Annotated in this window: 55 protein-coding genes and 2 pseudogenes (2 of these 57 only partly in view); 31 read left to right on the top strand and 26 right to left on the bottom strand. The window is 69.6% G+C overall.

Annotated elements, in window-relative coordinates:
* From AB0B98_RS03210 to iolB, 5 genes are all read left to right on the top strand, one after another.
* Positions 1-141 carry the final stretch of a sugar ABC transporter permease gene (locus AB0B98_RS03210; protein ID WP_238667967.1) on the top strand. It extends 723 nt beyond the left edge of the window, so the window shows 141 of its 864 coding nt (coding positions 724-864); its start codon lies off the left edge, out of view; the stop codon is at positions 139-141.
* Positions 141-1037, top strand: coding sequence for a carbohydrate ABC transporter permease (locus tag AB0B98_RS03205; protein ID WP_357360490.1), 897 nt, complete (start codon positions 141-143; stop codon positions 1035-1037). Before AB0B98_RS03210 ends, AB0B98_RS03205 begins: the two co-directional genes overlap by 1 nt.
* A 5-nt stretch (positions 1038-1042) precedes the next feature.
* Positions 1043-1720 carry a hypothetical protein gene (locus AB0B98_RS03200; protein WP_238667965.1) on the top strand — a complete coding sequence of 226 codons (678 nt, stop codon included), beginning with the start codon at positions 1043-1045 and terminating at the stop codon, positions 1718-1720.
* An 84-nt stretch (positions 1721-1804) separates the two neighbouring features.
* Positions 1805-2989, top strand: a complete 1185-nt coding sequence (locus AB0B98_RS03195; RefSeq protein WP_357360488.1) for a glycoside hydrolase family 88 protein — start codon at positions 1805-1807, stop codon at positions 2987-2989.
* Between the two features lie 50 nt (positions 2990-3039).
* A complete protein-coding gene (gene iolB, locus AB0B98_RS03190) occupies positions 3040-3864 on the top strand; it encodes a 5-deoxy-glucuronate isomerase (RefSeq protein ID WP_357360589.1) in 825 nt (274 codons plus the stop codon).
* A gap of 135 nt (positions 3865-3999) precedes the next feature.
* Here iolB and AB0B98_RS03185 read toward each other — a convergent pair whose 3' ends face one another.
* The 3 genes from AB0B98_RS03185 to AB0B98_RS03175 all read right to left on the bottom strand — a co-directional run bounded on the left by AB0B98_RS03185 (position 4000) and on the right by AB0B98_RS03175 (position 8519).
* Positions 4000-5775 (bottom strand): extracellular solute-binding protein, encoded by a 1776-nt coding sequence (locus AB0B98_RS03185; protein ID WP_357360486.1) that lies wholly within the window; start codon positions 5773-5775, stop codon positions 4000-4002.
* Between the two features lie 84 nt (positions 5776-5859).
* A complete protein-coding gene (locus tag AB0B98_RS03180; protein WP_357360484.1) occupies positions 5860-7107 on the bottom strand; it encodes a serine/threonine-protein kinase in 1248 nt (415 codons plus the stop codon).
* Between the two features lie 197 nt (positions 7108-7304).
* Positions 7305-8519 (bottom strand): GAF domain-containing SpoIIE family protein phosphatase, encoded by a 1215-nt coding sequence (locus AB0B98_RS03175; protein ID WP_357360481.1) that lies wholly within the window; start codon positions 8517-8519, stop codon positions 7305-7307.
* A 194-nt stretch (positions 8520-8713) separates the two neighbouring features.
* Between AB0B98_RS03175 and AB0B98_RS03170 the strand changes: the two genes are divergently transcribed.
* The 4 genes from AB0B98_RS03170 to AB0B98_RS03155 all read left to right on the top strand — a co-directional run bounded on the left by AB0B98_RS03170 (position 8714) and on the right by AB0B98_RS03155 (position 12183).
* Positions 8714-9151 carry an ATP-binding protein gene (locus tag AB0B98_RS03170; protein ID WP_357360479.1) on the top strand — a complete coding sequence of 146 codons (438 nt, stop codon included), beginning with the start codon at positions 8714-8716 and terminating at the stop codon, positions 9149-9151.
* Between the two features lie 118 nt (positions 9152-9269).
* Positions 9270-10031, top strand: a complete 762-nt coding sequence (locus AB0B98_RS03165) for a cyclase family protein (RefSeq protein ID WP_357360477.1) — start codon at positions 9270-9272, stop codon at positions 10029-10031.
* An 11-nt stretch (positions 10032-10042) separates the two neighbouring features.
* Positions 10043-11701 carry a thiamine pyrophosphate-binding protein gene (locus AB0B98_RS03160; protein WP_357360475.1) on the top strand — a complete coding sequence of 553 codons (1659 nt, stop codon included), beginning with the start codon at positions 10043-10045 and terminating at the stop codon, positions 11699-11701.
* A 98-nt stretch (positions 11702-11799) separates the two neighbouring features.
* Complete coding sequence (locus AB0B98_RS03155) at positions 11800-12183, top strand: VOC family protein (protein WP_357360473.1); 384 nt, start codon at positions 11800-11802, stop codon at positions 12181-12183.
* Between the two features lie 333 nt (positions 12184-12516).
* Here the strand turns inward: AB0B98_RS03155 and AB0B98_RS03150 are convergent, their stop codons facing one another.
* Positions 12517-12975 (bottom strand): hypothetical protein, encoded by a 459-nt coding sequence (locus tag AB0B98_RS03150; protein ID WP_357360471.1) that lies wholly within the window; start codon positions 12973-12975, stop codon positions 12517-12519.
* 3 nt (positions 12976-12978) lie between these two features.
* A complete protein-coding gene (locus tag AB0B98_RS03145) occupies positions 12979-15414 on the bottom strand; it encodes a nitrate reductase (RefSeq protein WP_357360469.1) in 2436 nt (811 codons plus the stop codon).
* 294 nt (positions 15415-15708) lie between these two features.
* Here AB0B98_RS03145 and AB0B98_RS03140 point away from each other — a divergent pair, with 294 nt between their 5' ends.
* Positions 15709-16104 carry an STAS domain-containing protein gene (locus AB0B98_RS03140; protein WP_357360467.1) on the top strand — a complete coding sequence of 132 codons (396 nt, stop codon included), beginning with the start codon at positions 15709-15711 and terminating at the stop codon, positions 16102-16104.
* 115 nt (positions 16105-16219) lie between these two features.
* Here AB0B98_RS03140 and AB0B98_RS03135 read toward each other — a convergent pair whose 3' ends face one another.
* The 9 genes from AB0B98_RS03135 to AB0B98_RS03095 all read right to left on the bottom strand — a co-directional run bounded on the left by AB0B98_RS03135 (position 16220) and on the right by AB0B98_RS03095 (position 24549).
* On the bottom strand, positions 16220-17515 hold the full coding sequence (locus tag AB0B98_RS03135; RefSeq protein ID WP_357360587.1) for an RICIN domain-containing protein: 1296 nt from the start codon (positions 17513-17515) through the stop codon (positions 16220-16222).
* Positions 17516-17625: 110 nt separating this feature from the next.
* Entirely contained in the window at positions 17626-18987 is a 1362-nt protein-coding gene (locus tag AB0B98_RS03130) for a ricin-type beta-trefoil lectin domain protein (RefSeq protein WP_357360465.1), read from the bottom strand.
* A 383-nt stretch (positions 18988-19370) separates the two neighbouring features.
* Positions 19371-19892 carry a DM13 domain-containing protein gene (locus tag AB0B98_RS03125; RefSeq protein ID WP_357360585.1) on the bottom strand — a complete coding sequence of 174 codons (522 nt, stop codon included), beginning with the start codon at positions 19890-19892 and terminating at the stop codon, positions 19371-19373.
* A 132-nt stretch (positions 19893-20024) separates the two neighbouring features.
* Positions 20025-20849 carry an S-methyl-5'-thioadenosine phosphorylase gene (locus tag AB0B98_RS03120; protein WP_357360582.1) on the bottom strand — a complete coding sequence of 275 codons (825 nt, stop codon included), beginning with the start codon at positions 20847-20849 and terminating at the stop codon, positions 20025-20027.
* 59 nt (positions 20850-20908) lie between these two features.
* Entirely contained in the window at positions 20909-21319 is a 411-nt protein-coding gene (locus AB0B98_RS03115) for a hypothetical protein (RefSeq protein WP_357360463.1), read from the bottom strand.
* The gene (locus AB0B98_RS03110) at positions 21316-22482 is read right to left on the bottom strand and encodes a molybdopterin-dependent oxidoreductase (RefSeq protein WP_357360461.1); all 1167 of its coding nucleotides are present in this window, start codon (positions 22480-22482) and stop codon (positions 21316-21318) included. The genes AB0B98_RS03115 and AB0B98_RS03110 overlap by 4 nt, the downstream gene beginning before the upstream one ends.
* Positions 22479-23066, bottom strand: coding sequence for a class I SAM-dependent methyltransferase (locus AB0B98_RS03105; protein WP_357360580.1), 588 nt, complete (start codon positions 23064-23066; stop codon positions 22479-22481). Before AB0B98_RS03105 ends, AB0B98_RS03110 begins: the two co-directional genes overlap by 4 nt.
* Positions 23067-23191: 125 nt before the next feature.
* A complete protein-coding gene (locus AB0B98_RS03100; protein ID WP_357360459.1) occupies positions 23192-23872 on the bottom strand; it encodes a DUF2064 domain-containing protein in 681 nt (226 codons plus the stop codon).
* Complete coding sequence (locus AB0B98_RS03095; protein ID WP_238667937.1) at positions 23869-24549, bottom strand: glycosyltransferase family 2 protein; 681 nt, start codon at positions 24547-24549, stop codon at positions 23869-23871. Before AB0B98_RS03095 ends, AB0B98_RS03100 begins: the two co-directional genes overlap by 4 nt.
* A gap of 147 nt (positions 24550-24696) precedes the next feature.
* Between AB0B98_RS03095 and AB0B98_RS03090 the strand changes: the two genes are divergently transcribed.
* Positions 24697-26061, top strand: a complete 1365-nt coding sequence (locus AB0B98_RS03090; protein ID WP_357360457.1) for a hypothetical protein — start codon at positions 24697-24699, stop codon at positions 26059-26061.
* On the opposite strand, the gene AB0B98_RS03085 is transcribed toward AB0B98_RS03090, so the two are convergent.
* Positions 26033-27112 (bottom strand): NAD-dependent epimerase/dehydratase family protein, encoded by a 1080-nt coding sequence (locus AB0B98_RS03085; RefSeq protein ID WP_357360455.1) that lies wholly within the window; start codon positions 27110-27112, stop codon positions 26033-26035. The genes AB0B98_RS03090 and AB0B98_RS03085 overlap by 29 nt on opposite strands.
* Positions 27113-27271: 159 nt before the next feature.
* Between AB0B98_RS03085 and AB0B98_RS03080 the strand changes: the two genes are divergently transcribed.
* Positions 27272-27967, top strand: coding sequence for a response regulator transcription factor (locus AB0B98_RS03080; protein WP_238667934.1), 696 nt, complete (start codon positions 27272-27274; stop codon positions 27965-27967).
* Complete coding sequence (locus AB0B98_RS03075) at positions 27960-28976, top strand: ATP-binding protein (RefSeq protein ID WP_357360452.1); 1017 nt, start codon at positions 27960-27962, stop codon at positions 28974-28976. The genes AB0B98_RS03080 and AB0B98_RS03075 overlap by 8 nt, the downstream gene beginning before the upstream one ends.
* A 95-nt stretch (positions 28977-29071) precedes the next feature.
* Here AB0B98_RS03075 and AB0B98_RS03070 read toward each other — a convergent pair whose 3' ends face one another.
* From AB0B98_RS03070 to AB0B98_RS03060, 3 genes are all read right to left on the bottom strand, one after another.
* Positions 29072-29632, bottom strand: coding sequence for a GNAT family protein (locus tag AB0B98_RS03070; protein WP_357360450.1), 561 nt, complete (start codon positions 29630-29632; stop codon positions 29072-29074).
* Positions 29633-29723: 91 nt separating this feature from the next.
* Positions 29724-30254: a GNAT family N-acetyltransferase gene (locus AB0B98_RS03065; protein WP_357360448.1), complete on the bottom strand. Its 531-nt coding sequence runs from the start codon at positions 30252-30254 to the stop codon at positions 29724-29726.
* Positions 30255-30298: 44 nt separating this feature from the next.
* A complete protein-coding gene (locus tag AB0B98_RS03060; protein ID WP_357360446.1) occupies positions 30299-30826 on the bottom strand; it encodes a MarR family transcriptional regulator in 528 nt (175 codons plus the stop codon).
* A 39-nt stretch (positions 30827-30865) separates the two neighbouring features.
* Between AB0B98_RS03060 and AB0B98_RS03055 the strand changes: the two genes are divergently transcribed.
* Both AB0B98_RS03055 and AB0B98_RS03050 read left to right on the top strand, forming a co-directional pair.
* Complete coding sequence (locus AB0B98_RS03055) at positions 30866-31492, top strand: disulfide bond formation protein DsbA (protein WP_357360444.1); 627 nt, start codon at positions 30866-30868, stop codon at positions 31490-31492.
* A 151-nt stretch (positions 31493-31643) separates the two neighbouring features.
* Positions 31644-31799, top strand: a complete 156-nt coding sequence (locus tag AB0B98_RS03050) for a hypothetical protein (RefSeq protein WP_357269593.1) — start codon at positions 31644-31646, stop codon at positions 31797-31799.
* Here AB0B98_RS03050 and coaD read toward each other — a convergent pair.
* On the bottom strand, positions 31776-32192 hold the full coding sequence (gene coaD / locus AB0B98_RS03045; RefSeq protein WP_357360442.1) for a pantetheine-phosphate adenylyltransferase: 417 nt from the start codon (positions 32190-32192) through the stop codon (positions 31776-31778). The two genes, AB0B98_RS03050 and coaD, sit on opposite strands and share 24 nt — an antisense overlap.
* Before the next feature lie 47 nt (positions 32193-32239).
* Positions 32240-32773: a DUF6817 domain-containing protein gene (locus tag AB0B98_RS03040; RefSeq protein ID WP_357360440.1), complete on the bottom strand. Its 534-nt coding sequence runs from the start codon at positions 32771-32773 to the stop codon at positions 32240-32242.
* Between the two features lie 159 nt (positions 32774-32932).
* Here AB0B98_RS03040 and AB0B98_RS03035 point away from each other — a divergent pair.
* Positions 32933-33454, top strand: a pseudogene (locus tag AB0B98_RS03035) (NADAR family protein); the annotation flags it as partial.
* A 348-nt stretch (positions 33455-33802) separates the two neighbouring features.
* Positions 33803-34810, top strand: coding sequence for a serine/threonine protein phosphatase (locus tag AB0B98_RS03030; RefSeq protein WP_357360439.1), 1008 nt, complete (start codon positions 33803-33805; stop codon positions 34808-34810).
* A 166-nt stretch (positions 34811-34976) separates the two neighbouring features.
* Here AB0B98_RS03030 and AB0B98_RS03025 read toward each other — a convergent pair whose 3' ends face one another.
* Positions 34977-35693, bottom strand: coding sequence for a tyrosine-type recombinase/integrase (locus tag AB0B98_RS03025; protein WP_357360438.1), 717 nt, complete (start codon positions 35691-35693; stop codon positions 34977-34979).
* A complete protein-coding gene (locus AB0B98_RS03020) occupies positions 35690-36895 on the bottom strand; it encodes a tyrosine-type recombinase/integrase (RefSeq protein ID WP_357360435.1) in 1206 nt (401 codons plus the stop codon). Before AB0B98_RS03020 ends, AB0B98_RS03025 begins: the two co-directional genes overlap by 4 nt.
* A 198-nt stretch (positions 36896-37093) precedes the next feature.
* Here AB0B98_RS03020 and AB0B98_RS03015 point away from each other — a divergent pair, with 198 nt between their 5' ends.
* From AB0B98_RS03015 to AB0B98_RS02995, 5 genes are all read left to right on the top strand, one after another.
* Positions 37094-37621 carry an HAD domain-containing protein gene (locus tag AB0B98_RS03015; RefSeq protein ID WP_357360433.1) on the top strand — a complete coding sequence of 176 codons (528 nt, stop codon included), beginning with the start codon at positions 37094-37096 and terminating at the stop codon, positions 37619-37621.
* Positions 37622-37912: 291 nt separating this feature from the next.
* Positions 37913-39310, top strand: a complete 1398-nt coding sequence (locus tag AB0B98_RS03010) for a family 43 glycosylhydrolase (protein ID WP_357360431.1) — start codon at positions 37913-37915, stop codon at positions 39308-39310.
* Between the two features lie 36 nt (positions 39311-39346).
* Positions 39347-40786, top strand: a complete 1440-nt coding sequence (locus AB0B98_RS03005; RefSeq protein WP_357360429.1) for a glycoside hydrolase family 43 protein — start codon at positions 39347-39349, stop codon at positions 40784-40786.
* Positions 40787-40815: 29 nt separating this feature from the next.
* Positions 40816-42291 (top strand): RICIN domain-containing protein, encoded by a 1476-nt coding sequence (locus AB0B98_RS03000; RefSeq protein ID WP_357360427.1) that lies wholly within the window; start codon positions 40816-40818, stop codon positions 42289-42291.
* A 392-nt stretch (positions 42292-42683) separates the two neighbouring features.
* The gene (locus tag AB0B98_RS02995) at positions 42684-43715 is read left to right on the top strand and encodes a hypothetical protein (protein ID WP_357360425.1); all 1032 of its coding nucleotides are present in this window, start codon (positions 42684-42686) and stop codon (positions 43713-43715) included.
* 93 nt (positions 43716-43808) lie between these two features.
* Here AB0B98_RS02995 and AB0B98_RS02990 read toward each other — a convergent pair whose 3' ends face one another.
* Complete coding sequence (locus tag AB0B98_RS02990) at positions 43809-44261, bottom strand: peptidoglycan-binding domain-containing protein (RefSeq protein ID WP_357360423.1); 453 nt, start codon at positions 44259-44261, stop codon at positions 43809-43811.
* 199 nt (positions 44262-44460) lie between these two features.
* Entirely contained in the window at positions 44461-48210 is a 3750-nt protein-coding gene (locus AB0B98_RS02985; protein ID WP_357360421.1) for a helix-turn-helix domain-containing protein, read from the bottom strand.
* A gap of 786 nt (positions 48211-48996) precedes the next feature.
* Between AB0B98_RS02985 and AB0B98_RS02980 the strand changes: the two genes are divergently transcribed.
* Both AB0B98_RS02980 and AB0B98_RS02975 read left to right on the top strand, forming a co-directional pair.
* Positions 48997-49707, top strand: a complete 711-nt coding sequence (locus AB0B98_RS02980) for a ThuA domain-containing protein (protein ID WP_357360419.1) — start codon at positions 48997-48999, stop codon at positions 49705-49707.
* Complete coding sequence (locus AB0B98_RS02975) at positions 49677-50795, top strand: Gfo/Idh/MocA family oxidoreductase (RefSeq protein WP_357360417.1); 1119 nt, start codon at positions 49677-49679, stop codon at positions 50793-50795. The genes AB0B98_RS02980 and AB0B98_RS02975 overlap by 31 nt, the downstream gene beginning before the upstream one ends.
* A 28-nt stretch (positions 50796-50823) precedes the next feature.
* Here the strand turns inward: AB0B98_RS02975 and AB0B98_RS02970 are convergent, their stop codons facing one another.
* Positions 50824-52323, bottom strand: a complete 1500-nt coding sequence (locus AB0B98_RS02970) for an FAD-dependent monooxygenase (protein WP_357360415.1) — start codon at positions 52321-52323, stop codon at positions 50824-50826.
* Positions 52324-52446: 123 nt separating this feature from the next.
* The gene (locus AB0B98_RS02965) at positions 52447-53067 is read right to left on the bottom strand and encodes a TetR family transcriptional regulator (protein ID WP_357360413.1); all 621 of its coding nucleotides are present in this window, start codon (positions 53065-53067) and stop codon (positions 52447-52449) included.
* Positions 53068-53201: 134 nt separating this feature from the next.
* On the opposite strand from AB0B98_RS02965, the gene AB0B98_RS02960 reads away from it, so the two are divergent.
* The 7 genes and pseudogenes from AB0B98_RS02960 to AB0B98_RS02930 all read left to right on the top strand — a co-directional run.
* Positions 53202-53561: a DNA polymerase ligase N-terminal domain-containing protein gene (locus AB0B98_RS02960; protein WP_238667918.1), complete on the top strand. Its 360-nt coding sequence runs from the start codon at positions 53202-53204 to the stop codon at positions 53559-53561.
* A 26-nt stretch (positions 53562-53587) separates the two neighbouring features.
* A pseudogene (locus AB0B98_RS02955) lies at positions 53588-53686 on the top strand (VOC family protein); the annotation flags it as partial.
* A 435-nt stretch (positions 53687-54121) separates the two neighbouring features.
* Positions 54122-54454 (top strand): TraR/DksA C4-type zinc finger protein, encoded by a 333-nt coding sequence (locus AB0B98_RS02950; RefSeq protein ID WP_308193441.1) that lies wholly within the window; start codon positions 54122-54124, stop codon positions 54452-54454.
* Positions 54455-54611: 157 nt separating this feature from the next.
* Positions 54612-55655, top strand: a complete 1044-nt coding sequence (locus AB0B98_RS02945) for an aromatic ring-hydroxylating dioxygenase subunit alpha (protein WP_357360411.1) — start codon at positions 54612-54614, stop codon at positions 55653-55655.
* The gene (locus AB0B98_RS02940; RefSeq protein WP_238667915.1) at positions 55652-55870 is read left to right on the top strand and encodes a hypothetical protein; all 219 of its coding nucleotides are present in this window, start codon (positions 55652-55654) and stop codon (positions 55868-55870) included. The genes AB0B98_RS02945 and AB0B98_RS02940 overlap by 4 nt, the downstream gene beginning before the upstream one ends.
* Positions 55867-56820 carry a PDR/VanB family oxidoreductase gene (locus AB0B98_RS02935; protein ID WP_357360408.1) on the top strand — a complete coding sequence of 318 codons (954 nt, stop codon included), beginning with the start codon at positions 55867-55869 and terminating at the stop codon, positions 56818-56820. Before AB0B98_RS02940 ends, AB0B98_RS02935 begins: the two co-directional genes overlap by 4 nt.
* A 30-nt stretch (positions 56821-56850) precedes the next feature.
* Positions 56851-56859, top strand: the 5' portion of a protein-coding gene (locus tag AB0B98_RS02930; protein WP_357360406.1) for an IclR family transcriptional regulator. Its footprint extends 753 nt past the window's final position; the window shows 9 of its 762 coding nt (coding positions 1-9); its start codon is at positions 56851-56853; its stop codon lies beyond the right edge, outside the window.

Raw genomic sequence — 56859 nt, 5'->3', positions numbered from 1 at the left:
GTGCTCTCGCAGTACATCTACCAGAAGGGCTTCGAGGAGAACCAGTTCGGCTACGCCTCGGCGGTCTCCATCGTCCTGTTCGCCATCTGCTTCAGCATCACGGTCATTCAGTTCATGGTCAACAAGCGGAGGAACAGCTGATGACCGCTACCGACCTCTCCCTGCCCACCCCGGCCGTCGCCGCGCCCGGCAACCGCAACGCGCCCCGCCGACCGGTCCAGTCCCGGGGCTGGCGGCTCGTCGGGTACGCCGCCCTCGTGCTCGCGGCGGCCGGGCTGCTACTGCCGTTCTACTGGATGGTGGTGGCGTCGTTGAAGACCAACAGCGACGTCTTCACCATCCCGATCACCTGGCTCCCCGATCCCGTGGTGTGGCGGAACTACCTCGACATCTGGCAGCGCTCGGACATGACGACCTGGTTGGGAAACACGCTGCTGCTGTCGGTGGTCGTCAGCCTCCTCCAGGTGGTGACCGGCAGTTTCGCCGCCTACGGCTTCGCCCGGGTGCGCTTTCCCGGCCGCAACGCGCTCTTCCTGGCGTACGTCGGGACGATCGCGGTGCCCTGGCAGTCGTACATGATTCCGCAGTTCATCCTCATGTCGAAGTTGCAGTTGTCGAACACGCTGTGGTCGATCGTCGCGCTCCAGGCGTTCGGCGCGTTCGGCGTGTTCCTGATGAAGCAGTTCTACGAGACGATCCCCGAGGAGCTGAGCGAGTCGGCGCGGGTGGACGGGCTCAGCGAGTTCGGTATCTACCGACGGATCATGCTGCCGCTGTCCCGACCGGCGCTGGCCAGCCTGGCCCTGCTGACGTTCGTGACCACCTGGAACGACTACCTCGGCCCGCTGATCTACCTGCGCAGTCCGGAGCTGCGCACCATCCAGCTGGGGCTCAACACCTTCATCTCCCAGTACAACGCCGAGTACGCGCTGATCATGACGGGCTCCGTGCTGTCTGTGCTGCCCGTCGCTGTCATCTTCCTGCTCGGCCAGCGCTACTTCATCGAGGGCATCGCCACGACCGGACTGAAGGGTTGAGGCCCATGCGTTCGCGCCACAACACCATTGCCGCCGTCTTCGACGGGTTCTATGTCGCGCTCGTCAGCAACCTGCTGCTGGTGCTCGGTTGCCTGCCACTGGTGACGCTCGCGTTCACCACCGAGGCGGCGCGCTCCTGGCCGCTGTACGCGCTGACCGCCCCGCTCTGCGCGCCGGGGCTCTGTGCGGTGTTCGCGGTCATGTCCGCCTATTCGGCCGGCGACACCGGCGGTGTGCTGCGCACCTTCGGCCGCGCCTGGCGAGCCACCGCCCGGCCGGCGATGCTCTGGACGGCGGCAGCCATGGCTGCCCTGGTGGTGCTCGCCGTCGACGCGCGCGCCGCGTGGGGCCACCGGGTCGGGGCACTCGCCCTGCCGGTCCTGGCGACCCTCATCGTCCTCACCGTCGCTACCACGTTGCTGGGGCTGGTGACCGTCGCCGAGCGACCCACCGCGCGGTTGCGTGAGGTGGCCCGCGCCTGCCTGTATCTGGCGGTGCGCCGGTGGTACCTCAGCGCCGTGTCTCTCCTCGTCCTCGTGCTGCTCGCACAGATCCTGGCGGCCCGCCCCGCGATCGCGCTCGGCCTCGCCGCCGCGCCACTGCTCTACGTCGTGTGGGCCAACAGCCGCTTCACCCTGCGCGCCGCCCTCGACCCACCGACGCCCGCACCGCAGAGCGCCTGAGCACCACGTTCCGGCCAGCGAGCCGGGACGCCGATGAGACACCTGCCCGGCACCGGACCGGACCCACGAGGGAGAACAGCATCCATGACGGCGACCGACGTCCGTCCCAGCTCCGACGCAGAGGCCACGGCGGCCGCGGTGGCCGCCGCGATACGTACCGTCGACGCGAACATCACCACCTTCGGCGACCGGTACCCCGCGGACACCACCGACGCCAACCGCTACCCGCTGCGGCCACCGAGCGGAGGCCAGCCCGAGGGCGCCAACGTCGGCTGGACCACCAGCTTCTGGCCCGGCATGCTCTGGCTGGCACACGACCTGACCGGCGACGAACGCCACCTGCGGGCCGCGCTCTCCCACGTGGACAGCTTCGCGGCCCGGATGACCCACGGCATCGACCTGGACACCCACGACCTCGGGTTCCTCTACACGCTCGCCTGCGTCACCCCGGCCCGCCGTACCGGTGACGCGCAGGCCCGAGACGCGGCCCTCGCCGCCGCCGACCACCTGATGACGCGCGTCCTCGAACCCGCCGGAATCATCCAGGCCTGGGGCGATCTGAACGACCCACGCCAACGCGGGCGCACGATCATCGACAGCCTCATGAACACGCCGCTGCTCTTCTGGGCCAGCCAGACCACCGGTGACGACCGCTACGCCGCCGCGGCCCGCCGGCACACCGCTCAGTTGCGCCAGCACATCCTTCGTCCGGACGGCACCACCTTCCACACCTTCTACTGGGACGCGGACAGCGGTGCGCCGCTACGCGGCGAAACCGAACAGGGCCACTCCGACCACTCCTGCTGGGCGCGCGGGCAGGCATGGGGCATCTACGGGTTCAGCCTCAACCACCGGCACATCGGCGACCCGGCGTTGCTCGCCGCCGCGAGGACCTGCGCCGACCGCTTCCTCGCCCACCTGCCCGACGACCACGTCGCGTACTGGGATCTGGAGTTCGGTGACGGCAGCGGTCAGGAGCGGGACAGTTCGGCAGCGGCCATCGCCGCCTGCGGCCTGGTCGAACTGGCAGACGGCCTTACCGACACGGCCAGCGCCGACCGGTACCGGAAGGCCGCCACCGAGATCCTGGGCTCGCTCATCGGCCACTACTCCACCGACGGCCAGCAGGTCTCGAACGCGCTGATCCTGCACGGCGTCTACGACAAGCCCAAGGGCATCGGCGTCGACGAGGGAACCCTCTGGGGCGACTACTTCTACCTGGAAGCCCTCACCCGGGCCACCGTCGCGGGCTGGACCAGCCCCTGGTGACCACCCTGCACCGACCTACTCCGCTCCACCCCGCATCCCGAAAGGTGACCATGGACTACCGCTACCACTGCGCCATTCCCGCCCTCGACGGCCGGAACACGCTGCCCTTCAATCCCTGCCGTCTGCTGGACTTCACACTGCTGCGGCTGTCGGCCGGCGAGTCCTGGACCGGCGAGTCCGGTGACCGGGAGATCCTGGCCGTCGTCCTCGGTGGCACGGCCAGCTTCACCGTCGCCGGCCACCACTTCCCGCAGGTCGGCCAACGAGCGGACGTCTTCTCCGGCAAGCCGCACTCGGTCTACATCCCGGCCGGCTCCCCGGTGACCGTCGAGGCGGTCACCGCCGTGGAGATAGCCCTACCCAGCGCGCCCAGCGAACTGGCCACGGATCCCTACGTCATCGCACCGGAGCAGGTAGCGACCGGCCGCTGGGGAGCGGCCAACTTCGGTCGTACCTACCACCAGATTCTCACCGAGATCTCCCAGCCGGACCTGCCCGCCCGCCGGCTCATCGTCGGCGAGACCTACACGCCCTCGGGCAACTGGAGCACCTACCCGCCACACCGGCACAAGGTCGACGACCTGCCCGCCGAGGCCGCACACGAGGAGATGTACTACTACCGCGTCAACCCGGCGAACGGGTTCGGCATCAGCCGGGTCTACACCGACGACGGGTACGAGGAGAACGTCACCATCCGTGACCATGTGATGCAGATGATGCCCGAGGGGTACCACACAGTGGTCAGCGCACCCGGCTACACCACCTATTTCCTGTGGTTCCTGGCCGGCACGCAACGCACCCAGGGCGCTCGCGAGGACGTCGACCTCGCCTGGGTGGGCCAGACCGTACCGACCCTGCGGGGCCTGGGCCTGTAGCGACGTCGGTGAGACCCATCGCCAAGTCGTCGTCGTCCGGGGCCTTGACGTGGCTCGACGAGAGCAGCGGGGCGCTCGCCGCCCACCCGCCTGGTCGGGCGGCGGTGCGACGCCGAGCTGACGCCATTGAGAGTGTCAGAAGCTGCTGACCAGCTTCACGAACGCCTCGTCGATCTTGGCGGGATCGGTGGCGTCGAAGGCCTTGCCCGACGACGCCTTGGCGATCCGGTCCAGGGTGGCGAAGTCCGACTCCCTGTCGAAGGCGATGCAGAACACCTTCACCGGACGCTGCGGGTCCAGGGCAACCTCGGCGAGCAACCGGGCCAGGTCGTTGTCCCGGCTGTACTCGTTCTTGCCGTCGGTCAGCACCACTATCGCGTTGATCCGCTCCGGGTCGTACCGGTCGAGTAGTTCTCGATGTGCGGCCCGGACCGTCGCGTAGAGCGCGGTACCGCCCTCGACCGGCAATCCGGCGATCTTGCTGTTGATCCGCTTCTGGTCGAACCCGCCGAGCGGGACCTCCTCCCGATAGGGGCTCTTCGGCCGCTGCTGCGTCTCCGAGGAAAACGACCAGAGCCCCACCCGGTCTTCGGTGTTGAGCAGCGCGAGGCCCTTGCCCGCCGCCGCCGAGGCCACCTGGAAACGGGTACGGGTGCCGACCTTCGCCAGCATCGACCCGGAGGTGTCCAGGGCGATCAGGATGTTGGCCTTCTTGCGGAGCGTGCGCCAGCCGTCCAGCATCGCGCCGACCACCTCCGGGTCCGGCGGTTCGAAGTAGCTCAACCCACCGCTGGGTTCGGCGCCGACGCTGGCGAGCAACTCCGCCGAGGCGCGGCGCTCATGGTCCCGGAAGCCGAGGCGGGCAAACCTCTCCTGTTGGGTGTCCTCGGTCAGGAACTTCTGGAAGTCGGTTGCCGCCGCGCGTTGCCGCTCGTCGGCGGACGGCAGCACGACGAACGGGTGGTCCAGGTTGAACGTGCCCTCCTTCGGATGGACGGCGACCAGCGGGACGTTCGGCCGGCGGCCCCGCTCCTGCCCTTCCTGCCGAGGGCTCAGCGCACCCGTGTTGTAGAGGTCCACGAGCTCCTCCTGCAGGACGATGGCACTCATGTCGTCGGTGCTGCCCGCCCCGCCGGCCAGGTCCGCCTCGGCGAGGCTGCGCAGCAGGTCCACCGAGTCGTCGCTGTAGTGCGACACGTTGGCCTCGATCCGGCGGACGAACTGGGTGACCGCCGGGTCGGCCAGGTCGGACCGGGTCAGGTCGCTGGCCCGTTGCACCGCCGCGTAGTAGGTGGCGATGGTCGCCGCCAACCCGGAAGTGGACAGGTTCGGGTTGTCCTTGCCGAACGTGAAGCGGCCCCACTCCGGCTTGCCGAAGTCCGCCCACCCGTCCCGCCCGGACAGGCCCAGGATCTCTCCCCAGCCCAGCGACCCGCGCTTGCGGAGCAGCTCGGCCTTGGGCTGCGGCATCGCGATCACCAGCGGGCTGTTGGCGATCGACGGGTAGCGGTCGGGAGTCTGCAACTCCCGGCCGGCGGCCTCGTCGAGCAGCCGGAGCTGGCCGGTCCACAGGCTCGACGTCGGCAGCCAGACCTGTGGTTGCGGCAGGCCGGTGTGCGTCCAGCCGGTGGCCAGCGCCTCGGTGGCCTTGCCCGAGTTCAACGCGCTGACGTGCACCCGGGCGCAGCCGCCGCCCTCGATCGACCGGTCGCCGCGGTTGTACGTCTCGGCCAGGTCGACCAGCAGCGCCGCCTTCTCCGTCGAGGAGTTGACCTGGAGGATGACGGCGCAGTCGTTGCCCGCTTCGCGCTGTCGGACGAACACGAACGCCCCGGCGATGACCAGCAGCCCGGCGGTGACGGCGGCGGTGTACGGCAACCACTGCCGGGCACGCGTAGCGGGTAGGGCCATCGGGACGTCCTCCTCGGCGGGCGGCTGGTGGCAGTCAACCTATCGATGCGGCGCCAGTCGGGGAGCCCGACCCCGGCGCACCGGTCACCCGTGCTCGGACCGGCTCCCGAGGGCCGTCGCGACCAGCAACCGAACCAGGTAGACCACGACGAAGGCGGCCCCACCGACAGCGGCGGACGGGCCGAGCGCGCTCGACGCGACGTAGCCGGCGGCGGCGCCGACCGAACCGAGGAAGAGCGCTGTCGAGATGCCCCAGGCGTCGACGGCCTCACGACGCAGCCGCCGCAACGCGCCGCCGCCTCCCGTACCGACGCCGGGCTCGGACACCGGAAGGTGCGCCGACCGGGTCGGCCGGGCCTGGGTCGGCACCTGCGGCTGCGTCCCGCCCGGTTGCGGCGCCGTCGGCGTGACCTGGGGGAGCGGATGGTCCGGTGTGGGCGCGCCAGCGGTCTCGTTGCCGACCTCCAGCAGGCTCTCCCGACGTAGCGGCTCGGTGACCCTGCCGTCCTGCCGAAGCAGCCGCACCAGCACGCGCTCGGCAGCCGGCCGGTCCGCCGGATCCTTGGCCAGGCACTCCCGGATCAGCTCGTCCAGAACGGGGGGCATCGCCGGCAGGTCAGGCGGATCATGCAGCACCCGGTGCATCACGGCGAAGAGTGAATCGGTGCCGAAGGGCGGCCGACCACCGGCGGCGAAGGCGATCGTGGCCGCCCAGGCGAAGACGTCACAGGGTGGACCGATCGCGTCGTCGCGGAACCGCTCCGGCGCCATGTACGCGGTGGTCCCCATGACCCGGCTGGACGCCGTCTCGGTGTTGCCCAACGCCCGGGCGATACCGAAGTCGATCACCCGAGGACCGTCCTCACCGAGCACCACGTTGTCCGGCTTCAGATCGCAGTGCACCACTCCGGCACTGTGGATCGCGGCGAGTGCCGTGACGGTGCCGACCGCGAGCCGGTGCAGGGCGTTACCGGTCACCGGACCACGCTCGCGGACGTGCCGGTGCAGGGTCAGGCCCTCGATGAACTCACTGACCACGTAGGGCCGCTCGCCGTCCACCTCCGCGAAGAGCACCTGCGCGGTGCAGAACGGCGCGACCCGCCGGGCGGCGGCGATCTCCTTCACGAACTGCGACCGCGCCCGTGGATCACTCAGATCGACGTTGACCATCTTGACGGCGACCCGGTCACCGGCGTCGTCCTCACCGAGATAGACGACCCCCTGCCCACCCGCGCCCAGCCGGCCGAGCAGCCGGTACGGGCCGGCAGCGACCGGGTCGTGCGTCCACAGTTTCGCCAACCCTGGCACCGGCGGGCCGGCCAGCTCTGACATCCCGACTCCATCAGTGTCGTTCCCGGCCACCGGCGGCGCAGGACACGGCCATCGTGCCATGTCCGCCGCCAGCGACCGAGGACGTGCTGCCGTGCGCAGTCCCGCCAGGCGCCGGAGTCGTCGTAGGTGGCGTACAGCTCGGCCCTGGTGCCCACCGGCCCTCGCCGGCCCGGCTGTCCGTGCGAAGACGGTGGCGTTCACCGGCTCAGGCGGCGGATGACCAGCAGAGCAATGTCGTCGTTTGGACGCTCCTCCGCTGTGGTGCTCATGACGTGGTCGCACAACTCCTCGGCGGGCCCGGACTGCACGGCGTCGGCGAGGCGCTCGATGCCAGTGTCGATCAGTTCGCTGCGACGTTCGACCAGGCCGTCGGTGTAGAGGACGAGCGCCGCGCCCGGCGGTAGGTCGAGAACTGTGGTGCGGCGACTGGTCGATGGTCGACCCACGCCGAGTGGCCGGTCCACCGGCAGGTTGACAGGCTGGGTGGGCCGGCCGGGGACAGCCAGCAGTGGTGGCAGATGGCCTGCGGAGGAGAGGTGCACTCTCGCGCGGTCGGGTGCGATCAGGGCGTAGACGGCGGTGGTGAGGGTGCCTGCCTCGAAGTGGTGGATCTTGCGGTCGAGGGAGGTCAGCGCCACCGCGGGATCATCGGAATCGAGCGCGTAGGCGCGCAGTGCGCTGCGGATCCGCCCCATGACGACGGCGGATGGCAGCCCGTGGCCGGAGACATCACCGATGACGGCGCCCAGCCAGCCCGAGGGCAACGTGAACACGTCGTACCAGTCGCCGCCGATGCCCAGGTCGTGGCCGGGCACGTACCGGGCGGCCAGGTCCAGGCCGGGGATGTCGGGTAGCCGGCCGGGCAGCAGGCTGTGTTGCAGAGCCAACGCTGCCTGCCGGTCGAGGACCTGCGCGCGGGCCTGACCCGCCAAGCTGGCACGGTCGGCAACGAGCTGTAACAGCTGCACGTCGTCAGGGCCGAACCGACGCAGGGCCAGGGAGCCGACGTGCAGCACGCCGACGAGGTTGCCGTTGACGAGCATGGGCACGCCCAGGAGGGCACGGATCCCGGTGGCGAGCAGGATGGGATTGACCACGTCGTCGGGCCTGACGTTGTAGATCGTGACAGGCGCGCGGGTGGCTGCCACCCGTCCGGCGAACCCACGTCCGACCCGGATGCGGAAACCGCGGCGTACCTCCTCCTCCAGGCCCTTGGCCGCTGTCGCGACAAGCTCGCCGGTGTGGTCGTCCAGCAGCAGGATGGTGGCGGTATCGACCTTGAGTAGGTCCCGGACCCGTTCAAGCAGTTCGTCGAGCAACTCGGCGATGTTCAGCCCCGACAGGGCGGCATCGGTGATCGCCTCGATACGTCGCAGCCGTTCCTCGTTCGTCACCACCTCGGCATCGGCCACCCAGGCAGCCTAGACGCCGGCACGCCGCCGACGGGACATCAGGCGCGAGATCAACGGTGTCGTGCCTCCGACGTGGGGTACCTTCCCCTGTCACATTGCTGCAATGGTCGCCTGGTGAACCCGTTCCGGGAAGCTACCCATCCCCATGCCACCGGCAAGGTCACCGGCTCCACGTCCGACAGGGAGGGGAATCGATGGTGAACCCACCGCCCGACCACCATGCCCCCACCGTCAGGAGACCCCTGCTCTCGACGTCGTTCACCCTCGCCGACCTCAATCGCGTCCGACACGAGGTCGAGGCACTCAGTCGCGGGTGCGGCCTCGACCCCGACGAGGTGCAGAACTGGGTCATCGCCGTCAACGAACTGATGATCAATGTGATTCGGCACGGGGGCGGCGGAGGTGGCCTGCGCCTGCTCCTGGACGGTCAGCTCACCTGTGAGGTCACCGACCAGGGGCGGGGCTTCAACACCGCTCGCTACTTCCCGTGCGCCGAGCGACCGCCCCTGTCCGACACCGGAGGAATGGGCCTGTGGGTGGTCGGGCAGATGGCCGACTACCTCCTCGTCGACAGCGGATCCGCGGGTACCACCATCCGCATCGCGGCACGCACCGGCGGTACTCCCGGATAGCAGCCGCCGGCACGGCCCCGGATTGACCGGGAAGGGGCGGCACGCCGTGTTTGACAGGGCGCCAAATGGCACCGATCGGTGCTCCATCGTGGAACCAGAGCGGGTGTACGGTCGCCGCATGACGGTGCTGCAGGAGTTTGTCGCCGCTCTTTCCAACGGCCGGATCCAGGTTGTCGACCTCACCGCTCCGCTCTCCGACCAGACCCCGATCCTGGGTCTGCCCGAGCAGTTCGGCCAGACCTGGCCGTTTCAGCTCAGCGAGATCAGCCGGTACGACGACAGAGGTCCGGCCTGGTATTGGAACAACTTCTCCACCGGCGAGCACACCGGCACCCACTTCGACGCCCCGGTGCACTGGGTCACCGGTCAACAGGGCGTGGACGTGTCGCAGGTCCCGGTGCGCCAGTTGATCGCCCCGGCGGTGGTGATCGACCACGCCGCCGACGCCGCCGACAATCCTGACTTCCTGCTCGAGGTCGAGCACGTCAAGGCATGGGAGGCGGAACATGGCGCCCTGCCCAGCGGTGGCTGGCTGCTCTACCGCACCGGCTGGGACGCGTACGGCGACGACCCGCAGCGGTACGCCAACGCCGGGCGTACCCCGGGCATCTCCGTGGAGTGCGCCCGCTGGCTGGCCGAGGAGTCGCCGATCCTGGGCGTCGGGGTGGAGACGGTCGGGACCGACGCGGGGGCAGCGCACTCGTTCGACCCGCCGTTCCCGTGCCACTCGTTCCTGCTCGGCCAGGACAAGTACGGCCTGACCCAGCTCCGTAACCTCGCGCAGTTGCCGGCGACCGGCGCGGTGGTGATCGCCGGGCCGCTGCCGATCGTCTCCGGGTCGGGCAGCCCGTGCCGGGTCCTCGCGCTTGTCGAACGGTAGGCCGACAACCGATGCGGGTAGCCGAGGTGGTCGGGCGGGTCCTCTACGGACACGGCGCACGGCACGTCTTCGGGGTGGTCGGCAGTGGCAACTTCCATGTCACGAACGCGCTCGTCGCGGCCGGCGCCCGGTTCGTGGCAGCAGCGCACGAGGGCGGCGCGGCGAGCATGGCCGACGGGTACGCCCGCACCGCCGGAACTGTCGGACTGCTCTCGGTGCACCAGGGCCCAGGCGTCACCAACGCGCTGACCGGCCTCACCGAGGCCGCGAAGAGCCGTACCCCGATCGTGGTCCTGGCCCCGGAGGCGACCGCGCCGCGGTCGAACTTCTTCATCGACCTGCCGGCGCTCGCCGCCGCGGTCGGGGCCGACTTCCACCGGGTACGCGCGACGCACGCGGCCGAGGACACGGGCGCGGCGTACCGGGCCGCCGCCCGGGGCGCGACGGTGGTGCTGGGCCTTCCGTTGGAGGTGCAGCAAGCCGTGACCGAACCGTGGTCCGGCCCGGTCCCCGCGGCCGCGCCGGCCCCGGCAAGCGCCCCGCACGTCGAGCCGTTGCTGGCCGCGCTCCAGGCCGCACGTCGACCGGTCTTCATCGCCGGTCGGGGCGCCCGGTCGGCCCGGGAACCGCTGATCCGCCTCGCCGACGAGTGCGGCGCGCTGCTCGCGGTCTCGGCCGCGGCGAAGGGACTGTTCACGGGCAGCCCGTGGAACCTCGACGTGGCCGGCGGTTTCGCCACCCCGCTGGCCGCCGAGCTGATCGGCACGGCGGACCTGGTCGTCGCCTGGGGCAGCACGCTGAACATGTGGACCACCCGGCACGGCGAACTGATTCCGCCCGCCGCCGTCGTCGTCCAGGTCGACCACGACTCGGCCGCGTTCGGCGTGAACCGCCCGGTCGACCTGACAGTGGCCGGCGAGGTGTCGGCGGTCGCCGAGGCGCTGCTCGCCCGGCTGAGCGTCGGCACCACCGGGGCCGGGGACGCCACCACCGGCCTGTGGCGTACGCCGGACTTGGCACAACGGATCCGCGACCACGGCCGCTGGCGGGCCGTGCCGTACCGGGACGAGAGCGAATCGGCGCGGGCCGGAACCCCGGCGACGATCGACCCGAGGACGCTCTCGACCGCCCTGAACGACCTGCTGCCGGTCGACCGCACGGTGGTGGTCGACTCCGGCAACTTCATGGGCTACCCGTCGATGTGGATCGACGTGCCGGACGTGACCGGATTCTGCTTCACCCAGGCGTTCCAGTCGGTCGGGCTCGGTCTGGCCACTGCGCTCGGCGCGGCGGTCGCCCGGCCGGACCGGCTCACCGTCGCCGCGCTCGGCGACGGTGGCTTCGTCATGTCCGCGACCGAACTGGTCACCGCCGTCCGGCTCGCGCTACCCCTGCTCGTGGTGATCTATGACGACGCGGCGTACGGGGCCGAGGTGCACCACTTCGGCCCGGACGGGCACCCGTTGGAGACGGTCACCTTCCCCGAGACCGACCTGGCCGCGATCGCCAGTGGTTACGGCTGTGACGGGTTGACCGTCCGGACCGTCGACGACCTCGAACCGGTACGCCACTGGCTCGCTGGTCCCCGTACCCGGCCGCTGGTGATCGACGCCAAGGTCAGCGCCGCGCGCGGCTCCTGGTGGTTGGAGGAGGCGTTCCGGGGACATTAGGCCACCGCCGTACGTGGGGCAGGCCTGCCCTCGGGCGTCAGCCGGCAACGCCCGGTCAGGTCGGTGACAGGGCGTCATGGCTGACGTACGTTGGCGCTGTGGCGACTCTCTGGACCCTCGGATGCGATGCCGACGATCCCCAGCGGATCGCCGCCTTCTGGGCCTCGGCCCTCGGCTATGTCAAGGAACCCGGTTTCGATGGTCCCGACAACGCGTCCATCGTCGATCCGGACGGTCAGGGCCCTGCCATCAGCTTCCTCAAGGTCCCCGAGGGCAAATCCGCCAAGAACCGTATGCACATCGACGTCCGGGTGGCCGGTCCGGGCTCCGGGGACATGGCCGAGCGCGCCCGGTTGATCCGGCAGAGAGTGCCCCATCTGGTTGCCGCGGGCGCGACTGTGGTCCGCGAGGAGTGGTACGGCGACGTCCTCGGTCACGTCGTCATGCTCGACCCGGAGGGCAACGAGTTCTGCGTCGCCTGATGCCATGATCACTGCCGGGGGTGGCGCTGCGGCCGGCCGACCGGGGCAGCACCGGCCTGACCGTTTGCTGGCGGAGCCGGAGGGTAGTGGGAATTCATGACCACGCCTGAGCAGAGTCAGCAGGAGAGAGACCTCGAGACCGGCGCTGTGTATCAGGACGCCGAGGGACGCCGAACGACGGATCCAGGCTCCGGGGCCGCCCACGCCGACAGCGAGGCCGATCGCAACGCCGAGCACCTGAGGCGGGGAGAGGTTGGGCCGCGCGTCCCGGAGGAGTAGCGGGTCCGGCTGTGCGGGAGCTGAACTACCGGCCCGCCCGGAATACCCGGGGCATCAGTCGGCGACGACGAGCGCCTGGGGCGCGGCGGCCTTCATTCGGGTACGAAGCCACTTGAGTTGGATCGCGGTTTCTCCCTCGCAGCGTCGCACGACAGCGAGCAGTTCTTCATCGCGAGCACCGTAGGCGGCCTGGCCGACGACGGTCCAGGTGATGTCGCACTCGGCGGCCATCAGGTAGAGGTCCTGGAGGTCCCGGAGGAGGCCGATGCCGCCGGTGCGGGTGCCGGTGAACAGCTGCGAGTGCAGCCGGTCGGGTTCGTCGGGGGCGTCCTCGGAGTAGCGGACCACGAACGGGTGCAACTGTTCGGCGTGGGCGTCGCAGCGCTTCGCCTGCTGCTGGCAGAGGTGCTCGATGTCCGGTTCCTCAGCGTGCGCGTCGGCGACCTGCCGGAACGCGTCCGCCAGGTTGACCTGCGCGCGGTGCAGTAGACCGAGGTAGTGGGCGAGGTGCACGGCTCACTCCTTCCCGCTGGTGGCCTCGGCTGCCGGCCCACCGACGGTGGGCGGCACGTCAGCGTCCGCTGGCGGTGCGCTGCCGCCGACGGTCGGCGCCGGCGAGGGTACGCCCCGCCCGTCGGCGAGTTTCGTCACCGCGACGGCGGCGACCTTGAAGAGGGGCTGCTTGGACACCGGGTCCCAGGCGGTGATGGTCAGCTCGTTCGCCGCTCGCGGGGTGCGGTCGGCGGGGTCCTGGTCGAAGTAGCCGTAGTGGAACGGCAGGAAGACGACGCCGGGGCGGATGCCGCAGAGCCGGGCGCGGGCTTGGATGGCGCCGCGCGCCGAGGAGACGCCGACCAGGTCGCCCTCGACGATGCCGAGCCGGGCCGCGTCGGCGGGGTTGAGCTCCACCCACACGTCCGGTGCCGCCTGGTTGAGCTGTGGGGCACGGCCGGTCTTGGTGCGGGTGTGGAAGTGGTAGACGGTGCGGCCGGTGGTGAGCAGCAGCGGATGCTCGTCGTCGGGCACCTCGGGTGAGGGCTGGTAGTCGACGGTGTGCAGGAAGGCCCGGCCGTCCGGTTCCTTGGCCCGGTACTCCGCCTCGGTGAACTCCGCGCCGGTGGCCAGGTCCTGGCCGTACGTCTCGCAGTAGTCGGGGTCGGTGTGGAACTGTCCGTCGGTGTAGAGGCGCTCCGTGCCGTCGGGGTGCTCGTCAGTGCAGGGCCACTGGATGCCGGAGCCGCCGCGCAGCTTCTCGTAGGTGATGCCTGTGTAGTCGCACGGCCGACCCCGCGAACACTCCTTCCACGCCTCGAACACCTCCTCCGGCCCGCTCCAGTCGATCAGCGGCTGGCCGTCGCGGTCGCGGAAGTCCATCCGGTGGGCGAAGTCGAGAAAGATGTCCAGGTCCGGACGGGCCTCCCCGGGCGGGTCGACTGCCTTGTCGGAGATGTGCACGGTCCGGTCGACGCTGGTGAACGTGCCGGTCTTCTCGCCCCAGGTGGCGGCGGGCAGCACGACATCGGCCAACTCGGCGGTCTCGGTGAGGAAGAGGTCCTGGACCACCACGAACAGCTCCGGCCTGGTCAGGATCTGCCGGATCCGGTGCAGCTCCGGCAGCGAGACGGCCGGGTTCGTGGCGGAGATCCAGAGCAGTTTGATCGAGCCCTGCTCGGCGTACCGGAAGATCTGCATGGCATGCGTCGGCGGCGCCCAGTGCGGAATGGTGTCCACGTCCACGTTCCACAGCCGGGCCAACTCCTCGACGTGCCGCTCGTTGTCCCAGTTACGCAGGCCGGGCAGGTCGCCGTCGGCGCCGGTCTCCCTGTTGTTCTGGGCGGTGGGCTGGCCGTTCATCTGGTAGATCCCGGCGCCGGGCCGACCGATCATGCCGCGAACCAGGTGCAGGTTGTTGACGGCGCAGGCGGCGGCGGTGGCCTGGTTCGACTGGTAGAAGCCCTGCAACACGGTCGACAGCAACCGTTGCGAGGTGCCGAGCAGTTCGGCGGCGCGCTCCACGTCGGCGGCCGGCACGTCGCAGATGTCAGCGACCCGCGACGGGGGGTAGCCGTCGACGATCCGACGCAGCTCCTCGAAACCCACCGTGTGCCCGTCGACGTACTCATGGTCGTACCAGCCGCGCCGGATGATTTCCCGGAGCAGGCCGTTCATCAGGGCCACGTTGGTGCCGTTACGCACCGCCAGGTGCAGATCGGCCTCCCGAGCGACCGGGGTTGCGCGCGGGTCCACCGCCAGCATCGCCGGGGGGTTGGGGCCACGGCGTCGGTCCAGCATCCGCATCCACAGCACCGTCTGCGTCTCGGCGACGTTGTGACCCCACAGCGCGATCGCGTCGCAGTGGTCCACGTCCGTGTACGAGCCGGGCTGCCCGTCGGTGCCGAAGCTCGCTTTCATCGACGCCGCCGCGGTGGCGGTGCACAGCCGGGTGTTGCCGTCCATGTGCGGCGTGCCCAGACCGGCCTTACCGATCACAGCAAGCGTGTAGTACTCCTCCAGGAACAGTTGCCCACTGGTGTAGAAGCCGAAGTGCCCCCACCCACCCGGCCCGTCGAGGAGTTCCTTCGACCGGGCCACGATCCGGCCCATCGCCGTGTCCCAGTCTGTCTCGACCAGGCGGCCGCCGTCGCGGACCAGCGGTCGGGTCAATCGGTCCGAGCTGTGGTTGGCCTGCCAGCCGTACAGGTCCTTCGGGTCGACCCGACCCCTGTTGATCCGGTCCACGGCCCGTCCGCGTACCCCGACGATCCGTCCGTCGGCGACCGCGATGTCCAGCGCGTCGCCGTTGGAGTGCAGCACCGACGCCGACTGCACCCACCGGTCCACGTCGGTATCGGTCCGGCCGTCGGCCAGGTACCGATCCACCCGCACCGGCCACTGCTGTCCCGGCCCGTACGGGGTCCGCTCACCCCACGGGTCGGCGATCCGGTCCACCACGATGTCCTCCTTCCGGGCTCACGATCAGTGTCGTCGCACCCGCCGGGGCGTGCGACGCCTTCAGCATGTGCCCTACCCGCGGTCGGCGGACCGAACCGGACAGGCAGCACCTCTTCGAGGATCCGCACCCCGTCGCTGCCGGGATCGAGACCCCGCCGCCGTTCTCGAATGGTGTCAGCGGCGAACGTCGTGGGTACGGTGTTTCGCGGGTCAAGACATGCGCCCAGGTCCGCCGCCCGCGTCTCGTTGCCGCGGGAGGGTCCGACTCACCGATGCACCAGATCGGGAGGCGTCATGTCGATCCTCGAACAACCCACCCGGCAGCACGCTCAACCCACTCGGCGTCACGCTCAGCCCGCCAAGCCGATCATGACGCTCGACCTGCACAACGACCGGAATGCGCCAATGATCACCGTTTCCGGCGAGGTCGACATGAGCACCGCGCATCTCATCAGCGAGCTGGCCGAACACGTGATCACAGGGCGACCCGCACATCTGGTGCTCGATCTCTCCGGGGTGACCTTCTTCAGCGCCCACGGCATCAGCGCTCTGCTGCGGACACAGCGCGCCGCCGAGTCTGCCGAGGTCACGTTGGCCCTGCGCGCCACCGCTCCGTGCGTCACCTACCTGCTGGCAGTGACCGGCACCGGGATAGACCTGGACCTGCCGGCGACAGACGCGAGTCGGTGATCAGGTACGCCGGCCGTGACAGTCTCCGCCGGCCCGCCGCCTGACGGCCACGCGCCGCCCGGGAAAGGACCCGAGCGGCGCGTCTCCGACAAGGCGGGCGTTGCCTGGTGTGGTACTAGGCGCGCCTGGCCCACTGCTGGTTGGCGCCACCGTGGCAGGCCCAGAGGTGAAGCTGCGTCCCGTTGGCCGTTCCGGATGCGACGGCGTCGAGGCACAGCCCTGACTGGGCGCTGGTGATGGTGCCGTTGGAGTTCAGGTTCCACTGTTGGTTGGCTTGGCCGTTGCAGTCCCAGATGAGGACCGCTGTGCCGTTGCTGCTGCCCGCTCCGCTGGCGTCCAGGCACTTGTTGCCGTAGACGGTCAGGGTGCGGTTGGCGGTGTGGGTCCAACGCTGGTTGGTGCCACCGTGACAGTCCCACAGCTGCGGGCGGGCGCCGTTGCTGGTGCTGGAGTTGGGGATGTCGATGCACCGGCCGGACTGGCTACCCACGATCAGCACGTTCTGCTGGCTGGGCGGCGGGGTCGTCGGCGGGGGAGTGGTGGGCGGCACGTCCGACCCGAACTGGGTGAAGAACCGCCACACCTCCTGCTTGACCCAGCTCCGCGCGCCGCTCTCACAGCCGGCACACCCGTCCACCGGACCCTGCTGGTGGCCGCCGTCGAAGGCTGCCCAGAGCACCGGGTACCCGGGCTGGCAGGAGTACGCGGTGGTGATGTGGGTGCGGCTGCCGGCCGCCGGTTCGGGTGGGTTCTGCGCGGCGCATCCGTTGTTGCGGACGAACCTGTCGCGCAGCGATCGTCCGCTGGGGATGTTGTCGTTGATGCCGTGGATGCCCAGGTATGCCACGGGCTGGGTGCCGCCGCTGCATCCGCTGATGGCGCCCGGTGCCGCGATTGCCGCGACCGCCCGGAACACCGTCGGCCGGGAACACGCCAACGAGTAGCTCATCGCGCCGCCGTAGCTGAACCCGACCGAGAAGCGTTGTGTGGTGTCGACGCAGAGCGCGTTGTCGATCACGCGGATCATGTCGTCGGTGAAGGTGACGTCTTCACCGTTGGAGTTGCCCCAGCCGTTGTTGAGGCCCTGCGGGGCGACGAAGATGGTGCTGTTGTTCGCCTGTGACTGCATGCCGTAGTAGGCCCACGCGGCTCCGTCGGTTCCGCCCGAGGCGACCTGACTGGCGGTGCCGCCCAACCAGTGGAACCCGAAGGCCAGCCGGTGGGCGTAGGTGTTGTTGTAGTTGTCCGGCAGCCGAAGGATGAAGCTGCGGCTCTTCCCGCTGCTCTGGATGGTGTGGGTGCCGCTGTTCAGTCCGGGTGCCTTACCGCAGCCGGCTGTGGTGGCCGCGGACGCCGGTGTGACGGTCGTGAGGACGTACATTCCGACGGCGATCAGGACCAGCACCGCCATGGCTGCCCCCAGCCAGGGGGCGGAGAGTTTGCGAAGTGGCACGGCCGAGCCTCCTTGTGGGTGGGCGAACATCCGTTGGACCGGTCCCCTCCCCGGGAACCTCATCGGGCTCAACTCCGGCTCCAGCGTTGGTTGGCCGCGCCGGTGCAGTCCCAGATCTGGACGCGGGTGCCGTTGGCGGTGCCGTTGCCGACCATGTCCAGGCACCGGCCTGAACCAACTCCGGTGATCGAGCCGTCGGCGTTGAGCCGCCACTTCTGGTTGGACTGGCCGTTGCAGTCCCAGATGATCACCAAGCTGCCGTTCGCGGTGCCGGCGCCGTTGACGTCGAGGCACTTGCCGCCGAAGACGCGCAGTTCCTGAGCGGCGGTCGAGGTCCAGCTCTGGTTGCTCTGACCGTGGCAGTCCCAGATGATCGCCGCAGCGCCGTTGGTCTGTGAGGCGCCGTTGACGTCGAGGCACCGTCCGGAGGACGTGCTGCGCAGGGCCGACGTGCCGCTCGGTGGCGGGGTCGTCGGCGGCGGGGTGGTCGGCGGCGTCGTGGGATCGGTGCTACCGAACTGGGTGAAGAACCTCCACACCTCGCCCTTGGTCCAGGTCCTGGCGCCGCTGTCTCCGCCGCCGTCCACCGGGCCGGGGGTGTGCCCGCCGTCGAAGGCGGCCCAGACCACCGGATAGCCGGAACGGCAGCCGGAGTAGGTGGTGGTGATGTGGGTCAGGCTGCCCGCCCTCGGCTCGGGTGGGTTCTGTGCGGTGCACCCGTTGTTCCGCACGAACGTGTCACGCAGGGACCGCCCGGCGGAGACGTTGAGCACCGGGTCCCCGATGCCGTGGATCCCCATGTACGCGACCGGCTGGTTGCCGCCGCTGCACCCGCTGAGCTGCCCGCCGGAGTAGACAGCGACAGCGCGGAAGACGGTTGGCCGGGAACAGGCCAGCGAGTAGCTCATGCCGCCGCCGTAGCTGAAGCCGAGCGCGAAGCGCTGTGTGGTGTCGACGCAGAGGTCCGCTTCGATCAGGCTGATCATGTTGTCGACGAAGGTGACGTCCTGGCCGCCGGGGTTGGCCCAGCCGTTGCCGTTGCCCTGGGGGGCGACGAAGATCGTGCTGTTGTTCGCCTGCTGCCGCAGCCCGTAGTAGGACCAGGCCGCACCGTCGGAACCGCCGCCGTCGACGTCGTTGGCGGTGCCACCGTTCCAGTGGAATCCGAAGATCAACCGATAGGCGTGGTTCCTGTCGTAGTTGTCAGGAATCCTCAGGATGAAACTACGGTTCTGGCCGCCGCTCTGGATGGACCGTTGGCCGCTGGTCAGCGTGGGCGCCTTGCCGCACCCGGCGGTCGCCGCGGCCGCTCCGATGTTCGCGGCCGACGCGGTGGTGTTCAGACCACCGGCCAGCGCCCCCGCGCTCACTGTCACGACGACGGCCGCCGCCGTCGCAAGCAGTCCAAGGATGGGTCTACGTCTTGTCATGAAGGGGCTCCCGCCACTCGGCACGAACTTCTTGAAAGGGGTCCATGGCAACCCGCACGCCGCCACGACGCGCCGCTGCAGGTCACACCCATCGACCACGTTGGCCGCGGACGAACCCCAGAAGACGCGATGTGCCGACGGCGCCCCGGCCGGCTGTCGACACAGGTCTGGCACAGGTTTGCGCCACTGGTCTAGCCGCCCACGCAGGACCAGCCGCTCCTCGAATCGATGGTGGCCACACCGTGCGCCCGAACACCACGTGACCGTTCGCCCGACGGTGCCGGAGCACCTGGCTCGGCGTCGAATCGATTCGCTCCGACGCTAGGTCTCGCAGTGAAATATGTCAATGCCGTGTCCGGCGGGTTGCGACCCGGTCGAGCCGGTCAGGCCCTCTTGAGGTCTGCCGCACCGAAGGAGACCGCGAACCGCTTGCACCAGATGGAGACGCTTCGAAAGTCGCCCGGCTTCACCGACGCCGGTAGCTCGTACACCTGGTTGCCCTTGTTGCCCTTGAGCTTCGCCAGCTCGACCCACACGCCGTCGTCGAACACCCGCCAGCCGGCCGTGCCCCGGATGACCGGTTGGTCGGTCAACCACACCCGCAGGTCCGGGCCGTTCGACGTGTTCAGGTCTCGGATGACGAGCTGGTGGTGCCCGTCGGCGAGCCGGTGAATCTCGGCACTTCCGGTCGTCCGGTGCTCATGGGTGACGAACTCGCCGGCCGTCAGGATCTCGTTCGCCGCCGGGGTGACCGCCGAGGTCGTCGCGGGGGCCGGCGTCGAGGACTCCGCCGTAGCGGACGCCGGGATCGGGGCGGCCGATGCCGTTCCTGCGCCGGGAATCGCTTCGTCCACGTAGGTGTCGGTGAACAGCTTCCACGGCTGGAACCAGTAGAGGGCCAGCATCGCCACGACGACAGCGGCGGCGAGACCCGTTCGGACCACCGGCGACCGGAACATCCGTTTTCTCACCCCCGCAGCGTACGGCCGCAGTCGCTGTCGAACTGTTCGCGAACCCTTTCCGAACTCTTACGACGCTCACCGCTCGGTATCTGCCAGCGCCTGTCCGCACGGGCAGGTTCCCTGGTCCTCGGGCAACGTCTTCACCGCGTCGGCGAGCAGGAGACGCAGGCGATCGATGTTCCGGGCGAAGACCGTGAACACCTCCTGCTGGGTCACGCCCTGACCGACCTCGACCCCCGAGTCGAGGTCGGTCACCAGGGACAACGCGGTGTAACACAGTGCCAGTTCGCGGGCCAACACCGCCTCCGGGTGGCCGGTCATGCCGACGACCGACCAGCCCTGCCGGCCGTACCACAACGATTCGGCACGGGTGGAGAATCGGGGCCCTTCGATGACGACCATGGTGCCGCCGTCGACCGGCTGCCAACCGGCCGACCGAGCGGCGTCGAGGACCGTGGCCCGTCCGACCGGACAGTAGGGGTCGGCGAAGGGCACGTGAATCACCTGTGGGGGTTTCCCGTCCGCGCGTGGCTGCCCATCGTGGTAGGTCTGCTCCCTGCCGCTGGTCCGGTCGACCAGTTGGTCCGGTACGACCAGGGTCCCCGGGCCCAGATCCGGTCGCAGGCCGCCCACGGCGCCCGGTGCGAGCACCTGGCGGACGCCGAGTGCGCGTAGTGCCCACAGGTTGGCCCGGTAGTTGATGCGGTGTGGGGGAAGGGTGTGTCGACGTCCGTGGCGGGGCAGGAACACCACCGGCCGCCCGGCGACACTTCCGACGGACAGCGCGTCGCTCGGCGGCCCGTACGGTGTGTCGACGGTGACCTCGGTGACGTCGTCGAGGAACTCGTAGAACCCCGATCCGCCGATCACGGCGACCGGCGCGCCATCGGGTGGGCTGATCTCTCCTGCTGACATGGATGCCCCTCCTGAGCGACGAGTAGGGAACGCGTGGAGCGAATTCACCGACGGTCGGTGCGTCGGTCGAGCGTGGCGGCGACGACCAGGACGACAACGATCGCGGCCCAGAGGACAGCCAGCCCGACAGCGAGCCCCAGCGGGTAGTCGCGGTCCGGTAGGCCCGGGTTCGGAGGCGCCGAGGGTGGTCGCCACAGCAGGGGCACGGCGATCAGCAGCAACGTGGCGCTGGCCATCAGACCGGCGACGATCCAGGCCAGACGTAACCGGTTCGTCACCAGTCGACCCAGCGCCAACCCGACCAGTCCGACCAGCGGTGCCACCAGGACGTCGTGCAGCACCGGGCCGCCGATCAGCCACGGCAGGGCGGTGCCGAGCTGAGGCAGGAGCAACCAACAGCCGTACGCGGTGGCCGTGGCGCCGACCACGAGCAGGAGCAGTCGGGTGACTCTCACCGCAGCACCTCCAGCCGGGCCACCCACTTGGTCTGCAGGACCCCAGGCCGGCTCGGCGCGATGAGTCGGCAGGGGTAACCGTGGTCGGGCGACAGCTCCTCGCCGTTGATCCGCAGCGCGAGCAGGGTCAGCGGGTCCCGGGCATGGGCCGCGGGGAGTGTGCTCGCCGCGTACAGGCCGTCGGTTTCCAGTGAGGTGACTCGAACCGGTCGGCCGGTCGGTGCGCCGGCCCAGCGGAGCAACTGCACGACGGGCACGCCGGTCCAGTGGGCCGAGGCGCTCCAGCCCTCGACACAGGCGATCGGCAGTTCCGCTGTGCGTTGCGGCAGGGCCGCGAGGTCGGCCAGGGACAGGCTGTTCCGCCCGCCCGACCAGACGATCTCCAGCCGCCAGTCCGGGGGAACGGAGATGTGCGCGGCAGCCGCCGTACGGTTGATCGGTACGCCCTGCGGCCCGGACGCGGAACGCCACGCCAGCGGCGACACCCGACGTAGCCACGGCACTGTGACCCCGGCGGTGGCCAGCACGGCGATGCCGGCGACGCCCGCCGAGGTACGGAGGAACGCCCGTCGCTCGGACGAGTCCCGATCGTCAGGCCCCGGTGTCGCAGCCGGCGCCGCTCCGCTGCGTCGCAGTGGCGTGCTCAGCGCCGCGCGGGCGACGGGGAGCTTCACCGCGACGTGCAGCAGCAGCGCGCCCACCACCAGCCAGGCGACCGCGTAGTGCGCCGTCGGAAAGAAGAACCCCCACGGGTACGACTGGGCGACGTTGAACAGGCCCGTGACCAGTTCGAAGAACGCCGCGCAGACCAGCACCAGGACGGAGATCCGTTCGAGGGCGTGGGCGGACAACCGGATCGGCTGACGCGCTGGCGGACGGACAAACAGCCGGGGGTAGACGCTCCACAGCTTGGCCAGCAGCAACGGGATCGCCGCGACACCGGAGAGCACGTGGACGCCCTGGGTGATCCGGTACAGGTTCACCGGTCGGGTCGGCCAGGTGAACCAGCCCGGCGGGTGCTGGATGTAGTGACTGAGCAGCCCGGTGCCGAAACACAGCCCGAACGCCACAGCGAGCCAGAGACCGAGCCGGGCGGTGACCAGTGGTGAGTGCGAGGGCGCGGTGAAGTCCTCGGGCACGGGGACGCGTGGCCGGCGGATCATGGACGCGCCAACTCGGCGAACCAGCGTGGACCGAACCGGAAACGGTCGACGACCCGCAGGCCGGCAGCGGCGGCGGCACTGGACACCGCCTCCGCTCCGACCCGCGCCCAGCGGAACACCGACCCGCGCAGTTCCCGATCGCCGGACGACCCGGACACCACGTACGCCTGTCCCTGCCAGAGCCCGGCCCCCGGGGGTTCCACCTCGACCAGCAGCGTTCCGTCGGCCGCGATCAGGGTGCCGCACCGGCGCAGCAGGCGGACCGGGTCGCCACCGATGCCGATGTTGCCGTCGATGAGCAGGGCGTGCGCCCACCTCCCCTCGCCGGGAAGGGGTTCGAAGACGTCGCGTCGCAGGGCGATGACCCCCCGGTCCTGGGTCAGACGTACCGCCTCGGCGGAGATGTCCACCCCCAGTGCGACGAGGCCGCGCTGGGCGAGTGCCCTGGTCAGCCGGCCGGGGCCGCAACCGAGGTCGATTGTGGGCCCGGTGCAGCGTGCGGCGACGGACTCGATCGCCGGTTCGGGCGGGCCGTGCCAGCGCCGTACCGGCAACAGGTCACGTCGCCCGTCGGTGTGCACCAGCCAATGGTCGGGTTGGGTCGCGGGCCTCGGGCGGCCGACCGGCGTGGCGTAGGCGTCAGGGTCTGCGGACCACCCGCCGAGTCTGCCCAGCACCACGGCGAAACCGTCGAGACTGATGGCCGAAGTCACCGGGGGTGCCCGATCAGCAGATGGCGGTCCACCGCCGTGACGGCGTCCGCGAACCGGGTGCCGGGCAGGTCGGCCGCGACCGCCAGCGCCGTCGACCAGTCGTCGACATCCCGCTGTACGGGCAGGATCGCCGGTTGCAGGCCGCGCCCGTGCAGCGCGGCGAGGGTGCGGCGCCCGGTGTCGTCGGTCGACATGGGTACGTCGCGTAAGGCGCTCGCGTACCTGGGATCGCGTAACCCGAGTGCCCACCAGCCGCCATCCAGCGCCGGTCCGAACACCGCCTGGTGTTCGGCGAGCCGGTCCAGGGCCGTGGTGAGCATTGCCGGCCCGATCTGCGGGGTGTCCATGCCGATCTGCAGCACCGGTCGGCCGGGAAATGCCGCAGCGGTGTCGGCGTGGGCGTTCGCGAGGCGGTCGGCGAACGTGTCGCCACGCTGCGCAAGCAGGTGCCAGCCCGCCAACGCGGCGGTGAGCTCCGCGCCGTACTCGGCATCGGCGAACCGACCGGTGTGGGCCAGCACGGGAATGGTCGAGGCGGTGGCGCGTACCGCCGCGAGGGTGTCCAACAGCGACGCCGCCGCGATCCGGGCCGCCTGGATGGGATCGGCGGGCGGGCAGAGGCGCGTCTTGGCCTGCCCGGCGACCGGTGCCTTCGCAACCAGGAGCAGGACGTTCACCGGCCACCACCGGCGGCGTCGGCGCGCAGCACTCCGGCGAAGTCCCGGGTCGCCCGCAGCGTGCCCCGGACCGACCCGGAGACCTTCGAGCTGGTACCGGCGGCCCGCGGCGCGTACGCGACGTCCAGTTCGAGGATTCGCCAGCCCGCTCCGGCCGCGCGCAGCAGCAGTTCCAGGGGATAGCCGAACGCGCGGTCGTCGACACCGAGTCCGAGCAGCGCCGCCCGGCGGGCGACCCGGATCGGGCTGATGTCGTACACCGGCACGCCGCGACGCCGCAGCAGGGCCGCGACCAGCGCGTTCCCGGCGCGGGCATGCCACGGCCAGGCGTCCGCCGAGACCGGTCGACGCCGTCCGACGGCGAGATCGGCCTGCCCGTCGAGCACCGCCGAGACGAGCCTGGGCAACTCGGCCGGGTCGAACGAGCCGTCCGCGTCGAGCACGCAGACCAGATCCGTCTCCGCCGCCAGCAGGCCGGCGTGTACTGCCGCTCCGTACCCCCGTCGCGGCTCGTGGACGACCCGCGCCCCGTACTCGGCCGCGACGACCGGCGAACCGTCGGTGGAGCCGTTGTCGACCACGATGGCGCGGTAGCCGGGCGGTAGCCCGCTCAGTACGGCAGGCAGTGCGGCCGCCTCGTCAAGACACGGCAGCACCACGTCGATCGTTGTGTGCATACCGGCGACGCTAGGCCCGCCACCGGCCGTCCGGACCGCTGTTGCTCCTTACGAATCGCTTACACGGCACCGGATCTTACGACTCTCTGACGTCTCACCGTGCGGCCGTCGAATGCCTGGTGGGAGGTCGTATCGTCGGCCGTCACCATGACCATGATGACCCGGCCGGGACGAACCCGGTCCGCCGACCTGACCGTCCTCGGCGTCGAGGTGGCACTGCTCGCCGTCGCCGTCGCCGTCGGTGCCCTGCTCAACCATCAGGGCGTACGACTGCACGCCGACGCGGCGCCGCTCTACGCGAGTTGGCAACCCCATCTGGGGCCCGGCACCCCCGTCGCGCTTCTCGTCGCGGCGCTGTTCGTCTGGCGGGGCACACGCTGGGGAACCGACACGCGGTGGCCGCGGCTGCTGGTGGTCGGCTATGTCGCCTCGCTGCTCTGGACGCTGTCCCTGGCTCTGGTGGACGGCTGGTCCGCGGGGTTGACCGAGCGGCTCACCGTGCAGGCCGAGTACCTGCACGAGGTGCCCCGGGTGACGGACGTCAGCATCATGCTGTCCGGCTTCGCCGACCGGATTCTCGACTTCCAGCCCGATTCGTGGTCCACCCACGCTGCCGCTCACCCACCGGGAGCGTTGCTGTTCTTCGTCTGGCTGGAGCGGATGGGCCTCGGCGGTGGGACCGTCGCCGGGCTCGCCTGCGTGCTGCTCGGCGCCACGGTGTCGGTGTCGGTTCCGGTGGCGCTGCGGGCACTCGGCGCCGAGGACGCTGCCCGGGCGGTGTGGCCGTTCCTGGTGCTCCTCCCGGGGGCGGTCTGGGTGGGCGCGTCCGCGGACGGGATCTTCGCCGCGGTGGTAGCGGCCGGGTTGGCGCTGCTGGCGGTGGGTGGCCGACCGGGGGCCGTACTGGGCGGGTTGTTACTCGGTTTCGCGCTCTACCTGTCGTACGGGTTCGTCCTGGTCGGGTTGCTCGCGTTGACAGTGGTGCTGCTCCGGGCGCGGGACCGCCTCGGCGTGTTCCTGGTCGCGGCGACGGCGGTCGCGGCCGTCGTCGCCGCGTTCACAGTCGCCGGCTTCTGGTGGTTGGACGGCTACCACCTGGTGGCACGTCGTTACTACCAGGGCTGGGCGGCGGAACGCCCGTACGGTTACTGGGTCTGGGCGAATCTTGCCGCCCTGCTGCTCTCGGCCGGCCCGGTGGTCGGGCCGGCGCTGCGGCGGGCGGTGGCCGCCTTGTCGATCCGAGCGCCGCACCCACCGCTCGCGACGGCCTTTCGGCAGCGGATCGCCAGCGCCGGACCCACTGTGTGGTTGCCCATCGCGGCGGCGGTGGCGGTGCTCGCGGCGGACCTGTCCGGGCTCAGCAAGGCAGAGGTCGAGCGGATCTGGCTACCGTTCGCCGTCTGGCTGTTGGTCGCCACCGCGCACCTGCCCCGCTGTCACCGGCGGTGGTGGTTGGCCGCCCAGGCCGCCACGGCTCTCGCCGTCAACCACCTACTGTGGACGGTGTCGTGACCGATGCCGGGTCTCGCATGACCGCTGTGGTGAAGTCGGCGATGCCGGCGGCGAAGCCGACCCGGGCGGTGAAACCAAGCAGCCGGGTGGCGCGCGCCGGGTCGGCCACGACATGCCGTACGTCGGCCGCCCGTCCGCCCCCGACCGTGACCGGCGCTGGCCCGCCCATCGCCGACGCCAGCTCGTGGGCCAGCTCGCCGACGGTGTGCGGCTCGCCCGAGCAGACGTTGATCGGGGTCAGGGGGTCCGGTGCCGGTGTCGTGAGGGCCAGCAGGTTGGCCGCCGCCACGTCGGTCACGTGCACGAAGTCGCGCCGTTGCCGGCCGTCCTCCAGCACCCGGGGCGCTCCTCCGGCGGCCAGTGCCGACCGGAAGATTGACGCGACCCCCGAATACGGGGTGTCGCGGGGCATTCGCGGACCGTAGACGTTGTGGTAGCGCAGGGCCCAGACCGATCCGCCGGTCTGCCGGGCCCAGGCGCCGGCGAGGTGTTCCTGGGCCAACTTGGTGGCGGCGTACGTGCTGTGCGGCTCCAGCGGCGCGTCCTCGGGCACCAGACCGGGGGAGAGCGCCTGGTCGCAGCGAGGGCAGGTCGGCTCGTAAAAGCCCTCGGCCAGGTCGGCGACCCGGCGGCCGGCAGGCCTGACGATTCCATGGGTGGGGCAGTGGTAGCGGCCCTCGCCGTAGACCACCATCGAGCTGGCCAGCACCAGTCGGCGTACCCCGGCGGCGTGCATCGCCGCGAGGAGGGTGGCAGTGCCGAGGTCGTTGTGCGCGGCGTATCGGGGGGCGTCGGCCGGGTCGATGCCGTGGCCGACCATGGCTGCCTGATGGCAGACCGCGTCGACCCCGGTCAGTAGCCGGGTCAGCAACTCGGTGTTCCGCACGTCGCCGACCACCAGGTCGTGCCGCTCGGTCCAGGGCGGTGCCGTCGCACCGTGCGCCTCGGGCAGGAGCGCGTCAACGGCCACCACCTCGTGCCCGTCGTCGGTGAGCAGGTCCGCGACGTGTGAGCCGATGAAGCCGGCCGCACCGGTGACAAGTATCCGCATTCCGGTCACCGTATGACCCCGCGTACGCCTGGGCGGGTTTCCGAACGCAGCCGTAAGAACCTCGCAAGGTTTGCTGGCGCGGGCGGCGGCTGGTGCGTGGCTACGCTGGGCCGATGGACATCTGGGGGAGACGTTGACGGGGCGGAACGGGGAAGGTCCGTGACGCAGCGTGTGCTGGTGGTCGACGACGATCAGACAGTGAGCGACGTCATTCGTCGTTACCTCGAGAACGATGGCTTCCAGGTGAGCCTCGCGGCGGACGGTGCGGCGGCACTGGCGGCCGTGGAGCGGCAGGCGCCACACCTGGTAGTGCTCGACCTGATGCTGCCCCGGATCAACGGCCTGGAGGTGTGCCGGGCACTGCGGGTACGGCCCGACGGCGTGCCGATCGTCATGCTGACCGCCCGCGGTGACGAGTCCGACCGGATCCTCGGGCTGCAACTCGGCGCGGACGACTACCTGACCAAGCCCTTCTCACCCCGGGAACTGGTGCTGCGGGTCCGTTCGGTGCTTCGTCGCGCCGGAGGTGGGACTCCACCTGAGCGGCCGGAGGCGCTCACCGACGGCGACCTGGTGGTGCACACGGCCTCCCGAACCGCCCGCCTCGCCGGTGCGGATCTGGCCCTGACGTTGCGCGAATTCGACCTGCTCGTCCATCTCATGCGGCATCCGTCCCGGGTCTTCGGCCGGGCCGAACTTCTTGAGCAGGTGTGGGGCTGGAACTTCGGGGACCATTCGACAGTGACAGTGCACGTACGCCGACTGCGGGAGAAGATCGAGGCCAACCCGGCCGATCCGCAGCGGATCGTGACCGTCTGGGGTGTCGGCTACCGCTACGAGCCGGCCCATGCGTGACGTACTCCTGATCTTCGCGATCGCCCTCGGCGCGGCCCTCGGCATCGGTCTCGCCGGCGCGGTGCTGCTCCGCGCGCTTCGACGCAGCTCGATCACCGTGCACCTCAGCGTGCTGCTCACCACCACAGTGGTCGCCGTCGCCGTCGGGGTGATGGCGGTCGCGGAGGCGATGTTCCTCTCCGCGCACGACAGTGAGGTGGTCCTGATCACCGTCGCGGCGGCGGCGGTGGTCAGCCTCGCCGTCGGCGGGCACTTCGGCCGGCGACTGGCCCGCGCCGCGGTGTGGCGTGACCAGGCTCGGGAGCGGGAACGGCAACTGGAGAAGGGACGACGCGACCTGGTCGCCTGGGTCTCCCACGACCTGCGGACCCCGCTGGCCGGGCTGCGGGCGATGGCGGAGGCGCTGGAGGACCGGGTGGTCCGCGATCCGGAAACGGTAGACGAGTACCACCGACGCATCCGCGTGGAGACCGACCGGATGACCCGACTCGTCGACGACCTGTTCGAGCTGTCCCGGATCAACGCGGGAGCGTTGCGGTTGTCGTTGACGGCGGTGCCGCTCGGCGAGGTGGTCTCGGACGCGCTGGCCAGCACCATCCCACTGGCCGACGCTCGCCGCATCAAGCTGATCGCCAGCGAGTCGGGGTGGCCCACTGTCGCCGCGAGCGAACCGGAACTGGCGCGGGTGGTGGCCAATCTGCTGCTCAACGCCGTCCGCTACACCCCGGCCGACGGCACCGTACGCATCGAAGCCGGCCGGGAGGAGGACCACGCCTGGCTGTCGGTTGCCGACACCTGTGGCGGCATCCCCCCGGCGGACCTTCCCCGGCTGTTCGACATCGCGTTCCGTGGTGAACCGGCCCGGACCCCTGGCCCCGGTGACGGTGGGGCGTCCGGAGGGCTCGGCCTGGCCATCGTTCGTGGCCTGGTGGAGGCGCACGGCGGTCGGGTCGAGGTGCGCAACACCTCCGACGGCTGCCAGTTCATGGTCCGCCTGGCGACCGCCTGAGGCGCACCCGGGCACTGCGCCGGAGGACAGCAGAGGGCGAGGTCGGCTTCGACGACGACGAGTGGTGGGAAGATCTAGTTTCCGCTGGACCGGTCCTACGGTGCTGGCTCTCGATGCCATGCCTCGGCGAGGACGGCGTAGGTGTAGCCGTCGACCCAGCCCAGTTCGGCGTGCCAGGAATCGCCGACGCCGTGCTCCTCACGACGCATGCCGACCTTCTCGAGGATGCGCACCGAGGCGAGGTTGTCCGCGAAGCAGCCGGCGGTGATTCTGCGAATGCCCAGGCTGTCGAATGCGTGCGCCACCACAGCGGTCACCGCCTCGGTCGCGTACCCATTTCCGCGGTAGGCCGGATCGAAGATGTAGCCGAGCTGGGCCTCGGTCCGTGGTGGCATGCCGGGTTGACCCATGCCGTCGACGACGTCGAGCGAGACGGTTCCGATCACCACGCCGTCGAGCGTGGCCGCCATGCTGTGGTCGTCGGGGTCTGCGGCCGCCCGTCGCCATGCCGCGCGGAAGGATGCGGGGTCGACCTGTGTGCGTAGTAGCCAGTGCGTGACCTGCGGCAGGTTTCGGTACTCCAGGATCCGGTCGACGTCCTCGTCCCGCACTGGGCGAAGCTCGAGGCGTTCAGTGCGTACGGTGGTGTTCTCCATGAGGCGGGACGCTAGTGGACGCACCCCGGCGGGACGTCCCAATATCATTGCGATGGCCCCGCCCCGTCCTCAGTGGCAGAGGGCGCACGGCTCAATCGACCCGCTGGGCCAGCACCTGCCCCGGCCAGGATCCCACCAGGAAGGTCTCGGTGGGGGTGAACCCCTGGCGCTCGTAGTACGCCACCAACTCGCCGCCACCGCCCGCCCAGCAGTCGACCCGTAGCAATCGCACGCCGGCGCGCCGGGTTTCCTCAACCGCGTGTGCCAACAGGGCCGACCCGATCTTTCGGCCGGCGAATCGTCGGTCGGAGACCAGGAGGCGGACGAACCGCTCGGGTTCGTCCGCGGGCGCGATCGGTGCCCGGGGGTCGGGCCCGGAATCCAACACCAGGGCTGCGGCGGGCGTCCCGTCGAGTTCCGCGATGAACGGGAGGTTCTCGCTCAGGTACCGATCGACCTGTTCGGCCCTTTCGGGTTTCTCCGAGAACGGCGTCGTGCCCCACTGTTCGGTGTTGCCGCGGTCGTTCATCCAGACCACCGCGGAGTCGAGCATGTCCAGTACGGCGGGTGCGTCGGCCGGACCACCGCGTCTGATGCGTACGCCGCCGGTGGTGTCGTCCATGAGCGAATGGTAATCCGAGAACTGGACCCTCGTGAGAGGAGGTGTCACCCGTCGTGGCCGTCGCCCCCGGGTCCGAACTCTCCCGAGGCCAGGGTCCGATTCATCGCCGCCAGTAGGCGCTCAAGGGTTCGGCGGTCACTGTCGGTCAGGCCGCGAAGGATCGCCGCCTCGTTGGCCAGATGTTCCTCGATGAGCCGGTCGGTCAACACCACGCCGGTCGGCGTCAGCCCGACCAGTCTGCCGCGCGCGTCGGCTGTGGAGACCGAGCGGGACACGAGGCCTCGGGCGATCAGCCGGTCCACCCGCTTGGTGACCGCCCCGGTGGTGACGAGCATCCGTTGGCTCAACTGGCCCGCCGTGAGCGTGTATGGCTCGCCCTCGCGGCGCAGCGCGGCGAGCACGTCGAAGTCGCCGTTGCCGAGGTCCGCAGCGGCGAACGGCGGCCGCAGGGCCACATCGAGGACAGCGGCCAGTTGTTGGATGCGACCGATGATCAGCAGCGGGGTGGGGTCGAGGTCCGGTCGCTCGCGACCCCACTGACCAACGATGTCGGCGATCCGGTCGTCATCCACTGTTGCATCTTAGCTTCCACGGAAGATAAATTGTCTTCCGTGGAAGACAACTCCCCTCGAACGTCAGCTCCGCTGGTCACGGCGTACGTGGATCCGTCCTGCCCGTTCGCCTGGATCACCTCCCGCTGGCTCATGGAGGTCGCGAAAATGCGGCCGCTCAATCTGCGGTTCGAGGTGATGAGCCTCGCGGTGATCAACGAGCATCGTGACCTGGAGCCCTGGTACCGCGAATTCAACGACCGGGCGTGGGGCCCGGCCAGGGTGTGCGTGGCGGCAGCGGCGCAACACGGCTCCGCCGCCCTCGCACGGCTGTACCCGGCGCTCGGCCGCCGGATCCACGACGGCGGCGACAAGGACTTCGACACCGTCGTCCCGCTGGCCCTGGCCGAGGCCGGCCTCCCCGCCGACCTGGCCGCCGCCGCCTCGCGCAGCGAGCTCGATCCACAGATGCGGGCCAGCACCGCCCGTGCGCAGCAACTGGTGGGCGAGGACCTCGGCACCCCGACGGTCGTCGTCGACGACGTGGCCTTCTTCGGGCCCGTGCTGAGCTCCATCCCTCGTGGCGAGGAGGCCGTCCGCGTCTTCGACGGCGCTCGCCTGCTCGCCGGCTGCCGGGCTTTCTCCGAGCTCAAACGCGCCCGGTCCGACGGCCTCACCTTCGCGTAGCTCCACCACCGCCGCTGGGGAGCTGGTTACCCCCGCACTGGTCGACCCAGGTCTGTCGATGCTTCGTCACCGGGTGTTCGGCGTCGCGTCGACTCGAATCGATAGTGTCCGTTGGCCGGCCACCGCCGGCGGTCCAGGCGGAGGGAGGACGATGCGCAGCACAACGGACTGGTCGACCCGCGCCTTGGGCGCTCTCGCGGGTGTGTGGCGGGTCATCGAACTCGCCGACGGGCAGGTCAGCGATCGACCAACCACCATCGAGCCCGAAGCGATGATCGCCGCCCTACTCGGCCCGCCACGCCCCTAGCGTGCGTACCGCTGTCGACGAGACAGCGGCCAGTTCGGGCTGCGCCGGCAGAAACACCGTGGGTACGCCCAGTGACTGGTTCATCGCTGCGAGCTGGTACTCGGCCCGGAGGTCGGTGGTGTTACGCACTCCACGGACGATCACTCCTGCTTCCCGGAGACGACAGTAGGTGGCGGTCAACCCGCTCCAGGCCGCAACGGTGACCGAGGTCCACTCGACCGGCAGCACGGCCCGGACGGCGGCCGCCCGAGCCTCTTCGTCGCTGCCAGGATGCTTGATGCTGTTGACCGCGACGAGCACGACCACTTCGTCGAAGAGAGCACGTGCCCGGCTGACCACATTCACATGCCCCGGAGTGAAGGGATCGAAGCTACCGGGGTAGACGGCTCGCACCCGTACGCGGCCGGAGGCCCGTGCTGTCGGACGCGACGATTCGGGTGTCACTGCCGCAAGACCCGCTGCGCATCGCTGATGACCTGCTCCGAGGCGATTGGGGCCCACGACGCGAACAGCTCCCGGAAGTAGGCCCCGTGCCGGTCCGCCACCGCAGGATCGTGCTCGATGACGTCCAGCTCGTTGACGATGCTCAGGTCCACCAGGGATTGAAGTTGAGTCTCGCCGGGCGTCCGCACCTGACGTGCGAAGCGGTCGAACACCTCGCCGGTCCTTGCCAGCTCCCGCCAGCTGCGTCCACGGTCGCAGGCGCCGTACAGATAGACGAGCTCCTCGGCGCCGGCGCCAACGAGATCCCGCAGCACCGCACGATCGGCCCGATCCAGCAGGGTGAGGTCGAATCCGTCGGTCCCGTAGACGGCGTGGGTGAGGCCCGCTGCTTGCACGTCACGTGCGCAGCCGAGCACGGCGAGTCGTTCGCTGACTCGACAGAGGTGGGCGTACAGGTTGCCTCCGGGATGGGCGATCTGCTCAGCTCCCTGCCGGCGGAGCCAGACCCGCACGCCGTCGTCGGTGCTCATGGTCCGACTGTAGGCATCGACCGTCGAATCCGATGGCCACCGGACGTGGGCAATATGTCACAGCGCCGTGGGCATGCCTGGCGTCGCGGCGGCCGCGAACACGTTGTCGCGGTCGAAAATGCGGGGTACGCGCAGCGCCGGTGCCACACACTCTCCATCATGCTGGCATCGGTTCGTAGCGTCGCGGACCTGGCCGCTGCGCAAGCGCAGGGTCATGAGGTCAAATTCCTGTTCTTCTGGGGGCACCAGCCTGAACGTGACGGGGGTGTCGGCGCAGGCTGCCTGAGCCAGTGGTGGTCGGCGTCGTTCACCGCCAACGACAGGCGGTTCGCCACTGCGGAGCACTACATGATGTGGCGCAAGGCCACCCTGTTCGGCGACCGCGCGATGGCGGAACAGATCCTCGCCGCGCCGCATCCCCACGCCGCGAAGGTGCTGGGGGGACGCGTCGCGGGTTTCGATCAGCAGACCTGGAGCGAACACCGCTTCGCGATCGTGGTGGCCGGCAACCTCGCGATATTCGATCAGCATCCCGCACTCCGGGCGTTTCTGCTGGCTACCGGGCAGCGAGTCCTGGTGGAGGCCAGCCCGGTCGACCGGATCTGGGGCATCGGCCTGAACCGCGACGATCCGGCTGCGAGCGACCCCGCCTGTTGGCGAGGGCTCAACCTGCTGGGCTTCGTGCCGTTATGCCGAAGTCGGCATAACGCGACTTATGCGGACCTAACGGTTATGCCGATGGGGCCTCCGGAGAAGTCTCGTCCCGCTCAGGAACGTGAGGCACCCGGGCCATCGGTATTGCGACGCCGGGTGAGCCGGGCAACCCGCCGTCGTTGCCAGCGGCGAGGGATCGTTGGCGTGAGATGACGCGCGGATCGCGCATGACAGTGAGTCGTCACGTTCTGTACCAGTACTCTTCCAACCTTTGCGGCGCCGTCACCGTCGCATCCGGCGCATCATCGACGCCTGCCGCAGGAAGGCGCTCGGCACTGCACCAAGAGGGCTGTCGCCCGATGGCATGATGCAGCGATGCTCCCTACCCGCCGTTCCCTTCATGACCGCGTCGCGGCGTCGTTGGCCGCCTGCGCCGACGGTGAACTGTCGGCCTTGTTGCAGGCCGCGTCACCCGTGGGTGTAGGCGTGGGAGGCGGCTCTTCGATCGCCGATGTCGATGGCACGCCCGTGTTCGTCAAGCGGGTTCCGATCACCGACCGGGAGCTGGATCATCCGCACAGCACGGCGAACCTGTTCGACCTGCCGGTCCGTTGCCAATACGGCATGTACCGCCTGGCCGGTCCGGGCTTCGGCGCGTGGCGCGAGCTGGCCGCAAACCAGAGCGTCACCGAGGGCGTCCTCGCCGGGGAGACGGAATCGTTCCCGCTGTTGCACCACTGGCGGGTGCTGCCCGGCCGCCCGCCGGTCGCGCCCGAGCACCTCGACATCGACGCCGTCGTCGCCCAGTTCGGTGGTAACCAGGCCGTGCGTGCCCGGTTCGAAGCGCTGGCGGGCGCGACCGCGAGCCTCGTGCTGTTTCTCGAATATCTCCCCGACGGATTGCCCCGCTGGCTTGACGACCCGGTCGGCAGAGCCGCGACGGTCGAGCGGCAGTTGTTCGAGATGGTGGCGTTCCTGTGTCACCGCGAGCTGCTGCACTTGGACGGACACTTCGGCAACATCAGGGCCGACGACGACCGGCTCTACCTGGTCGACTTCGGGCTCGCCACCTCACCGCGCTTCGACCTGTCGGACGCCGAGCGCGACTTCGCTGCCCGCAATGCCGGTCACGATGCCGACTACGCTTCCATGCGGCTGGTGAACTGGCTGGTCACCTCGGTGTGCGGGGTGCCCGTGCCGGCCGACAGCGGTCCCATCGCCCGCGACCAGTTTGTGCGCCGATGTGCGACCGGAGACATCCCACCGGACGTGCCGCCGCCCGTGAGGGAGATCATTGCCAGACACGCCCCCGCAGCCGCCCGGATGAACGACTTCTGCTGGCGCCTGTTCGACGGCGACCTTCACGCCGAGTATCCCGGCTGAAACCACGGTCCGGATCAATGCGGATCGGGCAAGTTGAGGAAGCGGACAACACCCTCCTCTCGGCTCCGGACGTCGTCGGGTCGACGAGCCCCTCGTTGAATCGAGGATTCCTGTGTGCAGCCGACCTGCTGGCTCGTCGGCGAGCCAGCGGGTGGCGTCGGCATAATCACAAGTTCTCCAGGAAGGCGACGATCGTGTCGGTGGGCTGGTAGCGCCCTGGAGTAGTGCCGAGCGGCGTGGTTCGGGCCAGCGCGCGTTCCTTGAGTGCGAGGTCGGCGTGGATATAGATCTGGGTTGTGGCAACGCTTTCGTGGCCGAGCCAGAGGGCGATGACGGTGGTGTCGACTCCGGCGTTCAACAACCGCATGGCTGCGGAGTGGCGCAGGACATGCGGGGAGATCTTTTTCTCGGCGAGGGTCGGGCAGGCCAGTGCGGCGGTCGCGGCGTGCTTGGTTACTCGCCGTTCGAGCGCGTCCCGGGTGATGGCGGTGCCCGAGCGGGTGGGGAACAGTGGGTCGGCGGGTACTCCGCCGCGGTCTTTGAGCCAGTTCTTCAGCGTGGTGACGGTGTCCTTGGTCAGCGGCGTGATCCGCTGTTTGCGGCCTTTGCCGATGCAGCTGACGTGCGCTCCGGTGCCCAGGTGTGGGGCGTGCAGGTAGACCGCGAACGGGCGGACCGCGTTCATCCGTAGAGCGTGCCACCAGGGGTCCCCGGCCGGTGCGGTCGCCCATGCGATGGCATGCTCGACAGTGACCGTGTGGGCGTCTTCGTCGTGCAAGTAGTCCAGGAACTGTCCGAGGAGCTTTTCCGCGCGTTCGAGTTTGTAGCCCAAGGCCCGGCGGACGGCCAGGTAATCGGCGAGGGTCTGCCGCAGGGCGCTCATGCGGCTGCCTCCGGCGTCGGCCAGGGACGGGCGACGCGACGCAGTCCTTCGATGTCGACCTTGGCGTAGATGGCTGTCGTTGCCGTGTGCTGGTGGCGCAGCACCTGGCCGATCTCGGTGAGCGATCCGCCGGCGGCGAGCATGGCAGTCGCGGCGCTGTGCCGCAGCCGGTGTCCGCGGACGATGCCGAGGCCGGCTTTACGCGCGGCCACTGCAGCGACGTTGCTGACCGCGTCGGGACTCATGGGCCGGTATGGGCCCCGGGCACAGAGGAACACCTCCCGATGCACACCCGCCTGTCGGCCGTCCTGCAGGTACGCCACGATCGCGCTCCCCGCGTCACCCGGCAGAGGTAGTCGCTCGTGGCGGCTTCCTTTGCCCATGATCATGACCTCGCCGCGGCGCCAGTCGATGTGATCGAGCCGCAGGCAAGCCACCTCACCGGAACGCAGGCCCAACCGGGCAAGCAGCTTGAGGATGGCCAGATTGCGACGCCCCACCGCAGTGGCTAGGTCGCAGGTCGCCAACATGGCGGCAACCCGCTCCGCGGGCAGCGCCTTGGGCAACCCGGCCAGTCTCCGGCTGTTGGCCGCCGGCACCGCGCTGGCCAATCCTGCCGAAACGACGCCCTCAACATGCAGGAAACGCAACAGGGAACGCAGCGCAGTGACCGTCGGTGGAACCGACGCCGGCCGGACCTGGGATTCCGCGACAATGAAGGCGGTTACATCCTCAGCAGTCAGCGACGGCAGATCCAGCCCACCGCGCTCCGTCAGGCTCACCAGGAACGGGCGCACGAGCTGTGTCCGCAGCGAGACCGTCGGCTGCGCCAGGCCCCGCTCCTTGGCCAGATAGCCAGCGAACCGGAGGAGCAGTGCATCGACCTCGCCGACAGGCGCCTGCTCCGGTGACCTGATCACACCGACGCCGCGAAGGTAAGCCAACGCTGACGCGAATGAGCTGACCCGCAACCGCGTCTGACGGCCTCTTGCGTGACGTTCAACCAGGAATTCTTCGATCAGCCCTTCGCTCAGTACGCCGGCCCCGAGTGCGCGGGTTTCCAACCAGCGACTCAGATGTCCCACGTGCTGGCGGTAAAGCGTCACGGTCCCAGCCGCGTAGCCCTGGGCGGCCAACACTGCCGCGAAGCCGTCAACGTGCGGCATCAGCGGCCCGGACATCGGCACGGCATCACTCGACATGTTCAGTCCCCTCCCTCGTCATCGACAGGAGGAGGCAACCTCGCCCGATGATCGGCTTATGCCGACATGTGAACCATCGAACACCAGGAATATGCGGCTGCCCGCTGGTCAGATCGGCATAACCACCAGGTCCGCATAAGCGCTCATGCAGGTGCGTGAGGCGCTCGAGGATCAAGGTCGGCAGCGGACGGTTCCGGCGTGACTCCCGGCCTCGCCGGACGTCCGGTCATCTTCCTCGATGTGGAGGGACCGCTGATTCCGTTCAAGGCCCGACCGGGTGGCCAGAGACGTCCGTCGGGCGGGACCGCCAAGCGGCAGACGGAAACTACCGGCAACCCCCTCCTTGTTCGTCTCAACCCGGATGACGGTCGTCGCCTGCTCGCCTTAAAGGGCGAGTTGGTCTGGGCGACGACGTGGATGGCGGAGGCGAACGAGGTCGTCTCCCCCCGGCTCGGGCTTCCGGACCTGCCCGTCGTTGACTGGCCCGACGACGACGAGGAGACGGGGCGTGGCCTGCACTGGAAGACAGCGTTCCTGACCCGGTGGGCAGCAGGGGGCCCCTTCGTGTGGCTCGACGACGAGATCACCGAAGCCGACCGTCGCTTCGTGAGGGCCCACCACCCGGCGCGGGCGCTGCTGCATCGCGTCGACCCGTACACGGGCCTGACCGAGGCGGACTTCGCCGTCGTCCATCGATGGCTTCGGGAGGGTGACGGCACTGTCTGACCGGGACCGTGGATGACGGGTGGCGTGACCGGGGTCGCGAGGGAGCGGCCATGGTCGATCCCTTGACACTCATAGATGCGATCGCTAACACTTGTCCGCAACGCGAACTTAACGAACCGAACACATTGTGTCTGTGGTCGTGTGATGCGCCAGAGGCACCGCGTGCGAACCCTCCACCCCGTCGCCAGGGCCGCTCAAGCCTGAGCCCGGATACCGCCTGCTGTTGTTAACGCTAACATAGATGATTTTGCGAGAGGGGCCGGGATGGCGATTCTGTCGGGAGCATCGACAATGCGTCTGCGTGCCCTGCTCGTGCTGTCTGCCGTCGCCGCCACGGCTGTCGTGGTGGTGGCCGACAAACCGGCCCACGCCGCCACGCTGCCGACCGGTGCCGTCTCGCTGGAGGCGGTCAACCAGGCCGGACGGTACGTGCGGCACATCGACTACCTCGGTCAACTCGACCCGGTCACCTCCAGCAGTGCCAACCAGACCAAGCTGGATGCCACCTTCACAGTGGTGAACGGTCTGGCGTCGCCGACCTGCTACTCATTGCAGACCAGGACAGGCATGTTCCTGCGGCACCGCGACTACCGGCTCCGGGTCGATCCGAACACCGGCGACGCGGCATTCCGGGCCGACGCCACCTTCTGTGCGGTGGAGGGCTCGGTCGGCGGATCGGTGGCACTCGTCTCGTACAACTATCCGAACCGGCGGATCCGGCACCGCGACTTCGCACTCTGGCTCGACGCCTACCAGGACACGGCCGCGTTCCGGGCGGACAGCTCCTTTCGTCTCGTCGCGCCCTGGGCGCCCAGGACCACCAAGGGGCCGGTGATCCCGGGTCTCTTCGCCGACCCGCACCTCACCGTGTTCAACGGCCGCTACTACCTGTACCCGACCACCGACGGCTACGCGAGCTGGGCCGGCACCTACTACAAGGCGTTCTCCTCGACCGACCTGGTCAACTGGACAGATCACGGCGTGATCCTCGACCACGGTCCGGACGTGTCCTGGGCGGACAACTCGGCCTGGGCGCCGGCGGTGGCCAGCGCCAACGGCCGCTACTACCTGTACTTCAGCGGTGGGGCGGCCAGCGGCAACACGGCCAAACAGCTGGGCGTGGCGGTGGCCGACAGCCCCACCGGGCCGTTCCGTGACGCGCTGGGCCGGCCGCTGATCCGCAGCGACCAGTTCTCCGGCGGGCAGACGATCGACCCCATGGTGTTCACCGACGACGACGGGCAGTCCTACCTGTACTGGGGGCAGGGCGTCGCGCGGGCGGTGCGGCTGAACACCGACATGGTCTCCTTCGACGCGACGCAGACGCGGGTCGTCACCCCCTCGGGCTACAACGAGGCACCGTTCGTGTTCAAGCGCAACGGTATCTACTACTTCATGTGGTCGGAGAACGACACGCGCAGTGAGGACTACCGGGTCGCCTACGCCACCGGCTCTTCACCCCTCGGGCCGTGGACAAGGCGCGGCGTGGTGCTGCAGAAGCGCCTCGACATCGGCGTCAAGGGCACCGGTCACCACTCTGTGGTCCGCGCACCCGGCAGCGACACCTGGTACATCGCCTACCACCGCTTCGCCGTACCAACCGGCAACGGCACCAACCGCGAGACCACCATCGACCGGATGGAGTTCAGCACCGACGGCACCATCCGGCCTGTCGTACCGACGCTCTAGCTGACTGGCAAGCCCCTGCGCGAAGGAGAGAGACACATGTCGAGAGTCCTCGCCCGGCTCTGCGCGGTTGCGGTGGCCGCGAGCCTGCTGTTCACCACCTGGTCGGCGGCGACACCGAAGGAGGCGGCCGCGCTCGACCCGACCGTCGGCTACCTGATGGCGCACTTCACCGGAGAGTCGTCGACCGACCAGCAGATCTACCTCGCCCACAGCACCGACGGCCTACGCTGGACCGACCTCAACAACGGCGGGCTCGTGCTGCGGTCCACTGTCGGCACCCGCGGCGTCCGCGACCCCGCCCTGATCCGCTCGCCCGCCGGCGACCGGTACTGGATCATCGCCACCGACCTGTGCATCGGCTGCGGTCAGGACTGGTCGACCGCGATCAACAACGGCAGTCGCAACCTCGTCGTGTGGGAGTCCACCGACCTGGTCAACTGGTCGGCGCCGTGGCTGCTGAACGTCGCCGGCGCAATTCCAGACGGACGCAACGCCTGGGCTCCGGAGGCGATCTGGAACCCGGCCACCGGTGACTACGTCCTCTACTGGGCGACGAACGTACCGCTCAACGGCGCGACCAAGCACCGCATCTACTACGCGCGCACGGCGAACTTCCGCAGCATCACCACGCCGCAGGTCTTCGTCAACCGGCCGGGAAACCAGGAGATCATCGATACCCAGATCGTCGAGGTCCCGACCGGAGTCGGCGCGTACCGCTACGTCCGGGCCTCCCGGGACGGCCAGATCGCCATCGAGGGCAGCAACTCCATCCTCGGCACCTGGACCAGCCTCGGAAACCTCTCCGGCATCGGGCTGACCGGCGCGCAGGTCGAAGGCCCGATGTGGATGAAGATGAACGCCCGCAACGAGTGGGTGCTCTACCTTGACCAGTACTCCAGCGGGCGCGGCTACCTGCCGGTCCTGACCACCGATCCGTCGAGCCCGGGCAGCTACCGACTGCCGGCGTCCGGCTCGTACGCGATGGGCGGCACCAAGAAACGGCACGGAACGATCCTCAACCTGACCGCGGCCGAACAGAACCGGGTGCTCGCCCGCTGGCCCGCCACAGCTGTCAACCGGATCCAGTCGTACAACTTCCAGGACCGGTACGTGCGGCACTACGACTACGACGCCCGCATCGACCCGAACGTCAGCCCCGCCCAGGACGGCCAGTGGCGGCTCGTGCCCGGCCTGGTCGGCTCCGGCACCGTCTCCCTCCAGTCGGTCAACTACCCGGGCCACTACCTGCGCCACTACGGATACGACTTCCGGCTGGAAGCCAACGACGGCACCGCCACCTTCGCCGCCGACGCCACCTTCCGGCAGGTCGCCGGCCTCGCCAACTCGTCGTGGACGTCGTTCCAGTCCTACAGCCACCCGGACCGCTACCTCCGGCACTACAGCTACCTGCTCCGGCTCGATCCGGTGTCCGACGCCCAGAGCCGTGCCGACGCCACCTTCCGCGTGACCAGCTGAACCTGGTCCCTCTTCAAGGAGTTCCGACTGTGGCACTACATCGACGGGTGATCTCCGCCCTGGTGGCCGCGTTGACGGCAATGGTTGGCGTCGTCGCCGTCGCGTCGTCGCCGGCCACCGCCGCCACCAACCAGTTCCGAGGCATGAACTGGGCCATGTTGGGTGACAACTTCAAGACCAGTCCGCTCGTCGTGCAGGGCCTGAGCATGTCCGACAGCAACGCGACAGTGCGGGCCAAGGCCAACGCCCTCTACGACGACATGGCGTCCACCATGGGGGTCAACACCGTCCGACTGCCCATCAACACCCACACGGTGGGGACAGCCTGGTGGGAGGCGTACCGAGGCGCCATCGACGCGGCCACCGCCCGGGGCTTCAAGGTCATCCTCGCCTACTGGGAGGACGGCGCCGCCTCCGGCGGCAGGATCACGAACCTCGCCGCGTGGAACGCGATGTGGTCCACTGTGACAAACACGTACGGCACGAACACCAACGTCTACTTCGAGCCGATGAACGAGCCGCACGGCTACAGCTCAGCCGAGTGGCGCAACGTCGCGGCGAACTGGCTCAGCTACCACTACTCGGCGGTGCCCGGCCGGGTGCTGATCGGCGGCACCGGCTTCAGCCAGGACCTGCGCGACATTTGCAACGACAGCCGCTTCAACTCGACGCTGTTGTCCTTCCACTACTACGCCTTCTTCTACGGCGCGATGACCTACGACGCCTTCCGCAGCCACATCCAGGCCCGCCTCGGCAACTGCGCCTCCCGGGCGGTCGCGACCGAGTTCGGCGCTCCCATGAACGACGGCCGCAACTACGCCGACGCGGGCAGCACCGACAACTTCGTGCGCTACATCCGCGCCATGGCCCAGGTCATGCGCGACAACCAGATGGGTGGCACCTACTGGCCCGCCCTCGGTGGCAAGACCGGCACCATTGGCTACGACTGGTACTCGATGTTCGCGCTGAGTGGCAGCGGCACCGACCTCAACCTGACCGTCCGCAACACCTCCGGCGCGGACCGGATCCGGTACGCGTGGGGCGACACCGTCGGCGACGGCCCGACGACGCCCCCACCGTCGACGGGCTCGTTCTACCGGATCGATGTGCGGCACAGTGGCAAGGCCATGGACGTCCAGCAGCCGAACACCGACAACGGCGCGCGCGTCGGCCAGTACACGTACGGCGGTGGTGCGTGGCAGCAGTGGCAGTTCCAGGATGCCGGCAGCGGCTACTGGCGCATCGTCAGCCGGCACAGCGGAAAGTGCCTCGACGTGGTGAGCGCATCGACCGCCGACGGCGCCGAGCTCGTCCAGTACACCTGCGGCACCGGCGCCAACCAGCAGTTCCAGATGGTCGCCAACGGCAGCTACTTCCAACTCCGGGCACGGCACAGCAACAAGTGCGTGGACGTACCGGCATCCGCGACCGCGGACGGGGTCGTCCTCAAGCAGTATTCGTGCAACACCGGCGCCAACCAGCAGTGGTCCCGTACCGCCGTCTGACGGTCGTCCGGACGTAACGACCGATCAGCGGTGGCCTTCCCAGGCCGGACAACGGCGGGTTGCTTGTGAGTAATCCGTCGTTGTCCGGGCGGCGGGCCGCTCCGTAGCGTCGCGGCAGACCTCCGGCTTCGGCGCCCACTCCCTGACGTACATCGGCCCGGACCTCTCCGGGGTCGACGCTCCCGACGGTGTCACGCCCGGCCGCTGGTGGACGCACCACGTCAATTCCAGCCCGGTCGCTCCGGGCGTCCGCCGCCGTCCTGCAATCGACAGGCATGCTAGTTTGATGTCCCGCGAAGCGGAGTCCACGGAAGCACCGGGACAACCAGCGCGGACCTCTGTTCCTACCTCGTAGCCCAGCGTGCCCTCATGCGCGCCCGGGAGGAGCTGTCGTGCCCAGAGAAGTAATCGCCTTCGTGCCTCAACACACCACCACCAAGTCGCGTGTCATGGCAATCGTCGACAGAGGCAACGGCAACGAATTGGATGCCATCGCGACGCTCGATTGGCCACACCAGGCGGTCGCCATTTGCAACCTGTTGAACTCTCCAGACAAGGGGCAGGAGAACTTCTCCGGCCTCTGGCTCAGTCTGCCGGCAAGCGTCCGATCCGGGCTTGAGCAAGCAGCCCAACAGCGCGTCGACGTCACCGATGAACGGCAGTTCCTTGCCACCTGGTTCGTGAGCGAACTCGACGCCCCCAACCTGCCGAGGGATGGCAGCAAGATCGATTGGGCAGGGCTGTTTCCCGTCGCGCAGTGTCCCGCCGATGGGTGCGACTACTGCGACGGCTGTCCGTCGTATGCCGAACGCCGACGTGATGACGCCGGCAGCGGCCAGTGCGGCCCCGGCGGATCGTGCCGCTGTCTGATGGAGAGCTCGGACGACGACGAAGACGTCTGCGTATGTCCCTCGTGGGGCGTCGGCCCTCGCTGGGCTGCTGCTCTGTACCAGTCGTTGTGCGGTATGGCGGAGGTCCTTGTTGATCAGGCGGATGGCCTCATGTGGGGGATCGAAGGTCCCGCGGTCGCGTTTCCGGCTTCGTTGATCGCGCAGCCGCCAGAGTTCTTCGTTCGGCTCGCGCAGACCTGCGTCGACCTGTGCGACCTGCTGGCCAGGGGAGTGACGCCTGTGCCACACACCATCGCTGAGCTGCTGATGCTCGACGAGGCAGCGCGCTCTCACCTCGAGAGCCACACGACGAGTGCCGGCCTCGATGTCGACGCCATGATGCAGGAGTTCGAACACCTTCCCGAAGGACACGGTGACTTCGAGTTGGACGCCCTGTGGATGTTCCAGTTCACCAACTCGGACTGGGAGAAGATCACCGAGTCCGAGACGACGTACCAGCCGTACTCCATGGACCGCATCTTCGACCTGCTCCCGGAGGCTGCGGAGTGGCCCCGGAACGCGAGGCTGGCGTAGCAACGGATTCGTGTCCACCAGCACAGCCAGCGTGCTGAGCCGGCGGTGACAGCGTTTGCGCTGTCACCGCCGGCCTGGCCTACGCAGCGGCGGTCACGGCAGCGGACGGCCGAGTCGGGCACAGGTAGAGGTTCCGTAGGTTCCGCCCGTGAAGGCGGGGAACTTCAGGGACGCCCGCGACTGCGGCCCGAACTGGCCGTCCGCGGTGATGCCCGCCTTGCTCTGGGCGAACTTCAGCGCGTTGAAGGTCAATTGGCCGAACGCCGCGTCATCGCTGAGCAGCGCCTTGCCCGCGGGTGCGAGGTAACAGTCGTTCAGGGCCCACTGGAGGGCCAGCGTGCCCGGCCCGGCGTCGCCCCAGACCAGCGAGCATGGCAGGACGCCGTACTTGCCGACGGGCGCGGCGACCTGATAACCCGCCTGGTTGCTGACGACGGTGTAGGACTCGCATTCCGGCTGACTGCGAGCGTGGGCGGGGCTGGCGGCGACGAGCGTGCCCGCGAGCACGGTCATGACCATTGCGATCAGTACTGCCAAACGTTTCATCGAGTTTCTCCTTCATCGCAGTGTCGTCCGGTGCCCGGGCCCCCGTCGCGCTTCTACCCGGGCAGCCGGACTCCTCGGCGGACACCCACCGCACGGCTCGTGTCCTGAAGTCAGGCTGGTCCGGCACGAGGTTGTCCGACAGGGCGGCGGCACCGGACAAACAACGTCGGACAATCCGTCCGACGTTTGCGCAGCTCGGTCAGCGACTCGACGGTGGGCCGCAGGAAGGGTCGTACCGCTCTGAGGGGATGTGCGTCGCCCACTCCTGCCGGGTCAGCTCACGGCCGGCAGTGGCGCAGATCTCGGCCCTGGCGGCGCGGAGATCGAACGACCAGCGGATGATCCGCCCGTCCTCGGCGCCGGAGATGAGAGTTCCGGCCGCGGTGAAGGCGAGCCCGCGGACTCTCGCACCATGGCCGCTGAGGGTCGTAACCCGTTGCCGGGTAACGGTGTCCCAGACGACGATGGTGCGGTCGTCGCCAGCGGACGCGATCCTGCGCCCGTCGCGACTGAAGGCGAGGACCTGGACGGGTGCGGTGTGGCCGTGCAGGACGGCCAGTTCGTTGCCGGTCGCGGCGTCCCAGAGCTTGACGCCACGGCTGTCGCCGGCGGTCGCGAGCAGAGCTCCGTCGGGGCTGACCGCGACGTCCTGCACTGTCCCCTGCTGGCTCTTCACTCGGCTGAGAAGTTTGCCGGTGGTGACGTCCCACGTGTTGACGAAGCCGCCCACGCTCGCGCCCAGGAGACGGCGGCCGTCCGGGGTGAAGGCCAGCGACGTGACGATCTGTGCCGGGAACCTGGCCGTGATGTCGGTCGGGTTGTTGATATCCCCGACGTCCCAGATGAAGGGGCCGAGCGTGGCGGCTGCGACGAGACGGCCACCAGGATCGAAGGCGACGTCGGTGGACGCACCGATTCCCTTGGACACGATCGGTCTTGTGGCATGTCGTCGACGTTGGAGATCCCAGATCGTGATGATGTTGTTCCGAGTCACGGCGGCGAGCCGGAGCCCGTCGGGGCTGAACGCGACGGCCTGCACCTCGTCTGCGTGCCCGGCGAGGACGGCCACTTGTTCACCGTCGGTGTCCCAGAGGCGGACCGTGCCGTCGCTGCCCGCCGAGGCGACACGGGTTCCGTCCGGGCTGATCTTCAGATCCTTGACCTGCGCCGCGAAACCGCTGAACGGGGCGTCCTGCAGATCGTGGAGCACGATGGTTCCGTTGAAGCCCGCCGAGGCGAGCATCGCCCCGTCCGGGCTCAGTGCGACGGACACCGTTTCGGTGCGGCCGCGGTCCTGGAAGGTCTGCAGGGACTCGCGGCGTCGCGCGTCCCAAATGGTGATCGCGCCGTTCTCGTCGGCCACGGCGAGCTTGCTGTCGGTAGGCGCGGAGATGGTCCATGCGTAGCGGCCGGCCAGCGGTAACGGCGGAAGGCGGACCGGCTGACCGCCGGCAAGATCCCACAGGTACACCCCGCGGTCGTCGGCGGAACCCGCGAGGACGTACCCCGAGGGACCGAAGGCGACCGAGAAGACATGCTGGGCGGGCAGTCTGGCGAACACCGTGCCGGTCGCCACACGCCAAGCGGCAGGGTGCTCCACCCCGTCGCTGGAGACGAGGATCGCGCCGTCGTGGCTGAACGTGAGCGATCTGACCGGACTCCGGTGCTCGCGGAGCACTGTGCGAGTTGTGGTCCGCAGATCGTAGAGGGCGATGTCGCCGGCGCGGCCGGCATTCGCGTCGGTGTCGGGACCGTCCGTGAGGCCGACCGCGAGCGTGGTCCCGTCGGGGCTGAAGGCCATGCCCGACCCGAGACTGTCCTCCGTCAACCGGGTCTTCTGTTGGCGCGTCCCCACGTCCCAGATGATGATGGACTTGTCGATCCCGACGGAGGCGAGCAGCCTTCCGTGGTCGGCGAAGGCCAGGCCGGCGGTCCGCCCCGTGTGGCCGAAGAGGGTGGCGATCCGCTCGCCACGTGCGGGGTCCCACAATCCGATGGTGCCGTCACCGGCCGCGGAGGCCAACAGGGAATGGTCCGGGTTGAACGCGACCGTGTAGATGGACGGCCCACCGACGTTGAGTTCGGTGCGGCGGGGCGCTGCCGCCGCGCTGAGCACGCTGCCCCGGGTCTCGGTGTTCGAGTTGAGGTGGTCGGCCTCGACGGCCAGCAGGCCGGCCAGATCGGGATCGGTGGCGAGCAAGGATCGGGCTTGCAGCGACAGCTCGCTGGAGAGCGTGGCCACCTGCTGTCGGCGGGCGTCCTGGCGTTGTCGTACCGCGACGCCGCCGCCCAACAGGGCGAGTACGAGCAGGGTGGATATGCCTGCGACGAAACGCTTGAACACGCGGGCCTGACGCCGGCCGGCGTTCTGCTCGGACTCGGCGAGAGCGGAGCTGGCGTGCAGGAAGGCGCTTTCGAGATCGTTGAGCTCCTCCGGACGGTCGTCGGCCAGGGCCTGCGCGCCCAGGAGTTGGGTTCCCCGGTACAGGGCTCCGGCATCATGGTCGAGCGTCGCCCAGGTGTGCGCGGCTTCGGTGAGTCGTCGGTGGATCAGCAGGTTTGCCCGATCATCGGTCAGCCATCGGTGTAACCGCGGCCAGGCCCGGATGAGCGCCTCATGGGCCACCTCCACCGTGCCGTCGCCCATGACCACCAGACGGGATTCGGCCAGCTGGTCCAGAACTCGGGCGGTGACCGCCTCGTCGGCGATGCCGTCGAGTTCGGTACGCATGGTGGGCCGCCGGGTGTCCTCGGTACCGTCGCCCAACGCGGTGAGCCGCAGGAAGATCCTGCGAGCGGCTTGTTGCTCGGCTGCCCCGAAGTCGCCATAGGCCCGCTCGGCGGTCTGGGCGATCGCCCCGCGTACGCCGCCGCTCGCCTGATAGGCCGACAGGGTGAGAGTTTCCCCGATTCGTCGTTGCCAGGTCTCGAGGAGCGCGTGCGAGACGAGCGGCAACGCGCCCGGCTCGTCGGCGGCATCGGCGAGCACTGTGCTGACCAGGTCGGCTTCGACGCCCATGCCGACCTGGGCGGCGGGCCGAATGATGATCTCCCGCAGGTCGGTGGCGCTCACCGGCCGCACCAGGAGGTGCGCCTCGTCGTCCAGCGCGACGGCCAGGTTCGGATACTGCATGAGGTGGGCGAGGAAGTCGGCGCGTACCCCGAGTACCACTGTGGTGCGGCGATCGGGCCCCTGCGCGGCGTCCATCAGCGCCTCGATGAAGCGGCGGCGTTCCGCCTTGTCGGGGCAGAGCGTGAACACCTCCTCGAACTGATCCACCACCAGCAGCGCGCGGGTCTGCGGCGGGCAACCCGCCAGTGCGCTGCGCACCGCGATGTCGAGCGCGGCGTCATCCGCCGCCAGGTCCTTCCGGATCTCTGCTGCATCCTGGCCGGTCAACTTCGCGACCTCGGCGGCCAACGCCTCCAGCGGGCGTTCGGTCGGCGTCAACAACATCGTCTGCCACCGCTGGGCGAGCCCACGGTCAGCGGTGATGGCTCCAAGCAGACCGGCCCGCAGCAACGAGGACTTGCCGCTTCCGGAAGCCCCGACTACCGCGGTCAGGCACCGCTGATCGGCCCGTGTCAGCAGCCGTTCGACCAGCTCCGTACGGCCGAAGAACAGCTCCGCCTGCTCGGGCTGGAATGCCGTCAGCCCCTGATACGGGCAGCGCGGCGCCGCGGTCTCGGCGGTGCCGAAGGCGACCGCCGCTTCGGCGATTGCCGACCACCGTGCCCGCCACTCGGCCGGGTCGCCGCCACAGGCCTGGACATATCCGAGCGTCACCTCCAGCGACGGCAGCCGATCACCCTTCGCCGCGTCCGCCAACGTGCTTGCCGAGTAGTGCGCGCGCCGAGCCAGGAGCCGATAGCTCGGGTTGCCCGCGTGTTCCCGCAACTGTCGTAGCTGCCACGCCAACCGTTGCACCGGGCCCGCCGCCGGATCCACGGGCTTCTCCGGACGGCCCAACACCCACCTCCGCATACTGGGCCGTAACTCTGGCCGCGCGACCATGGCGAGCTTCGGCACGGGCGCCCATCCGATCGGGCCAGAAGAAGTATCCAGTTGCGGCGATGCGGTTGCGGCCTCGGGCTCGGTCCGCGCCGGCAGGCAGCAGGTGACGACTGTCCGTTCGGAGCGGGGGACGCTCAGCTGGGCCTGGCGTTGCGCTACCGTCAAGGCGCGCACCTCGGCGTCGATCAGTCCGCGTCTGCCGGCCGTCGACGGCCCGCACTGCCCCACACAATCCAAGGAGAACCCGATGCCGGAGCCTGAACCCGCCCAAGACGACCCCGCGGTGGCTGCCGACGCCTCAACACCGGCCGAGACCGAGACCGAGCAGCCTGCCGTTCCCGCGAATCGGGCTGCCCGACGCGCGAAGGGCAAGGTCGCCTCGCCTCAACCGCATGGAAAGGGTCAGCACCTCGGCGGCCGGGGCTCGGTCCAGAGCCCTCGCCAGTATGGCAACCGCCGTAGCGGTTGATCAGCAGATACCGCTGCGACGCTGGCGATCTCGACCCGGCCGGCCCGGAACCTCTGCGCCGTTTCAGCACCTGTGCGTTCTTGCTGCGGCGTGAGCCGACCGTGCACAGTGGAATCCGCAAGCCGGCGTAGGTCGGCTTTGTCGGCGACCAAGGGTACGGTTTCGATGCTCGACACGTACCGGAATCGACGGCACGTCGTCGGGGCGGGATCGGCCAGCCCGGTGGCGACGGACCGTGGGAGGGAGCGACGGTGGCGCAGCGGAGAGCACTGGTGGTTCGGGGCGGTTGGGAAGGGCACCAGCCGGTCAAGGCGACCGAGTTGTTCCTCCCCTTCCTCGAAGGTAGCGGCTATGCCGTACGGGTCGAGGAGTCGACGGAGATCTACGGTGACGCCGCCGAGATGGCCGAGATTGACCTCGTCGTGCAGTGCATGACGATGTCGCAGATCACCGCGGACCAGGTGGCGGGCCTCAGCGCGGCTGTCATCGCGGGTACGGGCTTCACCGGCTGGCACGGCGGCATCGTCGACTCGTTCCGCGCGTCATCCGAATACCTGCACCTGGTGGGCGGCCAGTTCGCGACCCATCCGGGCCGGGAGCCGTGTGAACGTCACGGTGGCCCGGAGGACAACTTCCTGCCGCACAGGGTGCGTGTCACCGACCTCGGCCGGGAGCACCCGATCACTGCGGGCATCGAGGACTTCGACCTTGTCACCGAGCAGTACTGGGTACTGCACGACGACCTGATCGACGTGCTGGCCGTGACCACCCACCCGACGCAGGCGTGGCATCCGTGGCACCGGCCGGTCACCTCACCGGCGATCTGGACCCGGCGGTGGGGTGCCGGGCGCATCGTCGTGACGACCCCGGGGCACAGCCTCGACGTGTTGGAGCACCCGGATGTCCGTACCGTGATCGAGAGGGGGATGGTGTGGGCGACCCGCACCGCGTCGGCGTCGTAGGTCTCGGGGTCATCTCCCGCGCGTACCTGGACACACTCGCGGGCCACAGTGAGGTCGACATCGTCGCGGTGGCCGATCTCGACGCCTCCCGGTCAGCCCAGGTCGCGGCCACGATTCCTGGAGCCGAGGCGATGAGCGTCGAGCGTCTGCTCGCCCATCCGGACGTGCAGACAGTGCTCAACCTGACCATCCCCGCGGCCCACGCCGACATCTCGCTCGGCACTATCGACGCCGGCAAGAACGTGTATGTGGAGAAGCCGCTCGCCGTGACGTTTTCGGACGGCCGTTCGATCGTCGAACGGGCCGCGTCGGCTGGCGTCCGCGTCGGGTGCGCGCCGGACACCGTCCTGGGCACTGGTACGCAGACGGCGCGGGCGGCGATCGACGGCGGGCTCATCGGCCGTCCGATGTCCGCGTCGGCCGTCATGGTCACTCCGGGGCACGAACGCTGGCATCCCAACCCCGACTTCTACTACGCCCCGGGCGGCGGCCCGATGCTGGACATGGGGCCGTACTACATCTCGGCGCTCATCCACCTGCTCGGGCCGGTCCGGTCGGTGACCGGAGCCGCCAGCCGCCTGCGCGCGGAGCGCGTCATCGGCTCGGGTCCCCGCACCGGCCAGCGGATCCCGGTGGGGGTGGACACCCACCTCACCGGCGTACTCGAGCACACCAATGGTGCGCTCTCCACAATTACCACGAGCTTCGACGGTGTCCGGACGACGGCCGCACCCATCGAGGTGCACGGCGAGGCCGGCACGCTCGCCGTACCCGATCCGAACTACTTCGACGGTGAGGTCCGCCTCTTCGCGCTCGGCGACACCGAATGGCGCGCTCTCGAACCGCGTGCCGGTTACGCCGGGGCCTCCCGGGGCATCGGTCTGATCGACCTGGCCAGGGCCGACGATCAGCGTCCCCCACGCGCTGACGGCGACGTCGCACTGCACGTACTCGACACCATGACCAGCCTGCTTCGGTCGGCGACCGAAGGCCAGCGGATCGAGCTGACGACGACGGCACAGCGACCGGCACCGGTTGCGCTCACTCCGATCGAGGACTGGAAGGCGTACGACGCCAAGACACGCTGACAAGGGCCAGACCGAAACTGTCTCGCGGTCATCGCGCAGGGCCGAAGTGGTGGGTGAGCGAGGCGCGCAGCGTGGTGGCGTCCCCGGCGGACCAGGCGACGAAGCAGTCGGGGCGTACGAGCAACGCGGCCGCTGTGGTGCCCTCCAGTGGGCCGGTGACCACGTCGACCCGGTCCCGCCATGGCGCGGCGATGTCGGCGTAGGCGCCAGTGGAGCCCAGCAGCAGCGGCCGGGCGGTGCGGGTCAGTTCGGCGAGACGTGTCGCGCCGTGGTCGGTGTGCACGATGACGTCGGGCGCGCAGCGGCCGGCCAACGGGTCGGCGGGATCGGCGGGGTAGCTGATGTCCGCGCCGGACATCAGCGCCGCGATGTGCCCGGTCACCTCCGGCTTGCGCAGCAGTTCGGCGAAGAGTTCCCGCAGGCCGGTGATCTCGTCGCCAGGGCCGATGAGCGCCGACTGCGCCTGGGTGGACATGACGACCCGTTCGGCGACGGGACGACGCTCGCTTTCGTACGTGTCGAGCAGGCCCTGCGGTGCCCAGCCGCGCACCGTTGCGGCGAGCTTCCAACCCAGGTTGACAGCGTCCTGCAGGCCCAGGTTGAGACCGGGGCCGCCCATCGCGGGGTGCACGTGCGCGGCGTCGCCAACCAGGAGCACCCGGCCGGCGCGGTAGCGGGCGGCGATGCGGGTGTTTCGGCCGGTCAGCCGCCTCAGCAGGCCGGGGCCGTCGGGCGCGCCGAGGGGGATGTCGGTTCCGAGGACCCGGGCGACGCTGGCGCGGAACTCCGCCAGGCTCATCGGGCTCTCGTCGTTGGTTGGCGTGTCGGGCCACTCCGTCGTGCTCAGGATCGCCGGGCGGCCGGGGAACGGGGCCCAGGCGATCAGGCCACGCGCGGTGCGGGTGTGCTGGAACGGCGTGACGATGCCAAGGCCGGGGACGCGCAGGCCGCCCGTCCCGGGGTCGAGGGATGACGCAGGCACCGTCACCGTGGCGGTACGGGAGATCGACCGGTCGTTTGTGACCCCGGGGAAGCCGATGCCGGCGAGGCGGCGCACCGCGCTACGCCCACCGTCGGCGCCGACGACGAAACGACTGGTGAGCTGCGTACCGTCGGCGAGGTGGACCTCGACCCCGTCGGGGCGTTGGCGGAGGTCGACGACCTCGTGACCGCGGCGCAGGTCGACTCCCAGTTCGGCGGCTCGGACGGCGAGACCGGCTTCGAGCTGGGCTTGCGGCACGCCGAGCACATAGTGCGGGTTCTCCCCGAGCATCGTGAGATCCAGCGGGAACGCGCCGAAGGTGAAGGCCGGTTGAGGGGTCGGCGGTGTGCTTTCACCGCTGAGCCGCGCGTAGAGGCCGCGCCGGTCGAGCAGGCGAACGACCTGGCCCACGAGGCCGTTGGCGCGCGGCTCGCCGGTGGGCGTGGCGTGGCGTTCGAGGACGACGGGGTGTACGCCGGAGAGGGCCAGTTCGCAGGCGAGCATGAGGCCGTTGGGGCCGGCGCCGACGATGACGACATCGATCATGGTCGTGGTTCCTTCGGGGTGTGCGTCATCGCCACAGCAGGCGCGGCACGTGGCCGGCCCGCCGCGGGAGTGTGACGCGGCTGGAGACGTGGGTGAGGTGGTGCCCTGCGTGAGGGCGGAGCTTCAGCGGGGTGGGGCCGGGAGGCCGGCGGCGATCTGGGTGAAGGCGTCGGTGATGAGGCGTTCGATCGGGGCGGGTGGGTCGGCGCTGTCGAGATAGTGCTGCATGGCGACGCTGACGGCGGCGCTGGCGGCGGCCGCGACGAGCCTCGGGTACATGTCGGTGGCGAGATCGGTGCCGGTGCGCTCGCCGACTGCGGCGGCGAGCTCGGCCTCGGCGAGGGCGGTGGCGCGCAGCCGTTCGCCCTGCAGCGCGGGCTCGGCGAGCATGGTGCGGACGCCGGCAACCCACTGCGCGTGGTCGGGGGAGGGCATCGCCTCGACCTCGGGGCCGCGGGTGAACTGCTCCAATGCGGCCTGGGTGAGCGCTGCCCAGAGTGGCTCGTCGGCGGGACGTTCGCGCAGCGCGGCGGCGGTGCGCAGGCTGCGGTCGAGGTGGCGGGAGGCGATCGCCTCGGCCTTGCTGGAGAAGTAGTTGTTGAAGGTGCGCGGGGAGACACCGACTGCATCGGCGATGTCCTCGACGCGGACGTTGTCGTAGCCGCGCTCAGCGGTGAGGTGGATCGCGGCCCAACCGAGCGCCGCCCGCGTCTCGGCCTTCTTGCGCTCCCGGAGCCCCGTCATGCCACCACGCTAGCACCATTTGCGTGACACGCAAATATGCGTGCTACGCAAAAATCAACCACACCTCAGGTGTCGGCCACCTGAGGTGATCGCGTCGACAGGCGGAAGGGCCGGCCGACGCCGACAATGGGGGGGTGGCACCTGCCTTCGTCCTGCACGACCACCGCAAACCACGACCGCACTTCGACCTGCGGCTGGAGGAGGACGGCGTGCTGCGCTCCTGGGCGGTGCCTCGCGGCCTTCCCGACAGCCCCAGCGACAACCGCCTCGCGATCGCCGTGCCCGACCACGACCTCGATCACCTCACCTACGAGGACGTCGACAAGTCGATCGCCGACATCGGCACCTGGGAGGAGCACGATCGCACCGACCGCCGGATGCTGTTCACCCTGCACGGCCGCACCGGCCCCCGGCGATACGCGCTCATCCGCACCGGCGAGGGGTGGCTGCTCCACCTGACGAAGGAGCAGCCTCCGGACGAGCGCGGACGGTAGCCGACGAAGACGGCGACGGTGGGCCGCGGCTGAAGGATCTCGGCGCGACAGCCGCCGACGTGGGTCAGGGTGACGGGCTGTGGACGGTCCTGGCCGACCCGGAGGGCAACGAGTTCTGCCTCCTCACCCCGAGCTGACCAACCGGCGACACCGTGCCGACGGAGAACCGGACGGAGTCGGCCGATTCGGACAACGGCCCTAGTGCGGCGGAAAGTGGCAGTTCGTGGCCGGAACGACGTGCCACCGCGACCGTTGGCATTAGCGCAACGCCGCTCTATGGTGGGGGCATGCCGCCGGTGACCTTCCGCTCGCCCGCCGCCACCGAGGTGGCGGTGGGCGGTGCTGTGCGCGTGCCGACGGCGACCCGTCCCAAGGCCGACATGCGGGTGCCGGTTGTCCGCGCGCCGCACACCGCGCCCATGCGCACAACGTCGAGCCCGACGCGAACCGGCCGAGGCCCACCTGCGGAGTCGTTGCATACCCAGAACGACCGCCAGGGCGAAGCTACCAAGCTTCGGCCCTTTTTGTTTTTCCCACCCATTCCCCTTGAAAGGCAGATCATGAGCGTCGATCATCGTCCTACTCTCGACCAGAGTTGGCTGGCTGACCTACGAGCGTCCCTGGCGGACGACTTCGCCACCCAGACGGCTCGGCTGCGGGAACTGACCGAGCTCAACGCGGACACCGGCGACCCCGGCGAGGCCCACAACCAGGCCGCGCTGCTGCTGGCCACCCGCCAGAACATCGAGCAGATCACCGGTGCGCTGAACCGGATCAGCGACGGCACCTACGGTGCCTGCCAGAGGTGCGGCCAGAGTGTCCCGGCCGAGCGGCTCGAAATTCTCCCGCACGCTCGCTTCTGCGTGCCGTGCCAGGAGAAGCAGAACAGGTGACGCCCCGGTGTGGCTGCCGTGCCGCCGCGTACGGCAGCCACACCGTCACGTACGAGAGCCCGGCCTTTCATCCAGTGAAAGCTCCGGTTCCCCAGCGGGGGCACCGCACGGGACGATCCGGCTCCATCGACATCCGTCGGCATGGAGGTCCGGTCGCATGACATTCGCGCGTAACCAGTGGTATGTGGCCGCCTACGGCGGTGAGGTGGGGCGAAACCTGCTCGCCCGGACGGTGCTCGGTGAGCCGTTGGTGCTGTACCGCACCGGTGCCGGGCAGGCGGTGGCGCTCGCCGACCGGTGCGTACACCGGCGCTTCCCGCTGTCGGAGAGCCGGCTCGACGGCGACACGATCGTCTGCGGCTACCACGGCTTCACCTACGATCCGACCGGCGCCTGCGTCTTCGTACCCGGTCAACAGCGCATCCCGCGCACCGCGCGGGTGGTCTCGTTCCCGGTTGTCGAACAGGACTCCTTCATCTGGGTCTGGATCGGCGACCTGGACCGGGCCGACCCGGCTGCGATTCCCCGCGCACCGTGGCTGGCCGACCCGCGTTACGCGGTGGTGCGGGGCATGGCGCCACTGAACGCACGGTACGGCCTGCTGGTCGACAACCTCCTGGACCTGTCCCACGAGACCTATCTGCACGGTGGTTACATCGGCACGCCGGAGGTGGCGAACACCCCGATCACCACCGAAGTGGACGAGGACCGGGGGATCGTCTACGTCAGTCGGCACATGGACGACGCCGAGTGCCCCCCGTTCTACGCGCGCTCCACCGGCATCCAGGGCCGGATCACCCGGTGGCAGGACATCGAGTACCACCCGCCCTGCCTCTACCTGCTGCACAGCCGGATCGCGCCGCAGGGTGTCTACCCGCCCGCGGAGGGCGAGGACCGCGAGGCGTTCCACGCCGAGATCGTGTACGCCATCACCCCGTCGACGGAGCACACCACCTATGACTTCTGGGCGGTGGCGCGCGACTTCGCGATCGACGACGAGTCGGTCAGCGAGTACCTCCACCACAGCAACCACACGGTTGTCATGCAGGACGTGACCGCGCTCAACATTCTGGAGCAGGTGATCGCGACGGAGCCGGACAGGTATCAGGAGTTGAGCATCAACATCGACACCGGTGGCCTGGCCGCCCGGCGGCTGCTGGCCCGGATGGTCGGGTCGGGGACGGTGGGAGCGGCGCGGTGAGTTCCCGGGCAGGCACCCGCAGCGGGGACCGGGTCTACCGGATCCACTGGGTGCCGGGCACCGACACGCTGCGCGGGATCTGCCACTGTGGGGCCGAGCGCCTCGCCGAGGAGCCGGTCGAGTTGTGGGAGTGGCTGCTCGCCCACCCGCAGGGCCACCAGGGTGCGGCCGTGCCGGTGCCCGGACCGCCGAGACGGCTGGCGATGCGCGAGTGACGGTGGATGCTCTGACCGGTGCGGAGCTGGTGGTCGCCGGCCGCGATCAGGTGGCGGCCGAGGTGGTGGCGATCCGCCTGTGTCGTCCGGACGGCGGTGACCTGCCCGAGTGGACGCCGGGCGCGCACATCGACCTGGAGTTGGGCGCCGGGCTGACCCGCCAGTACTCCCTCTGCGGTGACCCGGCGGAGCGGTCGGTTCTGCGGATCGCGGTGCAGCGCGAGCCAGACGGGCGCGGCGGTTCCCGGCTGGCGCACGAGCGGCTCACCGTCGGCGCGACCGTCCGGGTGAGCGGGCCGCGCAACACCTTCCCGCTGGTCGCGGCATGCCGCTACCTCTTCATTGCCGGCGGCATCGGTATCACCCCCATCGCACCGATGGTCGCCGCGGCCGACACCGCGGGCGCCGATTGGCGGCTGGTGTACGGCGGACGCAGCCGCGCCACCATGGCCTTCGCCACCACCCTGCGGGTGAGGTACGGCGACCGGGTGAGCCTGCACCCGCAGGACGAGACCGGGCTGCTCGACCTGGCCGGGTTGCTGGGCCGGCCCGGCACCGGGCTCGTCTACTGCTGCGGCCCGGAACCACTGATCACCGCGGTCGAGGAGCACTGCCGCGGCTGGCCACCGGGCTGCCTGCACGTCGAGCGTTTCACCGCCCGGGGCGACACCGGCGCGCCGGAGACGACGATCGAGGTCGAACTCGCGCTCTCCGGGCGGACGGTGACGGTGCCGCCGGGCACGCCGATCCTGCTGGCGGTGGAGGAGGCCGGGGTGCAGGTCCTCTCGTCCTGCCGGGAGGGCACCTGCGGCACCTGCGAGACGCCGGTGCTCGCCGGTGTGCCGGAGCATCGCGACAGCCTGCTCACCGCCGAGGAGCGGGCCGCCGGGGACACCATGATGATCTGCGTCTCCCGGGCCCGTACGCCCCGACTCGTGCTGGAGCTGTGAGCTCCCGGCGTGGGCTGGGATGATGACGGGGTGCGCGCA

Origin of the sequence: Micromonospora sp. NPDC048947 (genome assembly GCF_040649495.1) — a bacterium.
GTDB lineage: Bacteria > Actinomycetota > Actinomycetes > Mycobacteriales > Micromonosporaceae > Micromonospora > Micromonospora alfalfae.
Note: the sequence above shows the minus strand (reverse complement) of the source record. Positions and strands in the feature narration are given on the sequence as shown.

Bases quoted from the DNA above. Each gene is read 5' to 3' on its own strand.
- AB0B98_RS03205 (WP_357360490.1), top strand. From the start codon at position 141: ATGACCGCTACCGACCTCTCCCTGCCCACCCCGGCCGTCGCCGCGCCC.
- AB0B98_RS03200 (WP_238667965.1), top strand. From the start codon at position 1,043: ATGCGTTCGCGCCACAACACCATTGCCGCCGTCTTCGACGGGTTCTAT.
- AB0B98_RS03195 (WP_357360488.1), top strand. From the start codon at position 1,805: ATGACGGCGACCGACGTCCGTCCCAGCTCCGACGCAGAGGCCACGGCG.
- iolB (WP_357360589.1), top strand. From the start codon at position 3,040: ATGGACTACCGCTACCACTGCGCCATTCCCGCCCTCGACGGCCGGAAC.
- AB0B98_RS03185 (WP_357360486.1), bottom strand. From the start codon at position 5,775: ATGGCCCTACCCGCTACGCGTGCCCGGCAGTGGTTGCCGTACACCGCC.
- AB0B98_RS03180 (WP_357360484.1), bottom strand. From the start codon at position 7,107: ATGTCAGAGCTGGCCGGCCCGCCGGTGCCAGGGTTGGCGAAACTGTGG.
- AB0B98_RS03170 (WP_357360479.1), top strand. From the start codon at position 8,714: ATGGTGAACCCACCGCCCGACCACCATGCCCCCACCGTCAGGAGACCC.
- AB0B98_RS03165 (WP_357360477.1), top strand. From the start codon at position 9,270: ATGACGGTGCTGCAGGAGTTTGTCGCCGCTCTTTCCAACGGCCGGATC.
- AB0B98_RS03160 (WP_357360475.1), top strand. From the start codon at position 10,043: ATGCGGGTAGCCGAGGTGGTCGGGCGGGTCCTCTACGGACACGGCGCA.
- AB0B98_RS03140 (WP_357360467.1), top strand. From the start codon at position 15,709: ATGTCGATCCTCGAACAACCCACCCGGCAGCACGCTCAACCCACTCGG.
- AB0B98_RS03135 (WP_357360587.1), bottom strand. From the start codon at position 17,515: ATGGCGGTGCTGGTCCTGATCGCCGTCGGAATGTACGTCCTCACGACC.
- AB0B98_RS03130 (WP_357360465.1), bottom strand. From the start codon at position 18,987: ATGACAAGACGTAGACCCATCCTTGGACTGCTTGCGACGGCGGCGGCC.
- AB0B98_RS03125 (WP_357360585.1), bottom strand. From the start codon at position 19,892: ATGCTGGCCCTCTACTGGTTCCAGCCGTGGAAGCTGTTCACCGACACC.
- AB0B98_RS03110 (WP_357360461.1), bottom strand. From the start codon at position 22,482: ATGATCCGCCGGCCACGCGTCCCCGTGCCCGAGGACTTCACCGCGCCC.
- AB0B98_RS03095 (WP_238667937.1), bottom strand. From the start codon at position 24,549: ATGCACACAACGATCGACGTGGTGCTGCCGTGTCTTGACGAGGCGGCC.
- AB0B98_RS03090 (WP_357360457.1), top strand. From the start codon at position 24,697: ATGACCATGATGACCCGGCCGGGACGAACCCGGTCCGCCGACCTGACC.
- AB0B98_RS03085 (WP_357360455.1), bottom strand. From the start codon at position 27,112: ATGCGGATACTTGTCACCGGTGCGGCCGGCTTCATCGGCTCACACGTC.
- AB0B98_RS03075 (WP_357360452.1), top strand. From the start codon at position 27,960: ATGCGTGACGTACTCCTGATCTTCGCGATCGCCCTCGGCGCGGCCCTC.
- AB0B98_RS03070 (WP_357360450.1), bottom strand. From the start codon at position 29,632: ATGGAGAACACCACCGTACGCACTGAACGCCTCGAGCTTCGCCCAGTG.
- AB0B98_RS03065 (WP_357360448.1), bottom strand. From the start codon at position 30,254: ATGGACGACACCACCGGCGGCGTACGCATCAGACGCGGTGGTCCGGCC.
- AB0B98_RS03050 (WP_357269593.1), top strand. From the start codon at position 31,644: ATGCGCAGCACAACGGACTGGTCGACCCGCGCCTTGGGCGCTCTCGCG.
- AB0B98_RS03040 (WP_357360440.1), bottom strand. From the start codon at position 32,773: ATGAGCACCGACGACGGCGTGCGGGTCTGGCTCCGCCGGCAGGGAGCT.
- AB0B98_RS03030 (WP_357360439.1), top strand. From the start codon at position 33,803: ATGCTCCCTACCCGCCGTTCCCTTCATGACCGCGTCGCGGCGTCGTTG.
- AB0B98_RS03025 (WP_357360438.1), bottom strand. From the start codon at position 35,693: ATGAGCGCCCTGCGGCAGACCCTCGCCGATTACCTGGCCGTCCGCCGG.
- AB0B98_RS03020 (WP_357360435.1), bottom strand. From the start codon at position 36,895: ATGTCGAGTGATGCCGTGCCGATGTCCGGGCCGCTGATGCCGCACGTT.
- AB0B98_RS03010 (WP_357360431.1), top strand. From the start codon at position 37,913: ATGCGTCTGCGTGCCCTGCTCGTGCTGTCTGCCGTCGCCGCCACGGCT.
- AB0B98_RS03005 (WP_357360429.1), top strand. From the start codon at position 39,347: ATGTCGAGAGTCCTCGCCCGGCTCTGCGCGGTTGCGGTGGCCGCGAGC.
- AB0B98_RS02990 (WP_357360423.1), bottom strand. From the start codon at position 44,261: ATGAAACGTTTGGCAGTACTGATCGCAATGGTCATGACCGTGCTCGCG.
- AB0B98_RS02970 (WP_357360415.1), bottom strand. From the start codon at position 52,323: ATGATCGATGTCGTCATCGTCGGCGCCGGCCCCAACGGCCTCATGCTC.
- AB0B98_RS02965 (WP_357360413.1), bottom strand. From the start codon at position 53,067: ATGACGGGGCTCCGGGAGCGCAAGAAGGCCGAGACGCGGGCGGCGCTC.
- AB0B98_RS02950 (WP_308193441.1), top strand. From the start codon at position 54,122: ATGAGCGTCGATCATCGTCCTACTCTCGACCAGAGTTGGCTGGCTGAC.
- AB0B98_RS02945 (WP_357360411.1), top strand. From the start codon at position 54,612: ATGACATTCGCGCGTAACCAGTGGTATGTGGCCGCCTACGGCGGTGAG.